This is a genomic window from Nonomuraea indica, from assembly GCF_002850745.1.
Taxonomy (GTDB): domain Bacteria; phylum Actinomycetota; class Actinomycetes; order Streptosporangiales; family Streptosporangiaceae; genus Nonomuraea; species Nonomuraea indica.
Genome location: NZ_KZ559467.1, coordinates 321,319 through 378,989 on the forward strand (window position 1 = coordinate 321,319; position 57,671 = coordinate 378,989).

The following is a 57,671-nucleotide window of genomic DNA, read 5'->3' on the forward strand; positions in this document are numbered from 1 at the left end:
GCCACCGCCACCGCCCCTGCCACCGCCCCCGGCTCCGGCTCCGGCTCCGGCTCCGGCGACATGGTCCCGCCCGCGCGACACGCCGGGGCGGCGGAGCCTTTCCGGGCAATGGCAAGATCGAAATTGTGCATTCCACCCGACAATCGCGGTAATTTAAACATGACTAGCCGATATTTATCAGCGTTTGCCCAGGTCAATGGATAGGTCAACGACGAGTCAAACCGTGCGCTGTGACCGGGAAACGATCGCTTAAGGTCCTACGATCGCTTCATGACCTGCGTACTTCTCGCCGAGGATGACACCTCGATTTCCGAACCGCTCGCGCGCGCCCTGCGCCGTGAGGGATATCAGGTTGAGGTGAGCCCCGACGGCCCGCAGGCCCTGGAGAGGGCTCTGTCGGGGGGCATCGACCTGATCGTTCTCGACCTCGGCCTGCCAGAGATGGACGGGCTGGAGGTCGCTCGCCGGATCCGCGCCGAAGGGCACGGCACCCCGGTTCTCATACTCACCGCCCGCGTCGACGAGGTCGACACCGTCGTCGGCCTGGACGCCGGCGCCGACGACTACGTCACCAAGCCGTTCAGGCTGGCGGAGCTGCTCGCCCGGGTGCGCGCGCTGCTGCGCCGCGGCACGTCCGAGACTCCCGTGGTGCAGGGCGTGCGCATCGACGCCGACTCCCGCCGCGCCTGGATGGGGGAGAAGGAGCTGCATCTGACGACCAAGGAGTTCGACCTGCTGCGCGTGCTGGTCCGCGACGCCGGCAAGGTGGTCACCCGGGAGCAGATCATGCGGGAGGTGTGGGACACCAACTGGTGGGGCTCCACCAAGACGCTCGACATGCACATCTCGTGGCTACGCCGCAAGCTCGGTGACGACGCGGCCAAGCCCCGCTACATCACCACGGTCCGGGGAGTCGGCTTCCGCTTCGAACGCGAGTAGGGGATGCGCCGCCGTCTGCTCACCTCGACTCTGGTCGTCGCGGTCATCGCGGTCCTGTTGCTGGGGGTCCCGCTGGGCATCGTGGTCAGCCGCCTGATCGTCGACGAGGCGGCCCAGGAGCTCAGGGCGGAGGCGACCCGCCTCGTCGGTGAGGTGGAGTACGCCCGCATCCAGGAGACGCCGCTGGATCCCCAGCAGCTCGAGCAGAAGTATCCCGGCCGCCACATCCAGATCTACGAGCGCGCGAATCCACCCAAGGCGACCATCGTCGGCATGGCCCCGCCGACGGGCCAGCAGATGGCCGAGGACGCGCAGTCCGAGAACGGCATCTACGTCCGGGTGAGCCGCGACCGGGACCAGATCGAGCACGACGTACGCGCGCGGCTGCTGCTGATCGTGGCCCTGGCCGTCGCGGCTCTGGCCGTGGCGGTGGGGCTGGCCATCGTGCAGTCGCGCCGGTTGACGCTGCCGCTCCAGGATCTGGCCAAGATCGCCGAACGGCTGGGCTCCGGTGACGCCCGGCCGAGCCGGCACCGCTACGGCATACCGGAGCTGGACCAGGTGGCCGAGGTGCTCGACCGCAGCGCCACCCGCATCTCGGACCTGCTGACCCGCGAGCGCGAGTTCGCCACCGACGCCTCCCACCAGCTGCGCACCCCGCTGACGGGGCTGACCATGCGCCTGGAGGAGATCGTCGCCGCCTGCGACCATCCGGACACCGTCCGCGAGGAGGGTGAGGCGGCGATCGTACAGGCTGAGCGGCTCACCGCGGTGATCGACGAGCTGCTCGCCGCGGCGCGCCGGCAGCGCCACGCGCAGGCGGAGCCGGTGGCCATCGACGAGGTGCTCATCCAGCAGATCACCGAGTGGGAGCCGGTCTTCCGCGGCGGCGACCGCACGCTGCTGCTGGAAGGCTCCCGCGGCCTGAAGGCGCTGGCCACGACCGGCGGCTTCGGCCAGGTCATCGCCACGCTGCTGGAGAACTCCCTGCGCCACGGCGCCGGCACCGTCACGGTGACCACCACCCAGGGCGACACCTACATCGTGGTCGAGGTGACCGACGAGGGGCCCGGGATCGCCGACGACATCGCGCCCAAGGTCTTCGAACGCAACGTGAGCGGCGGGGGCGGCACCGGGCTGGGGCTGACGCTGGCCCGCGCCCTGGCCGCCGCCGACGGCGGCCGGCTGGAGCTGGTGCGGCGCCGCCCGGCGACGTTCGCGATCTTCCTGCGGCCGGCCGACGAGAACGGCCGGAACCGGGTCGTCACCGGTCCTGCCTGACCTCCGCGTCGGGCAGCTCGGTGGGGATGGGCTCGGTGGCCTCCAGGAACACCCACTTCTTGTACGACCAGAAGCGGAACAGGGTGCCGAGCCCGACGCCGATGATGTTGGCGATGTTCAGGCTCAGCAGGTCGGCGAGGCCGAGCGTGTAGCGGGTGAAGCCGATCACCAGCAGGCCGATCAGCAGGGCTATGCCGTTGAGCAGGAAGAACAGGAAGTACTCGCGGCCCAGGCCGCTCTGCTCGCGGTGCCGGAACGTCCAGAACCTGTTGCCGGCGTACGCGAAGGTCGTCGAGACGATCGCGGCGAACACCTTGGACGTCATCGGGCCCTGGTCCAGCATCAGGAACAGGTTGAGCATGCCGAGGTCGAGCAGGAAGGCGAGCGCCCCGACGATGCCGAACTTGGTCAGCTCGCGCAGCAGGGCCTCGAACCGCTGGTAGAGGGGCTTGATGAAGTCCACGTCTCCTGGTCGGTCCTTCCCTGTGCGCGGAGCCTGTCGGGCTTGGGGCCACCAGCCTACTGGTCGCGGGCCCCGGTCCGGGTCGGAGCGGGGAGCATCCCGGCTCATGGCAGTACGTCCCTCGTACCGACCTATGCCCGGACAAATGCGCATTATGGGCATCCTGCCGGCGGCGGCCGATCGCCCGGAACCGATGCGCCCGCGAGGCCGCTGAACTGGGACGCGGCTGCCAAGCAGCCGGTGCGTCCCGGTAAGCTCACCACACGTGAGTTCCTACAGCCCCATCGGCCCGGTCGTCGGCGTGGTCGGCGCGGGTCAGCTGGCCCGGATGACGCAGCAGCCCGCCATCGCGCTGGGCGTCGAGCTGCGGGTGCTGGCCAACGCCCCTGACGAGAGCGCCGCCCGGGTCATCGTCGACACCCGGATCGGCGACTACCGCGACCTCGGCGACCTGCGCGCGTTCGCCAAGGGCTGCGACGCGATCACGTTCGACCACGAGCACGTGCCCACCGAGCACATCAGCGCGCTGGCCGCCGACGGGTTCGCGGTGCACCCGGGCGCGGAGGCGCTGGTCCACGCCCAGGACAAGGCGGTCATGCGCGAGCGGCTCACCGCCCTCGGCGCGCCCTGCCCCGCCTGGGCCAGGGTGTCCGGCGTCGAGGACGTCACCGCCTTCGCCGCCGAGCACGGCTGGCCGGTGGTGCTCAAGGCCGTCAGGGGCGGCTACGACGGCCGCGGCGTGTGGGTGTGCCGCTCGGCCGCCGACGCCGAGGCCGCCCTCGCGGCCGGGGTGCCGCTGATGGCGGAGGCGTTCGTGCCGTTCGAGCGGGAGCTGGCCGTGCTGGTCGCCCGCTCGCCCCACGGGCAGGGCGTCAGCTACCCCGTCGTCGAGACCGTGCAGCAGGACGGCATCTGCGTGGAGGTCCTCGCGCCCGCCCCGGGGCTCGACCCGGAGGAGGCGGCGCAGGCCCAGCGCATCGCCCTGCAGATCGCCCACGAGCTCGGGGTCACCGGGCTGCTGGCGGTGGAGATGTTCGACACGGGCCACGGGCTCGTGGTCAACGAGCTGGCCATGCGCCCGCACAACAGCGGCCACTGGACGATCGAGGGCGCCCGCACGTCGCAGTTCGAGCAGCACCTGCGGGCCGTGCTCGACCTGCCGCTCGGCTCGCCCGCCATGACCGCGCCCGTCGTCGTCATGGCCAACCTGCTGGGCGGCGACGACCCCGACCTGTTCGAGCGCTACGAGCACGTGATGGCCCACGACCCCGGCATCAAGGTGCACTTCTACGGCAAGCAGGTGCGCCCCGGCCGGAAGATCGGCCATGTGACGGCCGTCGGCGACGACCTCGACACCGTCCGTGCCCGCGCCCGGCACGCCGCCGTCCACCTCACCACAGGGGAGTACACGTGACCGAGACGCCCCCGCGGCCCGCGAAGGAGACGGCGTGAGCATCGGCATCGTCATGGGAAGCGACTCCGACTGGCCGGTGATGAAGGCGGCGGCCGAGGCGGTGGCCGAGTTCGGCGTCCCGTTCGAGGCCGACGTGGTCTCCGCGCACCGGATGCCCGCCGAGATGATCGACTACGGCCGTCAGGCCGCCTCCCGGGGCCTGCGCGTCATCATCGCCGGGGCGGGCGGCGCCGCCCACCTGCCCGGCATGCTCGCCTCGGTGACCCCGCTGCCCGTCATCGGGGTGCCGGTGCCGCTGAAGTACCTCGACGGCATGGACTCCCTGCTGTCGATCGTGCAGATGCCCGCCGGGGTGCCCGTCGCCACCGTCGCGGTGGGCGGGGCGCGCAACGCGGGGCTGCTGGCCGTGCGCATCCTCGCCGCCGCCGACCCGGAGCTCCGGCGGCGCATGGAGGACTTCCAGGACCGGCTCAAGGAGCAGGCGTACGCCAAGGGAGAGCGCCTGCGCGCCGAGGCGGCCGCGCTGGGGACACGGCCCGCCGACACGCCGTGAGGCAGGCCGTGGCTGTCCCGCGTCCGGAAGCCACGGCCCGCGAGACGGCGTGACGGCGGCCCGCCGTCAGCCGGTCAGCGGGCGTCTTCCTAGAGGTCCGCAACTCCGTGCGGCGGGTGGCGGCCTGCTCGGCCGTGCCGTAACAGAAGGACCTACGGGCGGCCGAGGGCGCGGTAGTGCCAGCCGGCGGCGCGCCAGGTCTCGGCGTTGAGCGCGTTGCGCCCGTCGACGATGCGGCGGGTGGCGACGACCTCCCCCAGCGTCTCGGGGTCCAGCTCGACGAACTCCTGCCATTCGGTGAGCAGCAGCACCACGTGCGCCCCGCGGGCCGCCTCCAGCGCCGAGTCGCCGTACTTGAGCTCCGGGTGCGCCTTGCGGGCGTTGTCCAGCGCGATCGGGTCGTACACCGTCACCCGCCCGCCCTGGTGGCCGATCGTGACCGCCACGTCCAGCGCGGGCGAGTCGCGGATGTCGTCGGAGTTGGGCTTGAACGCGGCCCCCAGCACGCCGACCGTGCAACCGTGGAACGAGCCGCCGGCCAGCTCGCGCGCCAGGTCCACCATGCGGGCGCGGCGGCGCATGTTGATGGCGTCCACCTCGCGCAGGAACGTCAGCGCCTGGTCGGCGCCCAGCTCGCCCGCGCGGGCCATGAACGCGCGGATGTCCTTGGGCAGGCACCCGCCGCCGAAGCCGAGCCCGGCGTTCAGGAACCGGCCACCGATGCGGTCGTCGTAGGACAGCGCCTCCGACAGCTGCTTGACGTCGGCGTGCGCGGCCTCGCAGACCTCGGCCATGGCGTTGATGAAGGAGATCTTGGTGGCCAGGAAGGCGTTGGCCGCGGTCTTGACCAGCTCGGCGGTCGCGAAGTCGGTCACCACCATCGGCACCTCGCCCAGCGGCTGGTACACCTCACGCAGCACCTTCTCGGCCCGCTCGGACCGCACGCCGATCACGATGCGGTCGGGCGTGAGAGTGTCCTGCACGGCGAAGCCCTCGCGCAGGAACTCCGGGTTCCAGGCCAGCTCGGCCTCGATGCCGGCCGGGGCCAGCCGGGCGAGCTTGTCGGCGAGCCGGCTCGCCGTGCCGACGGGCACGGTGGACTTGCCCACCACCAGGCACGCGCGGTCGAGGTGCGGCGCCAGCGACTCGACGGCGGCGTCCATGTAGGAGACGTCGGCGGCGTACTCGCCGCGCTTCTGCGGCGTGCCCACGCAGATGAAGTGCACGTCGCCGAAGGCGGCCGCCTCCTCGTAGGAGGTGGTGAAGCGCAGCCGGCCGGATTGGAGGCCGCGGCGGAGCACGGGTTCGAGCCCGGGCTCGTGGATGGGGAGCTCACCCTGGTTGAGACAACGGACTTTGTCGGCGTCGATGTCGAGGCCCAGGACGTCGAATCCGAGATCCGCCATGCAGGCCGCATGCGTGATGCCCAGGTATCCGGTCCCGATCACCGTCAGGCGATATGGCACGTGTGAGCTCCTTTCGATCGCCCAGGCATGCTACCGGCCGTCGTTACCCCCTTCTGTGCCACCTGGGCCTTTTCACAAACTGTACCGACTGGTAACAAGATGCTCGGACGTCCTAGTATCTCGGTATGAGCTTTCCTCTGTACGCGCCCGCCGAAGAGCACGACATGCTCCGGGAGACGGTCCGCGCCCTCGCCGACGAGAAGATCGCCCCGCGCGCCGCGGAGGCCGACGAGACCGAAGAGTTCCCCTGGGACGTCTACAAGGCGCTCGTCGGGGCCGACCTGCACGCGGTGCACGTGCCGGAGGAGTACGGCGGTGCCGGGGCCGACGCGCTGGCCACGGTCATCGTGATCGAGGAGGTGGCGCGGGCCTGCGCCTCGTCGTCCCTCATCCCCGCCGTGAACAAGCTGGGCACCGTCCCGCTGCTGCTGTCGGCGTCGGAGGAGCTGAAGCAGCGCTACCTCGCGCCGGTGGCCCGCGGCGACGCCATGTTCTCGTACGCGCTGTCGGAGCCGGAGGCGGGCTCGGACGCCGCCGCGATGAAGACCCGCGCCGTCGCCGACGGCGACCACTACGTGCTCAACGGCACCAAGATGTGGATCACGAACGCGGGCGTGTCCGAGTACTACACGGTCATGGCCGTGACCGACCCGTCGGCCGGGGCCCGGGGCATCTCCGCGTTCGTCGTGGAGAAGGGCGACGAGGGCGTCTCGTTCGGGCCGAAGGAGAAGAAGCTCGGCATCAAGGCCTCCCCGACCCGCCAGGTCATCCTGGAGGACGTCCGCATCCCCGCCTCCCGCATGGTCGGCGAGCCCGGCACCGGCTTCAAGACCGCCCTGGCCACGCTCGACCACACCCGCATCACCATCGCCGCCCAGGCGCTCGGCATCGCCCAGGGCGCCCTCGACTTCGCCGTCGGCTACGTCAAGGAGCGCAAGCAGTTCGGCAAGGCCATCGCCGACTTCCAGGGCGTGCAGTTCATGCTGGCCGACATGGCCATGAAGCTCGAGGCGGCCCGGCAGCTCACCTACCACGCGGCGGCCAAGTCCGAGCTCGCCATGCATGGGCAGCCGCAGAAGGACCTGACGTTCCTGTCGAGCGCCGCCAAGTGCGCGGCCTCGGACGCCGCCATGGAGATCACCACGGACGCGGTCCAGCTCCTGGGCGGCTACGGCTACACCAAGGACTTCCCGGTGGAGCGCATGATGCGCGACGCCAAGATCACCCAGATCTACGAGGGCACCAACCAGATCCAGCGCATGGTGATGGCCCGGCAGCTCCTCAAGTAGGGCTGTGACCTCCATGAGCCCGGGGCCGAGCGCGTACGGCCCCGGGCTTTCGCGTGTCGGCCGGGCGGTTCGGACGGCCACTGTTCCGTGATCACTGGGCACGATGGCCGGATCGCTGTCGTCAGCCGACCGGCTGCGGGACCCGCTCGGGGGTCTCGTCACGAAGCGGCGAGGGGCTGACGCGCAGGAGGCGGGCCGCCCAGCCGGGCAGCCACCAGTTCCACCGGCCCATCATCGCCACGACGGCGGGGACCAGGATGCCGCGGATGAGGGTGGCGTCCAGCAGGATGCCGAGCGCCAGGCCGCTGGCGAAGACCTTGACGTCCAGTTCCGGGGTCATGGCCAGGGCGGCGAATGAGATGAACAGGATGAGTGCCGCCGAGGTCACCAGCCGCCCGGTACGGCCGACACCCTCCACGACCGCCTGGCGAGTGTCGCCGGTCCTGTCGTACTCCTCCCGCATGCGGGCCAGGATGAACACCTCGTAGTCCATGCTGAGCCCGTACAGGAAGGCGAAGATCGTAAGCGGGACGAACTCGCCGATCGAGCCCGTGGGCTGGATGCCGAGCAGCGCCGCGGTACCCCAGCCGAACTGCCAGAGCAGCACCATGGCGCCGATCACCGCGCCGAGCGAGAGCAGGTTGAGCACGATCGCCTTGAGCGGCAGGAGCAGGGACCGGAAGGCCCACGCCAGCATCACGAACGTCACCAGGCCGATCAGCGCCAGCATCCACGGGAACGCGCCGTAGGCGCGGGCCTGGAAGTCCATGCTCTGCGCCGCGTTGCCCCCGACCCGCACGCCTGCCGGCGCGCCGTCGCGGATCCTGGTGACGGTGGCCTCGCCGGCGGCGCTGCCGTTCTCGGCGACCGGCAGCACCGAGACCACCGCGGTGCCCTGCCGCCGCCAGGTGTCCGTCGTGGGCGCCAGCACGGCCGCCACGCCCTCCACCCGCCTGAGCCGATCGACGGCCGCGGCCGGGTCGCCGGTGACAAGGACGTCGATCGGCGTGATCACGCCGGCCGGGATGCCCGCGCCGGTGAGCGCGGCGATGCCGTCGCGGCCGGGGCCGGAGGTCTTGAGGTCGCGGCTCTCGGGCAGCCCGAGGTCGGCCCCGAGCGCGGTGAACGACAGCACGATCAGCAGGCCGCCGCAGGCCAGCGCGGCGGGCCGGCTCAGCCGTACGACGCCGCGGGCCCAGGCCGACCAGGCGCGGCCGGCGTCCGCCTCGCGCGCGAACCGCCTGCCCGTCGCGGCGCGGCGGTCGAGCCGCCGGCCGGCGAGCGCCAGCAGCACCGGCAGCACGGTCAGCGTCGCCGCCACGCTCATCGCGGCGATGATCACGCCGGCGATGCCGAGGCTGCGGAGGAACGGAACCGGCAGCACCACCATGGTCATCAGCCCGATGGCGACGGCGACGCCGCTGAACAGCACCGCGCGCCCCGCCCCCGCCATGGCCCGGTGCACCGCCTCGTCGCCGCGGAAGCCACCGGCCTGCTCCTCACGCCAGCGGGCGACCAGCAGCAGCGAGTAGTCCACGGCGATGCCCAGGCCGAGCAGCGGCATCGTGGTCAGCGCCACGTCGTGCACGGTCATGACCATCGTGAGCAGCAGGATCACGACGAACGAGGCGAAGATCGACAGGACGGAGATGAGGATCGGCACCAGCGCCAGCGCCGAGCGGAACACCAGCACCAGCACGACGACCGCGGCCAGCACACCGAAGCCGATCTTGGCAGGGACGTCCACACCGCCCGCGTCCACGCTGGGCGCGAGCGTGTCCAGGCCGGTCACGTGCACCTCGGTGCCCGGCGGCAGGTGCGGGGTCATCGCCTCGACGATGACCGGGCTCTCGTCGGGCGTCTCGCCGAGCCCGCCGCCGGGCGGACTGCCGTCGGAGTACGTCCCGGGAAACACCAGCCCGAACGTGGTACGCCCGTCGCTGCCGATCAGCCGGGGATCGGAGGTGTCCGCGTAGGACACGACACGGGCCTGGGGCAGCTTGGCGGCCACCGCGCCGAAGGCCCGGCCGATCGCCTCCTTGCTCGCGTCCGCGCGCTGCCCCTCGGGCAGCACCACGACGGGGACGAACGGCCGCTGGTAGCCGCCGTTGCCGTAAGTCTTGACGATTTCCTGGTTGGCGTCGAAGGCGGGCATGCCCGGGTGGGCGTATTCCTCGGACAGGCGTTGGATGGCGATGGGGGTGGCGCCCATGCCGACGAAGAACGCCAGCAGGGCCAGCAAGGCGACCAGTCCCTTGCGTCGCAGGACAAAGGCCGAGAGTTTCTCCATACCGCTCAGTGCAACAAAATGATCTTCAGGCGCTGTGCGGCCGTTCTTAGACGCTTCTGTGAATCGCCGCGCTGGGCGGGATCCTCTTCACAGGTCGGGCGAAACTGGACCTGTGAGCCGCATCCTCGTCGTGGACGATGAACCCTATCTCGCCGACCTTGTCGCGACCGCCCTGAGATACGAGGGATTCGAGACCGCTATCGCTCCCACCGGCGCGGCGGCAGTCGTCATGACCGCATCCTTCGGTCCGGACCTCATCGTGCTGGACGTGATGCTGCCGGACGTGCTCGGCACCGAGGTGTGCCGCAGGATCCGGGCGGCCGGGGCGGAGATCCCGGTGGTGTTCCTCACTGCGCGGGACGCGACCGAGGACAAGATCGGCGGGTTGACGGCGGGGGGCGACGACTACGTCACCAAGCCGTTCAGTCTGGAGGAGCTGATCGCCCGGATCCGGGCGGTGCTGCGCCGCACCAAGCGGGCCGAGCCGGACAGCGGACTGCTGAGCTTCCGGGACCTGGTGATCGACGAGGACGCCTACGAGGTGCGGCGGGACGGCGCCCTGCTCGACCTGACCCCCACCGAGTTCAAGCTGCTGCGCTTCCTGGTGGTCAACGCCGGCCGGGTGATGACCAAGCGGCAGATCCTGGACCACGTCTGGGAGTACGACTTCGGCGGCAACGACGGCGTGGTCCAGACCTACATCAGCTACCTGCGCCGCAAGGTGGACGCTGTGGACCCGCCCCTCATCCACACCGTGCCCCGCGTCGGGTACATCCTGCGCCTGCCCAGGGAGGCCTGATGTCACTGCGCGCCCACCTGGTCGCCACCGTGGTCGGCCTGCTCGCCCTGGCGCTGGGCCTGGCGGCCGGGGCCACGTTCGGCGCCATCCAGGACTGGCGCGGTCCCGGCAACGCGCGCCTGCTCGCCCTGAGCGGCCCGGAGCAGCTCGTGGCCGCCAGCGACGAGCTGTCCGAGCGGGTGGCGTACGTGCTGATCGGCACGTCCGGGTTTGGGCTGGCCTGCCTGACCCTGCTGGCCGCTCACCTGATCCGGCGCGGTCTGCGCCCGCTGGACCGCATCGTCGAGACCGCGACGGCGATCGGCGCCGGTGACTTCGGGCGGCGGATCGAGACGGCACCGCCCGGCACCGAGGTCGGGCGGCTCGGCGACGCGCTGAATGCGATGCTCGGCCAGATCGAAGACGCCTTCCGCGAGCGGCAGGCATCCGAGGAGCGGTTGCGCCGCTTCGTCGCCGACGCCTCGCACGAGCTGCGCACCCCCATCGCCACCATCCGCGGATACGCCGAGCTGTTCCGGCGCGGCGCGGCCGTACGCGAGGACGATTCGGCGAAGGCGATGGAAAGGATCGAGGCCGAGGCGACCAGGATGGGCTCACTAGTGGACGAGCTGCTCCTGCTGGCCCGCCTCGACCAGGGCCGCCCGCTGGACCGCGCGCCCGTCGAGCTGACCGAGCTGGCCGCTGACGCGGTAGCCGACACGCTGGCCGTCGATCCCGACCGGCCGCTGTCGCTGGATCACGACGGGCCGGCCTGGGTGACCGGCGACGCCGCCCGGCTCCGCCAGGTGATGGGCAACCTCCTGGCCAACGTGCTGCACCACACCCCCGCGGGCACCCCGGCGGCCGTACGCGTCGGCATGGCGGACGGCCATGCGCTGATCGAGGTCGCCGACCAAGGGCCGGGGCTGGACGAGGAGCAGGCCGCGCTGGTCTTCCAGCGCTTCTACCGGGCGGACCACCCGCACGGGGACGGCATCCGCCGCGGCGGCGCCGGTCTCGGCCTGTCCATCGTCCAGGCCGTGGTGACCGCGCACGGGGGCGAGGTCTCGTTCCACTCCCGTCCCGGCGCCGGCGCCACCTGCCGCGTACGCATCCCGCTCCGCGAGCTCTAGGCACGCCGGATGGGGCTCGGCGGTGGTCTTCGTCGGCCTGCTCACCAAGCTCACCGACTGGCTGCGTTCCCGCGGGTACGGCGGTGGGCACCGAGGCGAGCGGGGCGCCGATCTTGTGGGACGGCGAAAGGCGGCCGCGGGAGCGATCGCACCGTGCGCCCCGCTGGCGCTTCGGGAGTGCTGGGCCCTCACGAGACCTCGGGCTGGCCGTGGTCGGGGGCTCGGGTCAGCCAGGCTCGCGCGGCCGCCGTCCCGGTCGGGGCCGACCGTGGTACCGGGCACCTGGTCCAGGCGCTGGCGGGGCCCGCCGCCGGTGTCCCGGCGGCGCAGGCGCAGCGCCTGGATCAGCCAGGCCCGGTCCTCGGCGGCCTGCTGCGGCGTAAGGCTGGCGGCGTCGGCTTCAGCGCCGCGCCGGACCTCGCCGGGCAGCTGGTGGCGGTCGACGACGTCGCGGCGGAAGATCTCTTCGGGCTCCGTGAGGCCCTGTGCGGGCCCGTGCGGGTCGATCTGAGGCGCGTGAGGTGTCATGATCATAGCCGTGGACATCGACGGCTTCTGGGACCTGGTGGAGCGCTCGGCCCGCGAGACCGAGACCCGGCAAGCGCGGGTGGCATGGCTGGAGGCTCAGCTCTCCGGCCTCTCGGTCGAGGAGATCGTCGACTTCGAGGTCCTGTTCACGCTGTGCGCCAACCGGGCCTGCTCCTGGGACATGTACGCGGTGTTCTGGACCGTCACCGGATTCGGGTCGTCCGATGGTTTCGAGTACTTCGTGAACTGGCTGATCAGCCGTGGCCGTGACGCCTTCGAGAAGGTCGCCGACTGTCCTGACCGGATCCTCGAACTGCCGGAGGTACAGCGCCTCTTCGAGCTGTCGAAGAACTTCTCGCACGAGAGGACGACCTGGAGCCGCGACGGCGCGTTCCGGCTGAAGCGGGTCACCCATGTCCGGCGGCAGGTGTGGCCGGATGAGGACGACCCCGAGTTCGAGTCCTTCGCCTACGTCACCTTCGAGCCCTACAAGCGGGCGACCGGCCTCGAAACGGACAGCCTGGGCGAGGCCGTTGACGCACGAGGCGTCAGCAGCAAATTTCCCTTTCTGACCTACCACGCGGAGCCCGACGGCGACGCATGGGACTTCGGCGACGAGGCGGAGTTCATCCGTCGTCTTCCACGGCTCGCCCGGCACTACGGCCTCACCTGAGAAGCCCCGGCAGAACGAAGCGGACCACACCGTTGGCGTGGTCCGCTTGACAGGGGCATCCCGACCGACGCCGGGGCGTCGGTCACGCATGAGATCTCACGCGATCATCGGGACGGTACACCCCTTTCCGGCAGATGCACAGGTTGCGAGCATGCTGAACGGCATAGATGACTGATGGGCGGCACCCATCAGTTCACCATGAAGGCGTAGGTGCGTGCCGAGCTCAGGTAGCCGCGCGCATCGATGCTCCATACCGACAGCGTGTGAGGACCGGCGGTGTCGGGCGTGACCGTCACGGTGGGCGTGTCTGCGGGGATCCGGAGCGTCTCACCGGAGTCCAGGCTGTAGCCGTACGCGACGACATCCTGCGCGCCGTTGGGCGAGAAGGCGAACTCGCCGGGCATGCCCGCGCCGCCGCCGGCCGCGTTCTCCGGGTAGACGGTCGAGGCGACCAACGGCGCCGGGTTCCGTCTCGGTGTGAAGGGGTAGGCACGCTCCGGCCCGGCGTTTCCTGCCCGGTCGACCGCCCTGACATGCAGGGTGTTGCGGAAGGCGACCGTGGGGGTGAGTGTCACGCTGGCCCGTCCCCCGGCGTCGGCCGTCACCTGCCCGGACGAGGGGCCGCCCGACACGAGCCGGTACCTGTAGGACACGACGTCGGTGGACTCACCGGGGGAGAAGCTGAAAACGCCTGGCGTGCCGATCAGCCCGCCCGTCGCGTTCTCCGGATAGGTCTCGGAGGCGATCACCGGCAGCGTGGGCGGGGTCACGTCGACGGTGAACTCCTGCCAGGCCGTCCAGTCGCTGGAGTCGCTGAGCATCTCCAGAGTCTCCGGCTCCTGGTAGTGATCCTCGGCGCGCACTCGCCACCGGTAGGTCTGGCCATCGACGAGCAGCCCTTCGGGGATCTCGGTGCAGTGCCTGCCCTCCCAGCCGGGATAGGAGGTCGCCGAGCCCAGAACGGTGCCGGAGGAGTCCGCCCACTCGAAGCGCGCCGACATCCGATCGCCGTGCTTCTGGTCGGCGTTGGCGACCTCGGCGCCCAGGGTGGGTGTTGCGGTGGAGACGAACGTCGTCGTCGGCCGTGGTTCCGCCCCACAGGAGTCGTTGAGGTTGATGGCCGGATCGGTGGGCACCTCAGGCACGGTGTTGTACTGGAAGCGCAGTACCGGCGTTCTCAAGCGGCCCCAGTACGGGTGGTCGACCTGATCGGTCTCGAAGGTTCGCAGGTTGCGCGGCCCGACCTCGCTGGCCGCGCGCAGGCCGAAGGTCAGGTGCCGCTCGCCGGCCGCGACGGCTTGCCGCACGAGGTCACTGATCCGCCAGTTGAAGAAGCAGGAGTCGAAGCCGTCGGCGACCGTCCCGGTGCCGAGGTTCTGCTTCCAGGCAGGCTGGTTGAGCCAAGTGGTCTCCGGGCCGATCGGCCCGGTCAGCCAGAGCTCGATGGTGGGGTCACAGGCACCGCTGTTGAGCAACCCCTGGAAGGTGGCGTTGAACAACTTCTTGCCGTGCATCGGGCTGATGTCCATGCGGAAGAAGGAACGGAACACGCCGGGAGGTTCGACGCCTGTCCCCACGAGCGCGTCGTCCACGCTGTTCCAGTGGGAGGCCTTCGGGTCGGCCAGGGCGACGTAGGCCCAGGCGAGCTTGACGGTGCTGGTGGACGCCGACGCGTGTGCCTGCGTCGGCGGCATCACGACGAGCGTGACGATGAAGGCGCATAACAGCGCCAGGACACGTTTCACTGTGGTTCTCCCCGTTGACGATGCGGCCCCCTGGCGATCAGGGTCGCCGGGGGAGGCAACGCGGCGGAGCCGTTTCGGCGGCGAACACGTAACTTCGCCTCGGTGGTTTCTCAGTGGGCGGTTGACGTGAGGAGACCCGGCTCCGCCCGAGCAGCGGGCCGAGAGTCTGCCGAAACGCGGAAGGGCGAGGCCGGAAAAGGGCTGTACGCAGGTGAGATGCCTATCCAAAGGATGTTCCGGTCCGAACGCGGGCTCGCGGTCCTGTCCTTGCCCGCCGACGAGACCGTGGCCCGTGCCCAAGATCAAGTCGGGCTATAGTGCACCAGATGCACGCCGAGGACGAGATGCACGACGAGATCCTGCCCCTTCTGCCGGACCCCGACGACGGCGCCCCGTGGCAGGCGCCCGCCCTCCGCGAGCAGCGGCTGTACGAGTTGTGCCGGCGGGACGAGGCGGGCGAGGAGCGCGCCCACTACGAGTACCTGCGCGCCGTCGCCGTCGAAGGGCTCTACCGGCCGGTGACGCTGCCGGCCGCCGAGGGCAGCGAGGGCGCGGCGCCGCTCACGATCATGACGCTGGAGGACGGCCGCCGGGTCGTGCCCGCGTACACGGTGGGCGTGCTGCCCCGGCCGCACCCGGAGGTGGTGTACGAGTTCACCACGCTCGGCGGCCTGGACGCCCTCTGGCCCGACGACGTCGACATCCTGCTCGTCAACGGGGGGACGCCGTGCGCCAGGTGGTTCCTGGCCGACGGGGACGAGCGCGAGGTCTGGCGTGACCTGCACGCCGAGCTGTACGAGCCCGACGGCACCTGCGACCGGGTCGAGACGCGCTGGACGGGTGCGCCGGAGGACGAGGCGGTGCTGCGGGGCCTGGCCTGCGGCGCGCACCTCTGCTACGCCAACGGCGACGCCTGGAACACCCTGAACTGGCACGGCGCCGGCTACGCCAACGAGGCGGAGGGCCTCAGCGACGACTGGGGCGTCGAGGACCGCGACGACTGGCTGCGGACGCAGGAACGGCTGCTGCGCTGCGAGGTGAGCGCCTGGCAGTGGCACTTCGTCCTGGACGTGCGCAACCTGCTGGCCCGCGAGACGAGGAACGCCAGGATCGACCCTGTGGCGTGGCGTGACCACGTCGAGACGGCCTTCCGCGCGCAGGCGGGGGAGGCCGAGGCCGCCGACCTCGACGCGCACGTCTCGGTCCTGCGCGAGCTGGTGGGCGAGGTGATGCGGTACGAGGCGCGCTTCCGGGCCGACGCGCTGCTGCCGCCGGACGGCTACGTGCGCAGCGTCGCCGCCTGGGACCTGGGCCGGGCCTCGATGGTGGCGCGCCGGGGGCGGGGCGCCCGCTACGCGACGCAGGCGGAGCTGCGCGACGCCGTCGAACGGGCGGGTCACGGCGCGCGGGCCGCGTACGGCTCGTGGGCCGAGTTCTCGGCCGGCTACGTCCTGGGCCGCTGCCTCCATTTCGACGAGGAGACGTTCGGCGACTGGTACACGACGGTGCTGGAGGCCCACCGGGTGCTGATGACCCACCCCGAGAGCCCGTGGGCCACCATCCCCCTGCACTGATGCGCGCTCCCGGGGGCGCTCGCCGCCGGCCGGTCAGCCCTGTGCGGTGAGCAGCCGGATGTCGCCCGTGCCGGTCCTGGCGACGATGGTCCGGTCGCTCGCGGTGCTCCTGAGCTGCGACCGCTGCCTGCCGTTCCTGCTCTCGGCCGTGACCCGGTAGGGGCCGTCCGGGACCGTGGCGGTGACGCGGCCGTCGCCGGAGCGCATCTCCAGCCTGGTCGGCGGTGCGGCGAACGCCAGGTTGATGGTGCCGGTCGTGGTACGCGCCTCGACGTCGGCGGACCTGAGACGGTCGCCCGCGATCAGGCTGTCGGCGCCGGTCAGCCGCAGCCGTCCCGACGTGCCGTACACCCTGATGGGGCCGGGTGAGGTGACCTCCACGTCCTGCGCCAGGTCCCGGACGACGACGCCGTCCTCCGCGCTGCGTACCACCACGCGCACGCCCGGCGGCACCCGGACGTGGTAGCGGGCGCCGCAGTCGCCGAACACGATCGTGCAGTCGGCGCTCAGCCGCAGGGCGCCCCCGTCGAAGGACCAGGAGGCCCGGCCGTCGCCGGCCGCCTTGCCGCGCAGCCACCGGTCGACCCGCACCTCGCCGGCGACGCCCGGGACGACCCGCAGCCCGCCCACGGCGGAGGTGATCGTCACCTGCGTGCCCGGGTGGGGGAACGTGCGGGTGCTGTGCACCTCCTCGGCGTCCAGTTCCACGCCGCACGCGGAGGTGACCATGAGCAGCCCGGCCAGTGCCGCCGCCGTGGCGGCCGTCGTGATGCGTCTCATGTCGTGATCGTGGCGCGGCGCGGGCGGCCCGCCATCGGCCGTCCGGCCGAGTCGCCCTCCTCCGTTCGGCCGCCGTTCCCCGTTCCCCGTTGCCCGGGACGGCCGAAGGCGTGTCAGAGAGCCGACAGCAGCTTGTGCACGTGGGCGAGCGGGTCGGGCCCCATCGGGCGGGCGACCACCGTGGACACCCCTGCCTCCCACAACGCCCGCACCCGGGCCGCGGCCTGCTCCGGCGTGCCCGCGGCCATGTCCACTTCGTCCGGCGTCACCCCGAGGAACTCGGCCTGGCCCGTCGCCGTCGGCCGCATGACCTCGCGGGCGTCGTCGCCGACGTACAGGAACGTGAACGCCACCAGCTCGTGCTCGCCGCCTGCCGCGATCTGCTCGACGATCGGCGGGATGCGGTCCGGCGCCAGGCCCTCGGGGACGATCGTGCCCTGCGCGACCCGCCCCGACAGGGCCAGCGAACGCGGGCTCACCACGCCGGCCAGCACCGGCGGCGGCTCGGCCGGCGGGTGGACGAGGGAGACGCCGTCCAGCCGGACGGCCTTGCCGTGCAGGGTGACGGTCTCGCCGCGCAGCAGCGCCCGTACGGCCGTGATCGTCTCCTCCAGCAGGGCCAGCGGCGACGGGACGGCGGCGCCCACCTGCCGCATCCACGACTGGACGCCGTGACCGATCCCGGCGGCGAGCCGTCCGGGGTGCAGCCGCTCCAGGTTGGCCAGCTCCATGGCCAGCAGCATCGGGTTGCGCAGCGGCGCGGGGGTGATGCCGATGCCCACCCGCAGGCGGGAGGTCACGGCCAGGGCCGTCGCCGCCGAGGAGATCGCGCCCGTCCAGCCGAGGTCCTCCACCACCCACAGGTCGGAAACCGCCGTGCCGTCCAGCTCGCGCGCGAACGGCACCAGCGACTCCGGCGGCAGGTCGCGGTCGAACATGACTCCAAGCCTCACAAGGCCTCCCGTACTAGCGAAGCAGCCGTACGGCCCCGAGTATCCAGGATGCGGGCGCAAGGCCGGGTACGGGGGCGTGGAGAGGCGAAGGAGGCACGCGGAGTGGAGGCGGGGGCGGGGCGGCGCTCAGGCCGCCGCGCCCAGGGCCTCCCGGGCCTCGCCCATCGACCAGCGTGTCTCGAAGTGACGATCGAGGTTCGTGATCGTCAGCAGATGGCTGATCATGCCGTGGGCGAGCACGAGGATGAGCCGGCCACGCCGGTTCTGGACGTGGTTGAGCGCGGCCACCAGCACGCCGAGCCCCACCGAGTCGCAGAACGGCACCTCGGTCAGATCGATGACCACATTGACCGGATCGGCGGCGAGCAGGGCGTCGTCGAGCTCCGCCTTCACCCGCGGAGCCGCGGCCACGTCGAGATCACCGACGATGCGCACGATCGTGCAGGGTTCCTCCCGCCAGCACCTGACAACCATGGGAACGCTCTTGCCCGGAGTAGGAGGACTTATGCCTATTTCTTGCAGATGTTCTGAGTCGCTGTTTTGGTGGCCGGGGTAGCCCCGGTCGACGGCTTGGCGCCGGGGGTGGCCGTCGCCGTGGGCTTGGTGATCTTCGGTTGGTCGCTGCCGACGATGACCTCGATGCCCTCGATGTCGCCGGCCTCGCGCAGCTCCGCGCCCGGGATGGCCGAGGCGACCGTGTGGGCGGAGTCCTCGCGGCCCTTGGCGTAGCGGACCACGGTCGTCGTGTGGTCGCGCTTCGCCGTGTCACCGGGCTCACCCGGCACCTGGAACCCCGCCGCGATCAGCGCCTGCTTGGTGCGGGCGCCCAGGCCGGTGATGGTCGTGCCGTTCTTGACCTTGACCACGATCCGGCCGGGCGGGACGGGGGAGGCCGCGGGCTCGGGCGTGCCGGACGCCGACGGCTTGGCGGAGCCCGACGCCGACGGCTTCGCGGCCGAGGGGGACGGTGTGGGGGCGAGGTCCTCGTCGGCGGCGATCCGCCGGAACAGCTCGCGGGCCCGTGTCCTGTCCCACAGCACCGCCGACTCGCCGGTCGGCGTCTTGAAGTCGACGTCGGACAGCGGCACGTCCGCGAACCGCACGTCGTCCAGCGAGACATCCCTGAGCTGGGTCGCGAGGCCGAGCAGCCCGTCATCGGGATCGACCTTGACCGTGCGCAGCGTGGAGTTGACGAACGCGGCCAGCCGCGCCGGGTTGGCCAGCGTGTCGGCGCTCAGCGCCTGGTCGAGCAGGGCGGAGACCACCTGCTGCTGGCGGTCGATGCGGTCGAGGTCGGAACGGGCGGTCGCCCGGGTGCGGGCGTAGCCGAGGGCCTGGGGGCCCTTCAGCTGGTGGGTGCCCGCCGCCAGGTTGAGCCCCGTCTTGGGGTCGTTGATCGGCACCGGAGTGCACACCGTGACGCCGCCGAGGGCGTCGACGACGTCGATGAAGCCGAGGACGTTCACCTCGATGTAGCGGTTGATCTGCAGGCCGGTCGCCTGCTCGACCGTCTGCTTGGCCAGCTTGGGGCCGCCGAACTGGTAGGCAGAGTTGATCTTGTGCTGGCCCTTGCCGGGGACGGTCGTCCAGGTGTCGCGGGGGAGGCTCACCACGGTGACCTTGGTGTGGTCCTCGGACAGGTGGATGACCATCATCGTGTCGGTGCGCCGGCCGGCCTCGCGGCCGAGCTTGAGCTCGTTCTGCTGCTTGCGGGTCAGGTCGTCGCGCCTGTCCACGCCGACCAGGAGGATGTTCATCGCGCCGCGCGACCCCGTCTCGGTCACGCCCGCGTCGACCGAGCCGATCTGGCGGGGCGTCGCCCACACCACCCCGGTGCCGACCAGCACGCCGAGGGAGAGCAGACCGGAGATCAACAGGTTTCGGCGCCTGGCCTTCGGGCTCCTGCCCGGCCTGCGCGGGCGACCGCTCGCGAGCCTGACGCCACCGTAGGCGTCGCCGCCCACATGTACCCCGGCGTCCTCCTCACCCGGGTCGCGCATTCCGTCCCCCTTTTGTGCGGTCGGAGGATCCGGCGTTGGATTGCCTTCCTCCCCTGCCCGTACAGTAGCGTGAGCCCCGCCATGAAGCAGTTCCCCGACTCGCCGCACGCGCCAGCGGAGACGCGTAGCTGGCCGCCCATCTCCGTCATCATGCCGGTCCTCAACGAGGAGCGGCACCTTCGCGAGGCCGTCGACCAGGTCCTCGCCCAGAGCTACCCCGGCGAGATCGAGGTCGTCCTCGCCGTGGGCCCCTCGCACGACCGCACCCAGGAGGTCGCCGACGCCATCGCCGCGGCCGACCCCCGCGTCGTCGTGGTGCCCAACCCCACCGGCCGCACCCCCAACGCGCTCAACGCCGCGATCGCCGCCTCCCGCAACGGCATCGTCGCCCGGGTAGACGGGCACGCCATGCTGCCGCCCGACTACCTGCGCGTCGCGGTGGAGACCCTGGAGGAGACCGGAGCCGACAACGTGGGCGGCGTGATGGCCGCCGAGGGCGTCTCGCCGTTCGAGCGGGCCGTCGCCTGCGCGATGACGTCCAAGATCGGCGTCGGCGCCGCCGCCTTCCACGTCGGGGGCACGGCGGGCCCGGCCGACACCGTCTACCTGGGCGTGTTCCGGCGCTCGGCCCTCGACCGCGTCGGCGGTTACGACGAGCACTTCCAGCGTGCCCAGGACTGGGAGATGAACCACCGCATCCGCCGGACCGGCGGCCTGGTGTGGTTCCAGCCGCGGATGCGGGTCTCCTACCGGCCGCGCCCCAACGTCAAGGCGCTCGCCAAGCAGTACTTCCACTACGGCCGCTGGCGGCACGTCGTCTCGCGCACCCACGAGGGCACGATCAACCTGCGCTACCTCGCGCCGCCGGCCGCCGTGCTGGCCATGGCGCTGGGCCTGCTGGTCTCGCCGTTCTTCCCGCTGGGGCTGGTCATCCCCGGCGGCTACGTGCTGGCCATCGTGGCGGGCTCGGTGCTGACCGGCAGCGGCGAGCCGGCCGCGGTCAAGATCAGGCTGCCGCTGGTGTACGCCACCATGCACGTGTCGTGGGGGTGGGGCTTCCTCACCAGCCCGCCCAGCCTCGCCCGCCCGCCCCGTCCGTAGCCCGCGCCGCCCGCCCACCCATCCGCTCGCACGGCCGCCCACTCGCAGGAGGGGGCGGCCGTCTCCACTCCGGGCCGCCTCCACTCCGGGCCGTTCGGCTTGCGCCCGTTTCCGCGCCCGGCTCGCCGCGGTCTCTGCACCCGGCCGTCTCGGCTCGCGGCCGTTTCCGCTTCCGGCTGTTTCCGCTCTCGCCCCGTACGGCCAGGCCGGCGGGCCCGGGCGGTGGGACCACGCGGCGAGCCGGGGTCAGCGCGCGGCGAGCCCCGCGTCCACCACCTGGCCCGTACGGTCCGAGGCCAGCACGCCGAGCGCCGCCCGCGCGACCTGCCCGGCGTCCACCTGCCCGGCGTCCACCTGCCCGGCGTCCACCGGACCGGTGCCCGCCGTGACGCAGTTGACCCGGATGCCGTCATCGGCCCACTCGGCCGCCAGCGCCCGGGCGAGCGCCGTCACCACGGCCGCCACCGGCTCGGCCGGGCCGGGCCCGAGCAGCAGCAGCCCGCCGCCGCTCCGGCGCAGGTGCGGACGGGCGGCCCTGGCCACGGCCGCCGCCCCGAGGCACGCCGCCCCCCGGCCAGGATCCAGGCCCGTGGCGTCGACCACGTGGTCGATCCGGCCCGCCCGCGCCAGCGCCCCGGCCACCGCCTCCGGGTCGTCCACCCGCACCTCGTCGCCGGCGAACACCCGCACCCGCGCCCCGTGCCCCGCGGCCGCCTCCGCCACGTCGCCGCCGGCGGGACCGGAACCGGTGAACACCGCCACGGTCCGCCCCTCCAGCGACCCCGGCGCGGCGGCCACGGGCGCGGCGGGGAGTTGGAACAGCCGCTCGGCGATCTCCAGATCCACCGGGTGGGTGACCTTCATGTTCCGTTCGCTGCCCGCCACCAGGTGGATCGGCACGTCCGGCAGGTAGCGCAGCACCACCCCGCAGTCGTCGGTGGCGGGCAGCCGGGAGAAGCCGGGGTCGGCCATGGCCCGCTCGTACGCCTCGCGGATGACCGACAGCCGGAAGCACTGCGGGGTCTGCGCCCGCCGCAGCCGTGACCGGTCGAGCACCTCACCGATGACCTCGCCCCCGGCGCCGGGGGCCGCCACGAGCACCGTGTCGGAGCTCGGGATGGCCACCTCCACGGCCCGGTGCGTCCGCAGGGCGCGAACACATTCCGTGATGATCCGGGGCTCCAGGAGCGGGCGGACCGCGTCGTGCAGGAGCACGTCGCACTCCTCGTCGCCGAGCGCCCGCAGCGCTCGCCAGGTGCTCTCGGTACGGCTGGCGCCGCCCTCCACCACCCGGGTCACCTTGTGGAAGCCGGCCCGTTCGACCAGCTCCCCGACCCGGCCGGTGAAGCCGGGGGTCATGAGCACCACGATCTCGTCGATCTCCGGCGCCGCCTCGAACACCGCGATCGTGTGCTCCAGGATCGTCCGGCCGGCGACCGTGACGAGCTGCTTCGGAACGCCCAGTCCGACGCGGCTGCCCACGCCGCCCGCCAAGACCACCCCAACAGAACGCAACCGGGAATCCATACCCGGAGCGTAACGGTCTCATCGTCCGTGATATCGCGTCGCCCTGTCGCTACGCTGAGTCCACGCACCCCCGCGCGACCGGGAGGACCTGCGCATTGACCGACTCCATGACCCGCGCGAGCGCGTCCACCTCGGTGGTGCTGCTCGCCACGACCCCCGCCTGCAGGCTTCCCTGTGCCGGCGGCACGCTGCTCGACCGGATCAACGACCAGCTCTCGCGGCTGCCCGTCCGTGACGTCCAGGTGATGACGCCCGGCGGCGGGGCCGCCGCCGACCTGCGCGGCATCGCCAAGATCGCGCGCGCCGCGACGGGCGTCGTGGTCGTGCTGCCGGCCGACCTCGTCGTCCACACCGAGGCGCTCGCCCAGCTGCTGGAGCACCCCGCGCGCGGCAGTGCCGCGCTGGTCTCCCTCGACGCCGCGGGAGGGCCGCTGCGGCCGCCCGCCCGGGTCGAGGGCGGCCGCGTCGTGGCCTCGGGCAGCTCCTTCCACACGGTGCCCGAGGCGAACGCCACCTTCCGCGGCGTGCTGCAGGCGGGCGAGGCCGACCTCGCGTCGCTGGGCGACGTCGCCGAGGAGCTCGCCGACCTCGCCGAGTCCGGGCGGCTCGGCCCCGTCACCTCCGTTGAGGTCGTCGACCTGCTGCTCGTCGGCCTGGTACGGGCCGGCGCCCGGGTGCGTGTGGCCCGCCTCGGGCCGCTGCACGCCGACCGCGTCACCGGCCAGGCGGCCGCCGACGCCGCCGTCGGCAGGCTCGCCGACGTGGACGAGGAGCAGGTGCGCCTCGACACGGCGATCAAGGACCGCGACGGCTTCTTCACCACCTACTTCGTCTCGTCCTGGTCGCGCCACCTGGTGCGCCCGGCGGCGCGGCTCGGGCTCACCCCCAACGCCGTCACCGGCATCTCGGTCGCGCTGGCCTTCCTCGCGGCCGTCTGGTTCTCCGCCGGCGACCGCGGCGCGCAGATCGCCGGGGCCGCGCTGGTCTACCTGTCGTTCGTGTGCGACTGCCTGGACGGACAGCTCGCCCGCTACACCCGCGCGTTCTCGCCGTTCGGCGCGTGGATGGACGGCATGGCCGACCGGCTCAAGGAGTACGTCGTCTACGCCGGCCTGGCCATCGGCTACGCCGCCGGCCTCCCGTGGAGCGGCGGCGGCCCCGACGGCATCTGGTACCTCGCCGTGGCCGCGATGATCATGCAGGTCGTCCGGCACGGGACCGACTTCGCCTTCGGCGGGTGGCGTGCCGACAGGCGGATCGGCGAGCAGTGGCCGAAGCCGGTGCGCTCGCTGCTGGAGGCGAGCGACGGCGGCGGCCACGACGCGCCGCGCAAGGGCGTGCTGCGGGTGGCGCTCGCGATGGAGCGCGGGTCCGCCGCCCGCTGGCTGAAGAGGATGATCGTGCTGCCGATCGGCGAGCGGATGGCGCTGATCGCCGTCACCGCCGCGGTCTTCAACGCCCGCGTGACCTTCCTGGCGCTGCTCTGCTGGGGCGCCGTCGCCCTGACGTACCAGCTCGCCGGCCGGATACTGAGGACGGCACGATGATCACGACGCACATGACCCCGGTGCCCCGGAGCACGGTCGTCACCTACCGCGACGACGGGCCGCTCTCGCGCGGCATGGGCCTGCTGGTGGCGGGCCAGCTCCCGCCGCTCCCGCCGCTGGTCGCCGGGACGTTCGTCGTCGGCGTGCTGCTGCTCATGGGCGTGGCCGGCAGCGCGGGGCTGGCCGTGTTCGTGCCGCTCGTGACGCTGCTGCTGGCAGGGCCCGGCAGCTCCCACCCGCACGACGGCCGCTTCGACTGGCTGGTGCCGCCGATCCTGCGGGCGATCGAGTACACCTTCATCGCCGCCTGCGGGTTCGCCCACGACGTCGATCCGGTCCTGATCCTCCTGCTGCTCGGCGCCCTCGCCTTCCACCACTACGACCTGGTCTACCGGCTGCGCCAGCACGTCTACCCGCCGCCCTGGCTGGCGACGTTCGGGCTCGGCTGGGACGGGCGGATGCTGGTGGTCTCGCTGGCCGTCCTCGTCGACCTGACGGCGGCCGGATTCGTGCTGCTCACGCTCTACCTGTGGGCGTTGTTCGGCTGGGAGAGCCTCACGTGCTGGCTCGCCTCACCCCGTACGGGAGTGGAGACGGGCGAGACGGGAACGCAAGACTAACGGCGGATTACCCGCACAGGCCCCAAAGGCAACTAACCTTTGGGGCCAAGGTAGTCATGCTCGACCAAGGAGTGCACGTTGCTGGGAATGGTGCTGGCCGCTGGAGCCGGACGACGTCTGCGGCCCTACACCGACACGCTGCCCAAGGCGCTCGTGCCGGTCGACGGTGAGACCACGATCATGGACATCTCGCTGCGCAACCTCGCCGCGGTCGGCCTGACCGACGTCGTGGTCATCGTCGGATACGCGGCCCAGGCCGTGCACGACCGCAAGGCGGAGCTGGAGGAGCGGCACGGCGTCAAGCTCACGCTCGTGCACAACGACAAGGCCGAGGAGTGGAACAACGCCTACTCCCTGTGGTGCGCGCGCGACTACTTCGCGCAGGGCGCGCTGCTCGTCAACGGCGACACCGTCCACCCCGTCTCGGTCGAGAAGACGCTCCTGGCCGCGCCCGAGACCAGCGACATCCTGCTCGCCGTCGACGACGTCAAGAAGCTCGCCGACGAGGAGATGAAGGTGACCCTCGACGGTGGGGCGCTCAAGCGGATCACCAAGCTGATGGACCCGGCCGAGGCCTACGGCGAGTACATCGGCGCCACCCTGATCAGGCCCGGCGCCGCCGAGCGGCTGGCCGACGCGCTGCGCGCCACGTTCGAGCGCGACCCGCAGCTCTACTACGAGGACGGCTACCAGGAGATGGTCGAGCGCGGCGAGACGATCCACGTCGCCCCGATCGGCGAGGTCGACTGGGTCGAGGTGGACAACCACGACGACCTGGCCAAGGCCCGCACCATCGCCGTCCGCTACTGAGCCAACCGTTGGCTGAGCCGTCTTGTGATGAGCCGTCCGTTACGGAGAAGGGGGCCAGGTGTCGCTTGTAGCACGCAGGAGTGAGGGGGCCCGGTGCCGCTTCTAGCGCGGATGCTCCCGGCGCCGCTGACCATGGAGGTCAGGCGCGGCGCGGTGGCCCAGCTCGGCGCGTTGCTCGCCGACAGCAGGGTGGCCACGTCCGGCAGGGTCGCGGTCGCCGTGGGCCCCGGCCAGGGCGACCGCATCGAGGGCCTGATCGCGCCCACGCTGGGCGAGGCGGAGGTCTTCCGGGTGGCCGACGGGTCCGTCGACGCGGCCGTCTCCCTCGGCGCCGACCTGCGCAAGGGCGCCTACGAGGTGGTGGTGGGCGTCGGCGGCGGGCGCACGATCGACGCCACCAAGTACGCCGCCTCGCTGGCCGGCATCCCCATGGTCGCCGTGGCCACCAACCTGTCCCACGACGGCATCTGCTCGCCGACCGCCTCCCTGGTCTACGAGGGAGGCAAGGGCTCCTTCGGCGTCCCGATGCCGCTGGCGATCCTGGTGGACCTCGACTTCGTGCACGCCGCGCCCGAGTCGCTGGTGCGCTCGGGCGTGGGCGACGTGGTCAGCAACCTCTCGGCCATCGACGACTGGATGCTGTCCAACGTCGAGCGGGGCGAGCCCATCGACGGGCTGGCCTGCTCGATGGCGCGCACCGCCGCGGAGGCGCTGATCGGCCGGCGCGACTCCATCGAGTCCGACGCCTTCCTGACCGTGCTCGCCGAGTCGCTGATCCTTTCGGGCATGTCGATGGTGATCGCGGGATCCTCGCGGCCTTCCAGCGGTGGAGATCATGAGATCCTGCATGCCGTGGATCAGCTCTTTCCCGGCACCTCCAACCACGGCGAGCTCGCCGGCATCGGTGCCGCCTTCTGCTTCTTCCTGAGGGAGGACGCCGGGCGGCTCGCGCAGGTCACCGAATGCCTGCGCCGCCACCAGCTGCCGGTCACGCCCGCCGACATCGGCCTGAGCACCGAGCAGTTCGCCGAGGCCGTCGCGCTGGCGCCCGCCACACGTCCCGGCCGTTACACGATCCTGGAGCACCTGCGCCTCCCGGACTCCGAGATCAGGGATCGGGTGGAGGACTATGTCCGGGCCTTCGGTCGCTGAGCTGCGGCGGGTGGCCCAGCCCGCGGGCCACCTGGAGCGCCGCAACGGTGAGCACTGGGCCGGCGTGCTCTACATGCGCCGCATCTCGATCTACGTCACCTGGCTGATGGCCAAGACGTCCGTCACGCCCAACCAGCTCACCTGGGTGATGACGGTGGCCGGGGTCGCGGCCGGTGTCGTGCTGGCCCTGCCGGGGTTCTGGGCCGTCGTGGCCGCGGCCCTGCTCGTCCAGGTCTACCTGCTGCTCGACTGCTCCGACGGCGAGCTGGCCCGCTGGACCGGCAAGACCTCGCTGACCGGCGTCTACCTCGACCGGGTCGGCGCCTACTTCACCGAGGCCGCGCTGCTCGTGGGGCTCGGCTGGCGGGTGTCGGCCGTGCTGCCCGACTGGTACACCGTGCTGGGGGTCGCCGCCGCGCTGGGCGCGATCCTCATCAAGGCCGAGAGCGACCTGGTGGAGGTGGCGCGGGCCAAGGGCGGCCTGCCGGCCGCCTCCGAGGCGTCCGCGGTGCAGTTCCGCTCCGGGCTGCTGAGCCTGGGCAGGCGGGTGCTGGCGGCGACGAAGTTCCACCGGATCGTCCAGCCGATCGAGCTGTCGCTGCTCGTGCTGGCGACCACGGTGATCGACCTGGTGGCCGGCGGGCTCACGGCCACCCGGCTGCTGCTCGTCGCCTGCTTCGTGGCGGCGTGCCTGCAGACGGTCCTGCATCTGGTGAGCATCATGGCGTCCAGGCGGCTTGCGTGATCTTGCCGCGGCCGTCCCGGAACCAGCCGGGTGCCGCATCCGTCGTATTGATCGGACGTCGGCGGTTCGGTAGGGGTTCACACCCGGTTCCGATACGCTTAGCTCCACCTATCAGATATGTGCAGACCAGCAGACTCGGTGATCATGAAAGCATGCTCCGCTCGTGACCTCAACGCGTCAGGACGATGATTCGTTGAAGATCTCGTGCGTCATCCTCACCATGGGCAACCGGGTCGCGGAGCTGAACCGGGCGGTCGAGTCCGCGCTCCACCAGATCGACGGCGACGTCGAGGTGGTGATCGTGGGCAACGGCGCCGACGTGCCCGAGGTGTCGGCGACGCCACCCGAGGGCTCGGCCGCGACCGTCAAGACCATCCGGCTCGACCGTAACACCGGCATCCCGGCCGGCCGCAACCGCGGCGTCGAGGAGTGCTCGGGCGACGTCGTGCTGTTCCTCGACGACGACGGCTGGTACGCCAACCAGAAGGTCGCCGCGCACGTGCGCGACCGGTTCGCCACCGAGCCCGACCTGGCGGTCATCTCCTTCCGGGTGATGGACCCCGATGGCGGCGCCGGGCAGCGTCGCCACGTTCCCCGCCTGCGGGCGGGCGACCCCGAGCGGTCCTCACCGGTCACCACGTTCCTGGGCGGCGCCTCGGCGGTACGCCGCTCGGCCTTCCTCCAGGTGGGCGGCCTGCCGGAGCGGTTCTTCTACGCGCACGAGGAGACCGATCTCGCCTGGCGGCTGCTCGGTGAGGGCTACCGGATCGAGTACGACGCCGAGACGGTCATGTACCACCCGCAGGTGCCGCCGACCAGGCACGCCGACTTCTACCGGCTCAATGCCCGCAACCGGGTCTGGCTGGCCCGGCGCAACCTGCCGTGGCCGCTGGCGGTCCTCTACCTGCTCGACTGGATCGTGCTCACCCTGATCCGCGAGCGCGGCGCGGGGCCGGCGCTGAAGGCGTGGTTCACGGGCTTCTTCGAGGGCCTGCGCACGCCGGCCGGCGAGCGCCGCCCGATGGCGTGGCGCACCGCCTGGCGCATGGTCAAGCTGGGCCGCCCGCCGATCGTCTGACCGGAGCCTCCGCGTCGCCCGGCCGCAGCTCGCGCGCCGCACCGAAGATCATCTCCGCGTGGTCCACGGTGGACGACATCAGGGCGCGCTTGGGCAGGCCCAGCTCGCTGAGCTCCTTGGCGATCGGGTGGTTGCCGAGCCGGATCAGCGCCCCGCCCGGCCGTGCCCGCACGCCGCGGGCCCGCACCGCCCACGGCACCTGCCGCGTCACGCCGTCGCGGTGGGTGTAGGCCTCCAGGCCGGTCAGCGCGGGCGGCCCCGGCACGGGCAGTCCGGGTCTGAGGAGCAGGTCCAGCACCAGCCGCCCGTCCCGGCGTACGATGCAGCGCTTGAACGGCGAGCCGAGCCGCAGGTCGATGTCCGCGAGCTCCTTGGGGAAGCCCCAGATGGCCCGTCCCGCCTCCAGCGTGAACCCCTGGTCCACCGGCAGCCAGTGGACGAACGTCCCGGCGTGCGCCAGCTCGCCCAGCCCGGTGGCGCCTGCGCGGCCCGGCGGCTGGACGAGGAAGGCCACGCCGAACTCGTGGTAGGAGTCGAGGTCGCCGTCACGGTAGTCGACGAACGCCAGCGCGCACACGGCCCTGCCCGGGAACACCTCGGCGATCTCCAGGCCCGAGTAGGCGATCACCGCCCTGGCCACGTCGGCGCGCACGGTGTACAGCACGCTGCAGACGGCCGCGTCTCTCACCCGGACAGGCATGCTGACCGTTCGCCCCTGGATCAGATGCGATGCCATGGTTCCAGTACACCAACCGGAAACGCGTGTGACCATTCCTCCGCCCGTCACGTCTGGAGTGATGTGACAGAAGCGACAACGCGGAGGGCGTCATCGACATCGAGGACCTGTACCGCGAGCACTGGCCGCTCGTGTGCGGGTTCCTGCTGCGCCGGACCCGTGACCCCCATCTGGCCGAGGACCTCGCCCAGGAGACCTTCGTCAAGGCCACCCGGGCCCTGCTGGGCTGGCGGGGCGAGAACCCGGCCGCCTGGCTGCTCGCCATCGCGCGCAACGTCCTCGTCGACCACGTCCGGCGCGCCAGACGGGAGCTGCCGCTGCCCGACGCCGGCGAACTGGGCGTGCCGCCCCTGCACGTGGCCGCCCTCGACGTCCGCGACGCGCTCGACCGGCTCCCGGAGCAGCAGCGCAGGCTGCTCGCGCTCGTCTACCTGGAGGGCTTCTCGCTGGTGGAGGTGGCCGCGATGACCGGCCGGAAACACGCGACGATCAAGACGGCGGTGTGGCGGGCCCGAGCCGCCTTCGCAGACAGCTACGGAGGGGTGCGATGAGCGAGGACGAGGCCGTGCTGGAACTGCCGGACTTCGACCCGAAGGTGACCCGCAGAGCGGTGCGCCGCGGCGTGCTCAGGACGGCCTCGGTGGTGCTGGCCGCGCTCCTGGTGGCCGGCCTGGCGGCCGCCGGCCTGGCTTTCGTGCAGCAGCGCGGGGACCGCGGCGAGCGGATGAGGGACATCCTGGGCACGGCGTTCAAGATCTACAACCCTGCCTACGAGGTGGCGGTGGACACCTGCTGCGAGACCACGCCACTGTCGATGAGCTTCACCATCAGGGCGAGCCAGATCAGGGCCGCACGCGGCTTCACCGAGAACGGCGGCTCCACCCACACCATCACGCAGAACTTCTTCGGCCGGGTCGGCAGGCTGCCTCTCGGCAACTACGCCAACACCACCTTGAGCACCAACCTCGCCAACGTCGGCACGGACCTCCAGCGGAAGGAGAACATCAGGAAGGTCCTGGCCCGGCTGCCCGACGGGCTCAACGCGCTGGCCGTCATCGAGTTCGCCACGCCGGCACGCACAGCGGAGCTGACCGCGTTCACCCGCGACTTCGATCTCTGCCCGCGAAAGGTCGTCTACGAGCGGCGGCCGGGCTCGGTTCCGATCACCTGGGGCATGACCACCTGGGACCGGGCGCCGATGCCGGAGGAGACGACGTCGTGCGCCGACGACATGAAGAACGACCTGGAGGGCTTCCGTGCCTGGTCGCGGCTGCTGCGTGACCACGACGACGCCAACCTGCGCCACTTCGACCTGTCCCTGGCCCGGCTTCGCAAGGCGGCGAACGACGGGCTGGCCTACGCCGTCGTGGAGGACCTGGCCTCGGTCAAGGAACTGCGCAAGGTGATCGAGGACCCGCGGGTGCGTACCGTACGACTGGCCGACGTGGCCTTCGACCTGGAAGACCATCGCGGCTAGACCGTCACCGGCCGGGCCGGCGCGGTGACGCCGGCCCACCCCTCCAGCCTGGCCACGAAGGCCGCGGCCTGGTCGGGCCAGTGGTGGCGCAGCAGCGCCTCGGCGTGGCCCCGGGCGCCGAGCGCCGAACGCCGGGCCGGGTCCTCCTTCAGATCCAGGACGGCCCGCGTCACGGCCGCCACGTCCAGCGGCACCACCACGCCGCAGCCGACCCGCTCCACCAGCGGTCCGGCCTGGGGCGTGGTGACCACGGGCACGCCCCGGCCCATGTAGTCGAGCACCTTGGCCGGCACCCCCTCGACCTGCGGGGCAGCCAGGGACAGGCCCGCCAGCGCGCCGCCGGTCATCCGCAGGGCGTGCCGGTTGGGCACGTACCCGAACCAGTCGAGCAGCCCGACGCGCTGGGCGTCGCGCAGCAGCGGCCGGACGGCCGGGTCGGCGGCGCCGATCAGGTCCATCCGGATGCCGTGCGGCGCCAGGCGCCCGGCGAGCGCGATCAGCTCGGCCACCCCGCGCTCGGCGGACAGCCGCCCGAGGTGCACCACCCGGGTGTCGCCGGGCACCTGCGGCGCGGTGGCGGCGAACGTCGCCTCCGGCACCAGTTCGGGCGTGCACACGTGGTGCCGCCGCTGCGCGCGGCTCAGCCGCCTCGCGCCGACGTCCTCGCGTACGTCCCAGACGACGGGCGGGCGGCGGTGCGGCAGGGCGCGCAGCAGCGCGTGGTCGTGCACCACCAGCAGGTCCGCGCCGGCGGAGCCACGCCGCAGGGCCGCGCCGGCCCGGCCGTACCCGGCCCGGTACGGCACGTCGATCGCGGTGAGCCCCATCGCCGGGGTGACGTTGAAGTGCGTGAAGGGCGCGACGTAGGTCACCTCGTGGCCCGCGTCGAGCAGCGCCCGGATCTGCCGGTGCATGATCCGGGCGTCCTCGGGGTGGTGGACGGTCGTGCCGACGCATACGCGCATGGCTCGATGGTCCGCGTTGACCCGGAAAAGGACGTAAATGCGGGCCGAACTACCGCTTAACTTCCGGAGGGGCGGCGATAGAGCCAGGTCAGGCGCGGCTCCAGCAGCCACTTGAACACTGTGCGCGTCTCCGGCAGGCACAGCACGATGGCCAGCGCGAAGCAACTGGAGCTGATGGCGAGCACGCCGAGCGGACCGAACAGCCACGGCTGGCTGAGCCAGCCCATCTCCTTGGCGATGAGCACGGGCACCCCGTGCAGCAGGTAGCAGTAGAGGGTGCGGGTGCCGAGGTCGGAGTACCAGGTCTCGGTGCGGGGCACCAGCGCCAGCACGGCGAAGCACAGGGCCAGCGAGCACACCAGCAGGCCGGTGCGCAGGCCGATGCCCATGTACCAGGACAGGTCCATGTCCTGGTAACTGTTCTTGAAATAGAACGGCGCCAGCTTCGCCCGGGACGCGATGAGGACGGCCACGGCCGCGGCGGCCAGCACCGTGACCACCGAGACGATCTTGATCCAGCGTCGGTCGAGCATCTCGAAGTGCTCGGGCTGCATCACCAGCCCGATGACGAAGAACGGCAGCAGACCGAAGAACCGGTCCATGCTGAAGTCACCGGAGATCTGCGAGAACCCGGCGAACAGGTAGATCGCGATGGCCACCGGCACCGGGTGCTTCATCCGCTTCCACACCGGTGTGGACAGCCGCCAGAACAGCAGCGCCAGGAGGTACCAGTTGAGCCAGGCCGGATCGATGATCGTCAGGCTCCACTTCTGGCCCAGCGCGAACCGGAGCGCGGCGTAGCCGACCTCCACGATCACGTACGGGACGACGAACGTGTCGACGAGCTTGTTCGTCTTGGCGTTGGAGTTCCAGAAGTTGCGGGACAGGTAGCCGCTGATGAGCACGAACAGCGGCATGTGGAAGACGTAGATGAAGATGTAGGCCGCTCGGGAGGAGTCGGCGTCGAGCGTCGGCACCAGCGAGTGGCCGATCACCACGAGGGCGATCAGGACGAACTTGACGTTGTCGAGGTAGGGGTCGCGCTTGCGGCGGGGTGGCGGCGCCTGCTCGGCGGCCTTCTGCTCCTCGTGTGGCGGCTCCGCCACGGCGACCGCGGCGCGCGGGCCGCCGCCCGGCTGAGGGCCGGGCCCGGCAGGCGCCTGCGGACCGGCGACCCGCTGAAAGGCCGGGACCTGCGCCGGGTGCGGCTGGGGGGCGGGCGGCTGCGCGGGGTGTGGCTGAGGGGCGGGCGGCTGCGCGGGGTGTGGCTGGGGCGCGGGCTCCTGTGCGGGGTGCCGCTGGGGGGCGGGGACCTGCGCCGGGTGCGGCTGGGGTGCCGGGACCTGCGCCGAGTGGGGCTGAGGGGCGGGGGCCTGCGGCAGGGGCTGGGGGGCCGTCTCGCCGGGAGCGTGGGGGTCGGGCGGCAGGGCCACGTGCGGGTCGGTCTGCTCGCTCCAGAAGCGCTCCTCCGGCAGTGGCCACCGGGAGCCGGTGTGGGCGGGGCCGGCGCCGTCGCCTGGCCCGCCCGCGCTCGGGGGAGAGGTGACCGGAGAGGAGTGCTTGTGGTCAGACACTACGGAGTCGCTCAGCTTCGCTCGGGGCCGGGGGAACACGACGGCCGCCGTGCCCTTACAGGCACCTTGACGGCGCTAGGCGATCACGTCGCCGACCCGCACCACATTATCGCCGCTTGAAGGGTCCTGTCTCTCGGCCGGGCCGATAGAAGGCCCTTACACAGCGAACTTTGAGGTCAGACACAGACGTTCTTCTGCTGACTGGCGATGATCGTGCTGTTGTTGACGCTGTCGGGCAGCTTCTCCACCTTCACCGACTTGAAGTCGGCGCCGACGATGAGCTGGACGACCGGCACCTTGCCCGTCGTGGCGGGGGCGGACGGCAGCGGCACCGGCGAGGTGTAGACGTCGGTGGTGGCGGGCCGCACCTTGCCGGCGGTGGGCGTGGGCTTGGGCAGCACCATCCCGGCCAGCACGTTCGCGTAGTCGCCGCCGGTGGCGGCGGTCTTCGGGTAGCGGATCTGCGTGGCCGGCAGCGACTTGCCGTCGGGAGTCTGGTAGTTGCCCAGGCCGACGACCCGGAAGCCCTGCTTGCTGAGCAGGTCGGCGACCTCGCGGGCCTTGCCGAGGGTCGTCGTGCCGTTGAGCACCTGCACCTGCACCTGCTCGATCTTCACCTTGACCTTGGGCGTGGCGCCGGCGCTGGCGGACGGCGTGGGCTGGGCGATCTCGGTGTCGGACAGGATCGCGGCCCACAGGTCCTTGGCCTCCGGCTTCCAGACCACGCGGTTCTCGTCCTCGGGGTCCGGCATCCACGGCACGGTGATGAACTTGACCCCGCCCGCCGTCATCTTCTGGGCGCTCTGCGCGATCTCGATGAGCTTTTCCTGGTTGTTGGCCAGCTCGGGGTCCATGGTGACCGACTTGGCGGCGGCCTTGATGAAGCCGGTGAGCTGCGGCACGTCGGTGAGCAGCTCGCTGCTGGTGGCCTTCGCCACCACCTTGCTGAGGAAGATCTGCTGGCGCTTGATGCGCTGGATGTCGCTGCCGTCGCCGTACTTGCGCAGCCGCACGTAGCCGAGGGCCTGCTCGCCGTTGAGCCGGCTCTTGCCCGGGGGGAGGGTGAGCTTGGAGGCCCTGTCGTTGACGCCGGACTTGAGGCAGATCTCGATGCCGCCGAGCGCGTCCACGATGCTCTTGAAGCCGCTGAAGTCGACCTCGACGAAGTGGTCGACGCGGATGCCGGTGAGCTGCTCGATCGTGGACATCGTGCAGGCGATGCCGCCCGAGTTGTACGCCGAGTTGATCATGTCCCGCCGGGGCGGCATGACCTGCTTGGTCGTCTCGTTCTTGCACTGGGGGATCTGCACCATCGAGTCACGCGGGAAGCTGACGAGCTGCGCCTTGTCCCGGTCGGGGGAGATGTGCATGAGGATGATCGTGTCGGTGCGTTTACCGCCGGCGTCGGCCATCCTGGCCTGGGCCTGGCCGTACCTCGCGTTCTCCTTGCCGGCGCGGGTGTCGGAGCCGACCAGCAGCACGTTGAGCGCGCCGGTGGACGGGGGGCGCGGGTTGATGATGTCCTTGTTGACGTCCTTCTTGTTGATGGCGCCGAAGGCGTCGCGATAGACCGTGTAGCCGGTCAGCGAGCCGGCGACCATCACCGTGGTCGTCGCGATGCTGATCCACGCCAGGACGCGCATCCTGTTGCCGCCGCCACCGCCGCGGCTGCGACGGCCGCGCGGGGGCAGGTCCTCCGGTGGCGGCGGCGGGGCCGCCGCGGCGGCCCGGCGGGCCATCCGGGAGCCGGGCTCGGTGGGGGCGACCCTGCGGTCCTGTGCGGACACGCTCCTCAAGTCGGTCATGCGCCCCCTCGCCTGCTCCGGTGCACCTCGCGCGTCGGCTCGGTCGTTCTGCGCCACGAGACTAGGTCACGTACGGCGTGCTCGGGGCCATGACTGAGGGAATCGGTCATGACCCTGCGCTGGTGAATCAGGGCCAAAGCATACTCAGAGCTGGACATTGCGTGGAATATCATCGCCAAACTGATCACGTCCGCCCAGGTCAGAACGGCCGGTGAGAACGGCCGCCAGACAGGCCAGCGGCACGGCCGGAAGCACGTACCGGTAGTCGAACTCGGCCACGGCGGCCGGCACGACGAGCAGCGTGACGGCCACCGCCCAGGGGGGCAGCCAGGCCGGCCCGCCCCCGGGGCGCGGGCGGGCGGCCCCGTCGCGGCGGCGCGCACGCAGCGCGGTCAGCGCGGGCGGGACGAGCAGGATCACCAGCAGCGCGGTCCCCGGCAGCCGGGCGACGTCCTGGTAGGCCCGCAGCCACCCGGCGAACGGCTCGGCCACCTCGGTGCCGATCGCGCCGCGCTCGTAGCGCCGGCCCATCTCCACGCCGAGCTGCGCGGCCCACCGGCCGGGCGGTGGGGGCGACGCCGCCGGGAACTCGTAGTAGCCGTAGATCTCCGCGTCGGGGTAGACGGGGCGGCCCCAGACGAACGTGCGGCCCAGCTCCCCGAAGACCGAGGCCGCGTAGTCGAGCGGCTGCTCCCGGATGGCCAGCGTCGCGAAGCGCCGGGCCAGTCCGTCGTTCTCGGCGGTGAAGGTGATGCCGGGCAGCACCACCAGCGGGGAGTTCCTGGCCCACAGGTACTCCTGCGACGGCGGCCGCCGCTCCGGCGGGCGCGGGTCGCACAGCACTCTCAGGTCGGCCGGCGGGTCCATCTCGGCGCAGTCGGCGAACGACATCGTGCGGGCGTAGAGGAACGCGCCGTTCGCCCCGACGATGCCGAGCCGCTGGTAGGTGGCGTAGAACCAGGTCCCGTACGCGACGACCGGGACGAGCGCGGCGACCGCGAGCACCCCGGCGACCCGGGCCCGCCCCCGCAGCACGAACCACACCCCCAGCACGGCCACCAGCGGCAGGCCGACGGTCCTGGTGAGGGTGGCGGCGCCGAGCAGCAGCCCGGCGGCCACCACCCTGCGGCCGCCGTTCCGCGGGCCGGGCCGCTGGACCAGCACGACCGCGCCCACCACGAGGAACATGAACAGCGTGTCCGAGACCAGCAGGTGCTCCAGCTCGACCTGGTAGGCGTCGAGCAGCACCGGCGCCGCGGCCAGCGTGGCGGCCCACCGCGGCGCCCGTCGCGCGGCCAGGTAGACGAGCGCACCCGTGGCCAGGCCGAGCAGGTGCTGCGCGGCCGTCACCACGGCGAAGGAGTGGAACGGCTCCAGCAGCTTGAGGAACGCGGAGTAGCCCGCGGGCCGCACCAGGTCGGGGCGCGGCCTGAAGACGGTGACGATGTAGGTGTAGGAGTCGGGGAACCACAGGGCGGGCCGGTAGCCGAGCATGGCCAGCGCGCGCAGCGCGGCTCCGGCGGCGAGCACCCAGAGGAACCACCGGTGCCGCCGGGCCGCCGCGAACGTCAGCCGCTCGCGGACCGCGCCGAGCCTCCCGGCCGGCGCACCGCGCCGCCCGCGGGAGCCGGCGCGCCGCTCGGGCGCGGCGGCGTCGGGCCGTTCGGCCTCCTGCTTCACCGCGGGCCCGCCCACCGGGACGGGCGAGGTCCTCCGGAGCGGCCGGCGGGCGGAGCTGAGGCGTGGTGCACGTCGCGTACGCTACCCGCGTCGGGGGACGGGTCGCGTCATCACGGGTGCGGCGGCACGTCGGATACCCTCGCAGATCACCGATGGGATCCCGCGTGCTCCACCTGCCAGGAAGACCGTCGGCGGGCAGGGTGCTCGCCGTGGCCTCGCTGCTGCCCGCCCTGGCCGTGGCCGGCTGGCTGCTGGCCGGGCTGCCGCTGCTGCTGGCCGGTCACTACACGCCGCTGCCGGCGGCGCTGCTCGGCCTGGCGGCGACCGCGCTGCTGGCCCTGCCGGTCCTGCGCGGCCCCGGGCCGCCGGTGGAGGCCACGGCGCGCCAGGCGGGGGCGGTGTTCGCCGTCGCCGCGGCCTCGGGGGTGTTCAACGCGCTGCTGCACGCCGAGCAGCTCGCCGTCCGCCGCGACCCCGCCACCTACGCCCAGTACGCCGCCTGGCTGGCCGGGCACGGCTCGCTGCCGATCGAGGTGCGGGCGGAGGCGTTCGGCGGCGCGGACCCGGCGCTGGCCTTCGACAGCGTGGGCTTCTTCCCGGCGGACGGGGCGGTCGTGCCGCAGTTCATGCCGGGGGCGCCGCTGTTGTTCGCCGCCGGTGACTGGCTCGGCGCGATGTCGCTGACACCGGCCGTGCTGGGGGCGCTCGCCGTGCTCACGCTGGCGGGGGTGACGGCGCGGCTGGCCGGGGCGCGGTGGGCCCCGCTCGCGGCGCTGACGTTCGCGGTGTGCCTGCCGGTCCTCTACACCTCCCGGACCACGTTCAGCGAGATCCCGTCGATGATCCTGCTGTTCGGCGGCCTGGCCCTGCTCCACGACGCCCTCGCCCGGGCCGCGCGGCACGGGCTCCCGCGCCGGGGTGAGGCGGCGGTGGCCGGCCTGGTGTTCGGGCTGGCGGTGCTGGTCAGGGTCGACGGGCTGCGCGACGTGCTGCCGGTGCTGGCGTTCGCGGGACTGCTGGTGGCGCTGCGCCGGTTCGCCAGGCCCGAGGGGGCGGCCGGTCTCCCGCTGCTCGCCGGGGTCGTGGCCGGTGCGGGACTGGGACTGTTCGCGGGGTACGTGCTGTCGCGGCCCTACCTGGAGTACCTGTCGCGCTCGGTGCGGCCGCTGCTGCTCATCTGCGCCGCCGTCCTGGTGCTGACGGCCGTCGGCACGGCGGCGGCCCCCTGGCTGGCGCGCGCGCGGCGGCCCGCGTGGCTGCCCGGAGCGGGCGCCGCGGTCGTCGTGCTCGTCGTGGCCGGGCTCGCCGTCCGCCCGTGGCTCCAGACCGTGCGCCGCACGCCCGTGACGGAGGAGGACGGGAGGACCGCGCGGTTCATCGAGGAGATCCAGAAGGCCAACGGCCTGCCTCCCGACGGCGAGAGGCTCTATTTCGAGCAGTCGCTGCACTGGGTCGCCTGGTACGTCGGCGTGCCGGTGCTCCTGCTGGCCACGCTCGCCGCCGCGCTGCTGGTCCGCCGGCTGCTCGACGGCCGCTCGTTCGCGTGGCTGGCGCCGCTCGCCGTGATCGGCTGGACCACGGTCAGCACGCTGCTGCGGCCGGAGATCACCCCCGACCACCCGTGGGCGGCCCGCCGCCTGGTGCCCGTCGTGATCCCCGGGCTCGTCCTGCTCGCCGTCTGGGGGCTCGCACGGGTGCTGGACAGGCTGCCCGACCGATCGGGCGGCGGGCTCGACGGCAGGGGACGCGGCCGGCGCTGGGCGGCCGGCGTGGGAGCGGCGCTCGTGCTCGTGCCGCCCGCCGTGACCTCGATCGGCACGGCGTTCACCCCGGTGGAGCGCGGGGAGGCGGCGGCCGTGGCCGCGCTGTGCGCCCACATCCCGCGCGACGCCTCGGTGCTCATCGTCGAGCGGGTCACCGGTGACCGTTTCACGCAGGTCGTCCGCGGCATGTGCGGCGTCCCGGCGGCCAGGGTCCGCCACGCCTCCGGCGGCGACACGGCGGCCGAGCACGACGTGCGCCGGCTGATCAACCGTGTGCGGGCGGCCGGACGGGTGCCCGTCGTGCTGGCCGCCGAGGCCGCGCAGGTCGCGCCGTACGGTCCGCCCCGGCAGGCGATGGCGCTGGTCACCCGGCAGGACGAGCGGTCGCTGACCGGCCCGCCCGACGGCACCTGGTCGCTGCGGATCAACGTGTGGATGGCCACCGGCTGACGCGGCGCCGAGCCCGATGTGGACCCGCTTCCCGGCCGGGCAGAGTACCCTCGACGCACGTGAGCACGCCAGAGACCCCCCAGAGTGGAAGCACCGTGGAAGAAGCGCCATACGTCACGATCGTCCTGCCCTGTTACAACGAGCAGGACCACGTCATCGACGAGGTGGAGCGCATCACCCGGGCGATGGACTCCAGCGGCTACACCTACGAGCTGGTCGCCGTGGACGACTGCTCGACCGACGAGACGCTGCTGAGGCTGCAGGAGGCGGCCCCCCGGTTCCCGCACCTGCGCATCCGCGCCTTCCACCGCAACGGCGGCTCCGGCACCGTGCGCCGGATCGGCACCCAGGAGGCAAGGGGCGAGATCGTCGTCTGGACCGACGCCGACATGACCTACCCCAACGAGCGCATCCCCGAGCTGGTGCGCATCCTGGAGAAGGACCCGGCGATCGACCAGGTCGTCGGCGCGCGCACCAGCGAGGAGGGCTCGCACAAGCTGCTGCGCGTCCCCGCCAAGTGGGTGATCCGCAAGGTGGCCGAGATGCTGGCCGGCCAGAAGATCCCCGACCTCAACTCGGGGCTGCGGGCCTTCCGCAAGTCGGTGGCCAGGCCCTACCTGCGGCTGCTGCCGCCCGGCTTCTCGTGTGTCACGACGATCACGCTGTCGTTCCTGTCCAACCAGCACGACGTCTACTACCTGCCGATCGAGTACGCCAAGCGGGCCGGCAAGTCGAAGTTCAGCTTCGTCTCCGACGCCTACCGCTACATCCTGCAGGTGCTGCGGATGATCATGTACTTCAACCCGCTCAAGGTGCTCATGCCGCCGGCGCTCTGGCTGGTGGCCATCGGGCTGGTGAAGGGCGTCTGGGACATGGTCCAGCACCCGTTCTACTTCCCGGCCAACACCGTCATGATCTTCCTGTCCGGCATGCTCATCGGCTCGGTGGCGCTGCTGGCCGACCTGATCGTGCGCTCGCGGGGCGACTGACGTGCGCATCGCCGTCATCGGCCCCACCTACCCGTACAAGGGGGGCGGGGCCCAGCACACCACCGAGCTGGCGCACCGCCTGGCGGCGCTGGGCCACGACGTGGTGATCGAGTCCTGGCGCGCCCAGTACCCGTCGTTCCTCTACCCCGGGCAGCAGACGATCTCCGCGCCCGAGGGCACCCCCTACCCGCGCACCGAGCGCCGGCTCGACTGGCGGCGCCCCGACGGCTGGCTCGCCGCCGGGCGGCGGCTCCGCTCGGCCGACCTGGTGGTGCTCGCCGTGCTCAGCCCCGTGCAGGTGCCCGCCTATCTCGGCATCCTGTACGGCCTGCGCCGCCGCGCCGAAGTGGTCGCCCTGTGCCACAACGTGCTGCCGCACGAGCGCAAGCCGTACGACGAGCCGCTGATGAAGGCGCTGCTCAGGCGGGTCGACGCCGTGCTCGCCCACTCCGAGGAGCAGGGCGCGCTGGCCCGGACGCTGACGTCGAGGCCGGTGGCCGTGGCGGGGCTGCCGCCGCACCTGCCGTCCACGCACGCCGAGCGGTCGGCCGCGGTGCACCGGCGGCTGCTGTTCTTCGGCATCGTCCGGCCGTACAAGGGGCTCGACCTGCTGCTGCGCGCGCTGCCCGACGGGGTGTCGCTGACCGTGGCGGGCGAGTTCTGGGGCGGGCTGGAGGCCACCGAGGCGCTCGTCCGCGAGCTGGGTCTCGCCGACCGGGTCGAGCTGCGGCCGGGCTACGTGCCGGCCGAAGAGGTGGCGCCGCTGTTCGCGCGGGCCGACGCGCTGGTGCTGCCCTACCGCCACGCAACGGCCAGCCAGAACGTCTGGCTCGGTCACGAGCACGGCGTCCCGGTGATCGCCACCCGGGTCGGCGCGCTGGCCGACCACGTCACCGACGGGGTCGACGGGCTGCTGGTCGAGCCGGGCGACGTGGGTGCGCTCCGCGCGGCGATCGAGCGGTTCTATGCCTCGGGGGAGCCCGAGAGGTTGCGGTCGGGGGTCAGGGCCGTGGACCCGGAGCCCTTCTGGTCGGCGTACACCGGCACGCTGCTCGGCCTCTGACGGCCCAGCAGCACCGCCACGCCCGCGGCGGCGACGTCGGCCAGCGTGAACGCCAGCCGCGACACGACCGCCACGGCCAGCGCCGCCCCCTGGCCCACCAGCGGCGCGAGCACCAGCACCAGCGCGCCCTCGCGCACCCCCACCCCGGCGGGCACGACCACGGCGAGCAGCCCGGTCGCCCAGGCGAAGGCGTAGGCGCCGGTGGCGACCACGTACAGGTCCCACCGGCCCGCCAGCAGCCAGATGTGCAGGCCGTAGACGAACCAGCCGAGCGCCGTCCACGCGGTGGCCACCAGCACGGTCCGGCCGGGCAGCACGGTCTCCAGCGGCTCCCTGCGCGCCAGCCGCAGCGCCAGGCTGAGGCCCCAGGTGAGCACACGGGGATGCAGGCACACGGCGATCACCGGCACGAGCAGCAGGAGGTACCACGCCTCGCGCAGCGCGTCACGGCCGGCCAGCGTGGCGGCGGCGATGGCGAGCGCCACCCCCAGGTTGATCACCAGCGACAGCGAGATGCAGGCGAACGTGCGGCGCGGCGGGCTGCCGTGGTCGCGTCCCAGCTCCATCATCGCCGCGTACGCCCACACCGAGCCCGGGATGTACTTGCCGAGCTGGCCCACGAACATGATCCGCCCGGCCACCCGGACCGGCAGCGGCGAGCCCAGTCCGGCCAGCACCTGCCGCCAGGCGACCAGATGGCACAGCTGGCCCCCCAGCACCGCGGCGAACGCCCCGAGCAGCACCCACGGCGACAGCCCGGCGAGCTTGGCCGCGGTCTCGTCCCAGTTGCGGGCCAGCCCGTAGCCGAGAAAACCGAGTGCGACCAGCGCCAGGACGACGCGCAGCAGGCGGCGGAGCATTCGCCAAGGGTACGCGCGAACGTGACCCGCCGGTAGGGTCCACGCGAGCCTTCACGCCGTCGAAGGCGGGGCGGCGGTGCCGGCGACGGTACTGTAGGGCGGCGTGAGTAAGGAACGCGTCGCGCAGCTCGAATACTCCGAGTTCCAGTCGGCCATGCTCGACGAGGCGAAGCGCCGCCGCAAGGCCGCGAAGATCATCGCGGTGCTGGAGCACTTCCAGGGTCCGCTCACCGGGCTGACCGTGGGCGACGTGGGCTGCTCGGCCGGGTTCATCGCCGACGAGCTGGCCGGCGCCGGGGCCGGGCACACGCTGGGCGTCGACATCGACGTGCCGGGGCTGCGCAGGGCCGCCGACCGGTTCGGCGAGCGGGTGGCGTTCGTCTGCGGCGACGGCACGGCGCTGCCGTTCCCCGACGGCTCGCTCGACGTGCTGGTGTTCAACCACATCTACGAGCACGTGGTCGACCCGGACGCCGTGGTGGCCGAGATGCGCCGGGTGCTGTCCGACCGGGGCGTGCTCTATCTCGGGCTGGGCAACCGGCTGGGCATCATGGAGCCCCACTACAAGCTGCCGTTCCTGTCCTACCTGCCGCCCGCGCTGGCCGACCGCTACGTGCGCGCCTTCGGCCGGGCCGACCACTACTACGAGCGCTTCCGCACCCGGCGCGGGCTGCGCAGGATGCTGCGCGCCTTCCACGTGTGGGACTACACGATCCCGGTGCTCGCCTCCCCGGAGCGGTTCGCGGGTTCGGAGCTGTTCCCGGGGGTGCTCGGGCGGCTGGCCCGCGCGGTGCTGGCGCGCACCCCGCGCGCCGCGTTGCAGCTGCTGCTGCCGCTGGTGCCCACCTACCTGTGGGTGGCGACCAAGACGCCGCGCCGCCCGGCGGGCGCCGCGCTCCCACAGCCGCCGCAGCCGCTGTGACGCCGGGTGAGGCGGGCCCGGCGGGGCGGGGCGAGACCGTGAGACGCGACGACCTCCCCGAAGAGGGCGCCCCGGGAGAGGGCGCGGCGGACGGCGGCGCCCCTGAAGAAGGCGCCCTGGGAGCGGGGGCCGTCGCGGCCGGCGGCGGGCGGTCGAGAGGCCGGCGGCTGCTGCGGGTCGGGTTCCTGCTGGTCGCCCTCGGGTTCGGCGGGTGGGCCGTGGCCTCGCAGTGGGACGGCGTGGTCGCCGGGTTCGCCCGGCTGGAGCCGGCGATGATCGCCGCGTCGCTCGCGGCCGTGGTCGCCGCGCTGCTCGGCGCCATGCTCACCTGGCGCACCCTGCTGGCCGACCTCGGCTCGCCGCTGCCGTTCCGTCCGGCCACCAAGGTCTTCTTCGTCGGCCAGCTCGGCAAGTACATCCCCGGCGCCGTCTGGCCCGTGCTCGCCCAGATGGAGATGGGCCGCGACCTCGGCGTGCCCCGGGCGCGCAGCGCGGCGGCGTTCTTCCTCATGATGCCGATCCAGCTCGCCACCGGCCTGCTCGTCACGCTCGTCACGCTCGGCTGGGACCGCTACGGCTGGCTGCTGCTGCTCGCCCCCGTGCTGCTCGTGCTGCTGGAACCCAAGGTGATCAACGGACTGATCGGGTTCGGCCTGCGCAGGCTCGGCCGGGAGCCGCTGGAGCACCCCCTCACCCGGCGCGGCATGCTCACCGCGCTGTGCTGGGCGCTGGCCGGCTGGGTCTGCTACGGCCTGCACCTGTACGTCGTCCTCCCGCAGGCCGGCCCGGTCTTCGCGATCGGGGCGTTCGCGCTGTCGTGGTGCCTCGGCATCATGACGGTCGTCGTGCCGGCGGGCGCGGGCGTGCGGGAGGCCGTCATGGTGGCGGTGCTGTCGCCCGTCCTGGACAGCGGCCCGGCCATCGCGGTCGCCCTGTGCTCCCGGGCCGTCATCATCGTCGGTGATCTGCTCTGCGCGGGTTTGGCGGGAATCGCGGCGCGACGCGGCCGTACGTGATTTGAGCCACCATTTGGGGGAGGCTGGTCATAAGCTGAACACAGAGGGGGACGCCGTCCCGCGATGATCTTGAGGGGAGAAGATCTTCGTAATGCCTCGAGTGCTCGTCGACGCGGCGGCGGTCCCCGCGGACCGCGGCGGTCTGATCAGATACGTGGACGGGCTGGTGGCCGGGCTCGACGGAGCGGGGGCGGACCTCGTCGTGGTCTGCCAGCGCGCCGATGCCGAGCGATACCGGCGGCTGGCTCCTTCGGCCGACGTCATCCCGGGTCCCGTCTCCATCACCAACAGGTCGGCCCGGCTGGCCTGGGAGCAGACGGGCCTGCCGCTGGTGGCCCGCCAGGCCGGCGCGCAGGTGATCCACGCGCCCTACTACTCGATGCCGCTCAACGCCGGCATGCCGATCGTCGTGACCGTGCACGACGTCACCTGGTTCACCGAGCCCGAGCAGCACAGCCCCGACAGGGCCGCGTTCTTCCGCTCGGCCACCCGTACCGCCGTGCACCGCGCCAACCGGGTCATCGTCCCGTCCAAGGCGACCCGCGACGAGCTGGTGCGCGTGCTCGCCGCCGACCCGACCCGCATCGACGTCGCCTACCACGGCGTCGACCAGCGGCTGTTCCACCCGCCCACCGAGGAGGAGCGCCGCCGCGCCGCCGAGCGGTGCGGGCTGCACGGCAGGCCGTACGTGGCCTTCCTCGGCGCCCTGGAGCCGCGCAAGAACGTCCCCAACCTGATCCGCGGGTTCGCCGCCGTCGTCAAGGACCTCCCTGACGCGCCCGCGCTCGTCCTCGGGGGCGGTGTGCACGAGGACGACGTCGACGCCGCCTGCCGCGAGGTCGAGGCGACGGTCAAGGTGGTGCGCCCCGGCTTCTTCCGCGCCCCCGACCTGCCCGGCTTCCTCGGCGGGGCGCTGGTGGTGGCTTTCCCGTCGCGCGGAGAGGGGTTCGGCCTGCCGGTGCTGGAGGCCATGGCCTGCGGCGCGCCGGTGCTGACCACGCACCGCACGTCGCTGCCCGAGGTGGGCGGCGACGCCGTCGCCTACACCGAGCCCGACGCCGACAGCATCGCGGTCGCGCTCGGCCGGCTGCTGTCCTCCCCGGACGAGCGCCGGCGGCTCCAGGAGGCGGGGCTGGCCAGGGCCCGCGAGTTCACCTGGGAGGCCTCGGCCGAGGCGCATCTCGCCTCTTATCAACGTGCCGCCGAATAGTTGGATAATCTCGCCGAGTGATGGAGACCTCTGTGCCAGGCCTCGAAGCGATCCTCCTGGTCGGCGGGCAGGGCACCCGCCTGCGTCCGTTGACGCTCGGCACGCCCAAGCCGTTGCTGCCGACCGCCGGCGTGCCCTTCCTGGCACACCAGCTGGCCCGCGCCCGCTCGTTCGGGGTGCGCAGGATCGTCTTCGCCACCTCCTACAAGGCGGCGATGTTCGAGCCGGTGTTCGGTGACGGGGCCGAGTTCGGGCTGTCGCTGGAGTACATGACGGAGGAGACGCCGCTCGGCACCGGAGGCGCCATCCGCAACGCCGCCGAGGGCCTCACCGCGGCGCCCGGCGACCCGGTGCTCGTGCTCAACGGCGACATCCTGTCGGGTCACGACATCGGCGACCAGGTGCGCACCCATCTCGCCAGGAACGCCGCTGTAACGCTCCATTTGACGGAGGTGGAGGATCCGACCCGGTTCGGCTGCGTGCCCACCGACGGCGACGGGCGCGTCACCGCCTTCCTGGAGAAGACCCCCAACCCGGTGACCAACCGCATCAACGCCGGTTGCTACGTCTTCACCCGCTCGGTCATCGACCGCATCCCGCGCGACGAGGTCGTCTCGGTGGAACGCGAGACGTTCCCGGGGCTCATCGAGTCGGGCGAGCTGGTCCTCGGCTACCCCGACCGCACCTACTGGCTCGACGTCGGCACCCCGGCCGCCTTCGTCCAGGGCTCGCGCGACCTGGTGCTCGGCCGCCTCGGCTCGCCCGCGCTGCCCGGTCCGACCGGTGAGCACCTCGCCCTCGACGGCGCGGACGTCTCACCGGAGGCCAAGGTCAACAACGGCACGGCCGTGGGCGCCCGCGCCGTGGTGGAGGCGGGCGCGGTGGTGTCCGGCAGCGTGCTCAGCGACGAGTGCGTGGTGGAGGCGGGCGCGACGGTGGTCGACTCGGTGCTCGGGCGCGGGGCGCGGATCTGCTCGGGCGCGGTGGTGCGCGACGCGGTCATCGGCGACGGCGCCGTCGTGGGCCCGGGCAACGAGCTGCGGGCGGGCGTCCGTGTCTGGCCGGGCGTGCGGTTGCCCGAGTGCGCCGTCCGCTGGTCCAGCGACGTCTGACCCCGCGGCCCCGCGCACGCCCCCGCAGGCGGCACACTGGACGGGTGCACGAACGCAGGTGGGCGCCCCCCGGGCCGCTGGACGTCGGGCTGGCACTGGGCCCGCACCGGCGCGGCTCCGGTGACCCCACCTGGCGCCGGGCCGCCGACGGTGCCGTGTGGCGGACCTGCCGCACCCCCGACGGTCCCGGCACGCTGCGGGTGAGCGTCCGGGACGGTGCGGTGCTCGGCCGGGCGTGGGGCGCCGGGGCCGGCTGGCTGCTGGAGATGATGCCCGCCTGGCTCGGGGCCGACGACGACGTGTCGGGGTTCGAGGCCAGGCACGAGGTGCTGGCCGACGCGGCGCGCAGGCACGCCGGGCTGCGGATCGGGCGGACGGCGCGGGTGCTGGAGGCGCTGGTGCCCGCCGTACTGGAGCAGAAGGTCGTCGGCCGCGAGGCGTTCCGGGCCTGGCGCTGGCTGCTGCACCACTACGGCGAGCCCGCGCCGGGCCCCGCGCCCGACGGCATGCGGGTGGTGCCCGAGGCCGAGGTGTGGCGCCAGATCCCGTCCTGGCACTGGCACCGGGCGGGCGCCGAGTCCGTGCGGGCGCGGACCATCGCCACGGCCGCCTGGCACGCCGCCAAGCTGGAGGCGGCGGCCACCACGGCCGAGCTCGACCGGCTGCTGCGCGCCCTGCCCGGCGTGGGCGTGTGGACCTCCGCCGAGGTGCGGCAGCGCGTGTTCGGCGACCCCGACGCCCTCAGCGTGGGCGACTTCCACCTGGCCAAGATCGTCGGGTACGCGCTGACCGGGCAGAAGACCGACGACCCGGGGATGCTGCGGCTCCTCGAGCCGTACCAGGGGCACCGGCACCGGGCCGCGGTCCTCCTCACGCTGACCGGGCTGCGCCCGCCGGCGCGCGGGCCGCGCATGGCCGCACGCGACTACCGCTCCTTCTGATCCGGCCCGCCCCGGCGATCAGGGGTCGCCGTGCCCCGCCCGGGCGGGGTCGCGGGAAGAAGGCCCTGGGTGCGAGGCACGAACCCAGGCCGACGTAGTGTGCCCTGTATGAGTCTCGTCAGTGATTCCGCGCTCCGCCGCGCGCTCGCCCGCGCCCGTGACGGCAAGGCCCTCGACGTCACCGAGGCGACCGTGCTCCTGCACGCCCGCGGCGCGCACCTGGACACGCTCCTCGACCACGCCTCCCGGGTGCGCGACGCCGGGCTCCAGGCGGTCGGCCGGGAGGGGGTCATCACCTACAGCCGCAAGGTGTTCATCCCGCTGACGAGGCTGTGCCGCGACAAGTGCGGCTACTGCACGTTCGCCACCGCCCCGCACAAGCTGCCCGCCGCGTTCCTCAGCCCGGACGAGGTGCTGGAGATCGCCCGGCAGGGCGCCGCGATGGGTTGCAAGGAGGCGCTGTTCACGCTGGGCGACCGGCCCGAGGACCGCTGGCGGCAGGCTCGCGAGTGGCTCGACGCGCACGGCTACGACGACACGCTGTCGTACGTGCGGGCGATGGCCGTCAGGGTGCTGGAGGAGACCGGGCTGCTGCCGCACCTCAACCCCGGCGTGCTGAGCTGGCGTGACCTGCAGCGGCTCAAGCCGGTCGCGCCGTCGATGGGCATGATGCTGGAGACGACCTCGCGAAGGCTGTTCGAGGAGAAGGGCCGGCCCCACCACGGCTCGCCCGACAAGGACCCGGCCGTCCGGCTGCGCGTGCTGGAGGACGCCGGCCGGTCCAACGTGCCGTTCACCACCGGCATCCTCATCGGGATCGGCGAGACCGTCGAGGATCGGGCGGAGTCCATCTTCGCGATGCGCCGGGTGGCCCGCGAGTACGGCGGCATCCAGGAGGTCATCGTCCAGAACTTCCGCGCCAAGCCCGACACCGCCATGCGCGGCCTGCCCGATGCCGACCTGCAGGAACTGGCGGCCACGATCGCGGTGGCCCGGCTGGTCATGGGTCCGAAGGCGCGTCTGCAGGCCCCGCCCAACCTGGTGGACTCCGAGTACGCGCTGATGATCCGGGCCGGGATCGACGACTGGGGCGGCGTGTCGCCGCTGACCCCCGACCACGTCAACCCCGAACGCCCGTGGCCGCAGATCGACGACCTGGCGGCCCGCACCGCCGAGGCCGGTTTCCGGCTGCGGGAACGGCTGACCATCTACCCCGAGTACGTGCTGGCCGGCGAGCCCTGGCTGGACCCGAGGCTGTTCGCCCACGTCGAGGCGCTGGCCGACCCCGAGACGGGGCTGGCCCGCGAGGACGCGGTGCTCCAGGGCAGGCCGTGGCAGGAGCCGGACGGCGGCTTCGCCCCGTCCGGCCGGGTGGACCTGCACGTCGAGGTGGACACGACGGGCCGCACGAATGACCGCCGCGACGACTTCGACAACGTCTACGGCGACTGGGAGGCCCTGCGCGACCGCCTCGCGCCCGCGGCGGCGGGCTCGGTTCCGGGGTCGGCGGCGGCGGCGGCATCGGGGGGCGGCACGCCGGGCGAGCTGCGCCAGGCGCTGCGGAAGGCGGCGGCCGACCCGGCCGGGCTCACCGACGGCGAGGCGGTGACGCTGCTGTCGGCCGACGGCGAGGCGCTGGACGAGCTGGCCGCCATCGCCGACGACCTGCGCGCGCAGGCGGCCGGCGACGACGTCACCTACGTCGTCAACCGCAACATCAACTTCACCAATGTCTGCTACACCGGCTGCCGGTTCTGCGCCTTCGCCCAGCGCCGGACCGATGCCGACGCGTACACGCTGAGCCTCGAACAGGTCGCCGACCGGGCCGAGGAGGGCTGGCTGGCCGGCGCGACGGAGGTGTGCATGCAGGGCGGCATCCACCCCGACCTGCCCGGCACCGCCTACTTCGACCTGGCCAGGGCGGTCAAGGCCAGGACTCCCGGCATGCACGTGCACGCCTTCTCCCCGATGGAGGTGGTCAACGGCGCCAGCAGGACGAACCTGTCGATCGAGGAGTGGCTGCACGCCGCGAAGGAGGCCGGCGTCGACTCGCTGCCGGGCACGGCGGCGGAGATCCTCGACGACGACGTGCGCTGGGTGCTGACGAAGGGCAAGCTGCCCGCCAAGGAGTGGATCGAGGTCGTCACCACCGCCCACCGCGTGGGCCTGCCGACGACGGCGACGATGATGTACGGCCACGTGGACGACCACGCGCACTGGGTCAGGCACATCAAGCTGATCAGGCGGCTGCAGGAGGAGACCGGCGGGTTCTCGGAGTTCGTGCTGCTGCCGTTCGTGCACACGAGCGCGCCGATCTATCTCGCGGGCATCGCCAGGCCCGGCCCCACCGCCCGCGAGAACCGGGCCGTGCACGCCCTGGCCAGGATCCTGCTGCACGGCGCGATCCGCAACATCCAGTGCTCCTGGGTCAAGCTGCAGGACGACCTGTGCCGCCAGGTGCTCACCGGCGGCGTCAACGACCTGGGCGGCACCCTCATGGAGGAGACGATCAGCCGGATGGCCGGGTCGGAGAACGGCTCGTACAAGACGATCAGCGAGCTGCGCGCGATGGCGGGCGCCACCGGCCGGCCGGTCCGCCAGCGCACCACCGAGTACGGGATGCCGAGCGAGGAGCGGCTGGCCGCCTCGGCGGCGAGCGACGGCGTCTGCCAGAGCGTGCGCCGGGCCCTGCCGACCGTGTAGGTATAACATGTTCTAGCGAGTACTTGATTCGGGTGGGGGAGGCGCTGGGAGAATCATCACTCCCGTGGAGAGAGGTTCACCGTGCGGTTGGGTCGACACCGCGCCGCGTTAAGCGCTGAGCTGCGGCGGAGGAAGGCACTTCAGCGAGGCCTGCTGGCCGGGCTGGCCACCGTGGTGCTCGTCGCGGCCACGCTCGTGGTGCTCCTCGGCGGCGGTGGCGCACTGTGCGCCACGCGAGAGCCTGTTCTGGTCAACGTGGCCGCCGCGGTGGACGTGGCGCCCGTCGCGATGCGGGCGGCGGCCCGCTTCAACGAGACCAAGGCGACCTCGGACGGCCGGTGCGTGCTCGTCCAGGTCACCGAGCAGCCGCCGGCCACCGTGCTGCGGACGCTGATCGGAGACCGGGCGGGCGTGCTGCGTGACCGGCCGGACGGCTGGATCGCCGACTCCTCGGCGTGGATCCGGCTGGCCCGCAAGCAGGGCGCGAGCGCGCTGCCCGCGGGCGAGAGCGTGGTCGCCACCTCGCCGCTCGTCTTCGCCACCCGGCAGTCGCTGGCGCGGCGCTTCTCCGTGGGCGGCACCCAGATGAACTGGCGGATGGTCTTCCCCGCCACCGTGCGCGGACGGCTGCTGCCCACCGAGAACGAGCCCGACGTGGTCCGCGTCCCCGACCCGTCGCTGGCCGGCGCCGGCATCGCCACGGTCGCCGCCGCCAGGGACGTCGTCGGCACCGGGCCGGACGCCGACAAGGCGCTCACCGCGTTCGTGCGCTGGGCGCAGGCCGGCTCGGCCCCCGACTACCGCACGATGCTGGCCGCCGTGGACGACCGCGCCTTCTGGCAGCGCCCCGTCGTCATCGTGCCCGAGCAGTCGGTGTGGGACCACGGCCGCCGCCCCTCACCCGACCCGGTCGTCGCGCTGCACCCGCGCGAGGGCACCATCAACCTCGACTACCCGTACGTGGTGACCGCCACCGACCCCGCCGTGGCCGACGCCTCGACGGTCTTCGCCGAGTGGCTGCGCGGCCCCGAGGCGCAGGAACTCGTCCGGCGGGCCGGGTTCCGCTCCGGCGACGGCCTGCTGCCGCCGATCTCGCCGGGGCCGGAGATCCCCGCCGAGGCGCCCAGCGCGCGGCCGTCGGTCACGCCGCAGGACATCGACGAGGCGCTGCAGGCGTGGAGCCGGCTCGCGCCGCCCACCAACATCCTGGTCCTGGCCGACACCTCCAAGCACATGGCCGAACCGATCAAGGGCGGCATCACCCGGGTGGGCGTCGCGCTGGAGGCCGCCAAGATCGGGCTGCGGCTGTTCCCCGACTCGACGCACATGGGCATGTGGGAGTTCGCCGACAGGCTGGGCACCGTGAGGGGCTACCACGAGCGGGTGAGCCTCGGACCGATCAGCAGGCCCGCCAGCGGCCAGGTCGTCCGCCGGGGGGTGCTGGACGAGCTGACCACCTCGATCACCGCGCATCCCGACCGGGACAGCTCGCTGTACGACGCCGTCCTGAGCGGGTTCCGGGAGGTGGCGCAGGAGTACCGCGAGGAGATGAACAACGTGCTCCTGGTGATCACCGCCGGCAAGGACGACGGCCGCGGCACCCGGCTCCAGCAGCTCCTCGACCGGCTCAAGGCCGAATGGGACGCGGACAGGCCCGTCCAGATCGTGCTCATCGCGTTCGGCGACGACGTGGACCGCGACGGCCTGGCCCGCATCGCGGCCGCCACGAACGGCTCCCTGCACGTCGCCGAGCAGCCGGACGAGATCATCGACGTCTACCTCGCCGCCCTGGCGCGCCGCCTCTGCCACCCCACCTGCAAGCCGGCGGCCTGACCTCCCACGCACACCGCCTCGACCGCCCGGCAACCGGCCGCCGGTCGGCCCATGACTGCCGACTGCCGGCCGGGCGTGGGCAGCCGCCGGCGGGGCGTGCCAACCGGCGGCCGCTCAGCGGGCGGTCAGGCGCGCTGCCACAGGGCCGGGACGTTCGGCGGCTCCCAGCCGCTGATGGCCGTGTGCGCCTGGAGGCACCGGTACGTCGCTCCGCCATAGGTCACGGTGGACCCGGCGCCGTAGGCGGTGCCCGGCCTCCAGGTGTCGCCCGGGACCGACGTCGGGGTCGGGCTCGGGGTGGGCGTCGGGCTGGCGGTCGGCGTGGGGGAGGGGTCCGGGGAGCCGCCGCCGATCCGCAGGTCGATGCAGGCGTAGAAGGCGTTGGCCGTGTCGGCGACGTTCCAGATGGCCAGGACCTTCTGGCGGCCGGAGAAGCCGGACAGGTTCACCGTGTGGGAGACCGTGGGCGGCGGCTGCTGGCCCCCGCCGCTGAACGAGGCCACCCGGGTGTTGCCGATGTAGTACTCGTAGGTGCTGGTCGCGTGCCGGGCGGTGAACGTCCAGGTGAACGTCACCGTGGTGCCGACCGACGTGACCGGCCACGGCTTGCTCTCGTCGCTGAGCTGCGCGAAGCGGGCGTTGTTGGCGTGACAGTTGCGCAGACCCTTCGGCCCTTCCACGCTCTGCGGCTCGTAGACGATGTCACCGCAGCCGGGGACCTGCCCGCGGGCGCAGAACGCCTGACGGCTCGGTGGCGCGTTGACGTAGCCGTGGGCCTGCGCCGGCTGTGCGACGAACACCGTGGCGGCGACCGCGATCACCGCCGTGGCGAGTAACGTGAGCGTCCTTCGCATGAAGTGCTCCTTCACATGGGGGGATAACCCGAATGTAAAGGAAACTTTCCTAAGCGTATAGAGCTCCTGACAGCCCTTGTCAGGATCAGCGCACGACGATGAAGTCGTCCGGATCCCGGGGGGCGCGCTCGCGGGGCGGGGCGGCCGCATGGCCCACGGCGACGCAGCCCATCGGGTCCCACGAGCCCGGCAGCTCCAGCACCTCTCGCACGACCGGACGGCAGAACATCGTGGACGACACCCACGCCGAGCCGAGCCCCTCGACGGCGAGCTGGATCAGGAGGTTCTCGACGCCCGCGCCCGTCGCGACCACGAACATCTCGCGCTCGGCCGCGTTGCGCCGCTCGTCGCGGTAGGTGTGGGAGCCCTCCATCACCAGGCACGGCACCACCAGGTAGGGCGCGTCGCGCAGCACGTCGCCGCGCCGGACCCGCTTGGCGATCGACTCCTCCGAGAACCCGTCGCCGCGCAGGTCGGCGATCCACGCCTCGCGCATGGCGTCGAGCAGCCTCAGCCGCGTCGCCGCCGACTCGACCAGCACGAACCGCCACGGCGTCGTGTGGTGCGGGGCCGGCGCCGCGATGCCCGCCGCGACGGCCCGCCGCACCGCCGCCGGGTCGACCGGCTCGTCGGAGAACGCGCGGATCGTCCGGCGGGCGAACACCACGTCGCGCGAGCCGTAGCGGAACAGGTCGTCGGCGGACGGCCGCACCAGCGGCCGGACCCCCGGCCCGTCGTCGTCGGTCACCAGGTGCGCCAGCCCCCGGACGACGGCGACCGGGACGCCCGTGAGCTTGCCCTTGACCAGCTCGGCTGCCGAGGCGATCTCGTCGGCCAGCGCGGTCACCGTGGCGTTGAGCGGGTTGCCGTGGGTGTCGGCGAGCCCGCGGAAGTCCTCCAGCGCGAGCACGCCCGCCGCCCCGATGGCGACGTCGGTCAGCCCGTGCCGCCAGGGGCGCCCGAAGGTGTCGGACACGATCACCCCGACGCGCGCGGACAGCCCGGCCCGGACCCGCCGGGCGGAGGCGTCGGCGTCCTCGGGCAGCAGCAGGACGGTGCCGGGGTCGGTGTTGGACGCGTCGACGCCGGCCGCCGCCATCACGAACCCGTGCCGGGTCTCGGAGATGACCGTGTCGCCACGCCGGGCGACCACACGCACGGTCTCGTCCTCGATCGCCGCCGTGCGGTCGGGCGCGCGCCGCACCCGGCCCTCCGCCTTGCTGACGATCTTGGAGGTGATGACGACGATGTCGCCGTCGCGCAGGTCGGCGTCCTTGAGCAGGGCCGCGAGGTCGTCTCCCGGCCGCACTTCGCCGATGCCCGTGACCGGGATGACCTCGACCCGCTCGGGCGCCATCGCGCCGGACGCCCCGGTCGTGGGGCCGGCGGTGGAGCCGGGCGTCTGCTCGCCGGGGGAGCGGCCGGTCATCGGGCCAGCTCCAGGGCCAGGTCGAGGGCGGCGCGGGCGATGCCGGCCGTCGCCTCGGCGTCGTGCATGAGGATCGGCCGGGCCACCACCCGCACGCCGTCCAGGTGGACGCCGTCGTCCTCGGGCGCCACCAGCCAGCCGTCGAGCAGCTCCGCGCCGTACAGGCCGAGCACCGCCTGAGCCGTGGTCTCGACGCCGATGGCCGTCAGGCAGGCGTCGGCCATGCCGCGCACGGGAGCGCCGCCGATGATGGGGGAGACGCCCACGACCGTCTTGGGCAGCAGCGCCTCGCGGATGCCGGGGACCTGGAGGATCGTGCCGATGCTCACCACCGGGTTGGACGGCGGCAGGATCACCACGTCGGCCTCCTCGATCGCCTCCAGGACACCGGGTGCGGGCCTGGCGGTGTCGGCGCCGACCAGGGCGAACGACTCGGCGGGCACCGAGGCGCGCAGGCGGACCCACCACTCCTGGAAGTGGATCGCGCGGCGCCCCTGCTCGTCGGCGATCACCACGTGCGTCTCGCAGCGGTCGTCGCTCATCGGCAGCAGGCGCACGCCGGGCCGCCAGCGGGCGCACAGCGCCTCGGTGATCTGGGAGAGCGGGTAGCCGGCCTCCAGCATCTGGGAACGGACGATGTGCGTGGCGAAGTCGCGGTCGCCGAGCCCGAACCACTGCGGCTCCACGCCGTAGGCCGCCAGCTCCTCCTTGACGACGTGCGACTCCTTGGCCCGGCCCCAGCCCTGCTCCTCGTCGATGCCGCCGCCCAGGGTGTACATGACCGTGTCGAGGTCGGGGCAGACCCGCAGGCCGAACAGGGTGATGTCGTCGCCCGTGTTGCCGATGACGGTGATCCGGGCGTCGGGGGCCGTGGCGCGCAGGCCACGCAGGAAGCGGGCGCCGCCGATGCCGCCGGCGAGGGACACGATGTGCATGCGGCCAGTCTTCCACCGGCCTGCGACAACTTCTTTCAGGGGCCCGATTGCCCTGAAATATCGGGCTTTGAGGGTTCAAACCAGCACGACTGGGGAAGAAGAGGTTTTTGTGACTTGTGCCGCCTTGGGGCGCTCTTGTGGCAAACTCCCTTCGGGCTAAAGGGTTCCCTGGGGAGTGGTTGTGAGCAAACTTGACGTCGACCGGCTGAAGGAGCCGGCCGCCTGGCTGATGGTGGCCGCGGGCGGGCTGAGCGTGCTGCTGGCGACGGGCAGGGTCCTGATCGGCTCGTCGTCGGGCTTCGGCGGCAGCTCCATCGCCGACCGCGCCGCGAGCAACTTCTTCAGCCTCACCAGCCCGGTGACGGTGGCGCTGCTGCTGGGGGCCGTGCTCCTGGTGACCAAGGTCGGGCGGCCGTCGGCCAAGGCCAAGCTGTTCGCCTACGGCGCGGTGGGCGGGCTCGGCCTCGCCACGGTGTTCGGCGCACTGTCGCTGCTGCTCGGCCTGTTCGCGGACGGCGGCGCGTGGGCCAAGGTGGAGTTCCTGCTCACCGGCGTGCCCCTGCTGGGGCTGACCGCCGTGGCGCTGGTCTACCTCCTGCCGCAGGTCCTCGACGGGCGCCCCGCCTCCGGCCCGGGGTACGCCCCCGGCGCCTACGGCCAGCAGCCGCAGTTCGGTCAGGCTCCGGGCCAGGGCGCCCCGTACGGCCAGCAGCCCGAGTACGCCCCGCAGCCCGGCTTCGGCCAGCAGCCGCCCGGCCAGCCCCCCTACGGCCAGCACCCCGACTACGGCCAGCCGGCCGAGGGGCAGCACCCTGGTTTCGGCCAGCAGCCCGGCCACGGCCAGCCCGGTGACGGTCAGCAGCCGGGGTACGGCCAGCCCGGTGACGGTCAGCAGCCGGGGTACGGCCAGCCCGGCGAGGGCCGGCAGCCGGGGTACGGCCAGCCCGGCGAGGGCCGGCAGCCCGGTTACGGCCAGCCCGGCGAGGCCCAGCAGCCGCAGCCCCGCACGCCCCAGCCCCGCGCCGCCCTTCCCGCCGCTCCCGGCGACAGCAGGACCGACCCCGGCTACGGCGAGCCCGCCTTCCCGGGCCACGCCCAGCAGGAGCCGTCCTTCGCCCAGGCCGACCAGGGCTTCGGCCAGACCAACCCCACCCAGACCATCCCCGCCCAGAGCGACCACCAGGGCTTCGGCCAGACCACGCCGGCCGACCAGCAGGGTTATGGCCAGCCCGCCCCGGCCCAGTCGGACGGTTACGGCCAGCCCGCCCCGGCCCAGGCCGACTACGGACAGCAGGCCCCCGGCCAGGCCGACCCCGGTTACGGCCAGCCCGCTCCTGCCGACCAGAACTACGGCCCCTCCCAGGACCAGGGCTTCGGCCAGAGCGCTCCCCAGGACCAGGGCTTCGGCCAGACGAACCCCACCCAGTCCTTCCGCGCCCAGAACGACCAGCCGAACTACGGCCAGCCCACCCCGGCGCACGCCTCGTACACGCCCTCGGAGACCCAGCCCGACGCCGGTCAGCAGCCGGTCGCCGAGTACCAGCCCGCGCCCTACGTCCCCGCCGACAGCCAGCCGGGCCTGTACGGCCAGCCCTCCTACACCACGGCGGACTCCCAGCCCGACCTCTACACCCCGGCCGACACCCACCCGGCCGGCGGCTACCCGCCCGCGGCCGACTCCCCGGCCGGCCACGCCGCAGGCCCGTACGCGCCGCAAGCCCACCAGTCCGGCGCCTACACCCCGCTCGACGCCCAGTACCAGCCGTCGCAGCCCTCGTACCCCGCCCAGGACGGCGCCCCGTACGTGCCGCCGATCGTCCAGCCGAACGCCTTCGACACCCCGGCGTCCGCCGGCTACCCGACCGGCGAGACCGCTCCCAGCGTGCCGTTCCCCCCGGCGCCCCAGCAGGCCGAGCAGCAGGGCGGCCAGCCGTTCACCGGCTACTCGGGCCACGAGTACGCGGCTCCCTCCTACCAGGAGCCCGACCCGCCGGTGGACCCGCGCTCGCAGCAGCTCCACGACGCCTACCAGCAGGCGGAGACCTACCAGCACTCCGGCCAGCACCAGGCCAGGCCGTACGAGGACCCGCTCGGCCAGTCCCCGCAGTACCAGGCGCAGCCGCAGCAGCAGTACGGCGCCCAGCCCCAGCAGGCCCCGTACGGGCAGCCGCCGAGCGGCGCGCACCACGCGGCCGGCCAGCAGCAGTACGGCCAGCCGGCTCCCGCGCCCGGCCAGTACGGCCAGCAGTACGAGCCCCAGCCGGCACCGTACGAGCCGCAGCCCTACCAGCAGCAGCCGCCGTCGCAGCCCTACCAGTCGCCGGCGGAGTCCACGGTCCGGCTGGACCCGGACTCCTACCGCGGCGACGCGCTCGGCGAGCAGCGGCGCGGCGGGGACGACCCGATCGACCCCACAGCCATCTACACCCCCCACGAGCCGCGCCGGTAACGAACCGGCAAAGCACGGCTAGAGAGAAGGTGGGCCACGGGCGGGCGTCTATACCGCCCTGGTACGGTTCCGACCGCTGACAGCGTTGAACACGCCAGGCCAACGCCATGGATCCCGTGGCGCCGGGTCAGGTGCGAACATCACATGCCGAGCACACCGGGGCGAGAGCTGGTCTTTCCCCGGATAGCGGCATGCCGCTTGACGCCGCGTACAACACGCGCGTGTAATTACAACCATGTTGTTACGCCTTCGCTTGGGTGGGTAATAAGGAAGGCGTCCATGGGGGGCTCCATTGCGGGCGGGCGGCAGGGAGGTGTGCAGTGACCGATCTGGTCATCGCACAGGATCAGCTTGACGCTGAAGAACTCGGCTGGCAGGAGCGCGCCCTGTGCGCGCAGACTGATCCGGAGGCGTTCTTCCCGGAGAAGGGCGGCTCCACCCGAGAGGCCAAGAAGGTCTGCCGATC

At 72.6% G+C, this 57,671-nt stretch carries 48 protein-coding genes (1 of these 48 running past the window's edge); 30 read left to right on the forward strand and 18 right to left on the reverse strand.

The annotated features are described in order from the left end of the window. Positions 1-270 precede the first annotated feature (270 nt). Positions 271-939, forward strand: coding sequence for a response regulator transcription factor (locus CXR44_RS05620; protein ID WP_043620820.1), 669 nt, complete (start codon positions 271-273; stop codon positions 937-939). 3 nt (positions 940-942) lie between these two features. After that, the gene (locus tag CXR44_RS05625; protein WP_101783804.1) at positions 943-2,220 is read left to right on the forward strand and encodes an ATP-binding protein; all 1,278 of its coding nucleotides are present in this window, start codon (positions 943-945) and stop codon (positions 2,218-2,220) included. Here CXR44_RS05625 and CXR44_RS05630 read toward each other — a convergent pair. Then, entirely contained in the window at positions 2,204-2,683 is a 480-nt protein-coding gene (locus CXR44_RS05630; RefSeq protein WP_101783805.1) for a GtrA family protein, read from the reverse strand. The two genes, CXR44_RS05625 and CXR44_RS05630, sit on opposite strands and share 17 nt — an antisense overlap. Before the next feature lie 265 nt (positions 2,684-2,948). On the opposite strand from CXR44_RS05630, the gene CXR44_RS05635 reads away from it, so the two are divergent. Both CXR44_RS05635 and purE read left to right on the forward strand, forming a co-directional pair. Continuing rightward, positions 2,949-4,097: a 5-(carboxyamino)imidazole ribonucleotide synthase gene (locus tag CXR44_RS05635; protein WP_101783806.1), complete on the forward strand. Its 1,149-nt coding sequence runs from the start codon at positions 2,949-2,951 to the stop codon at positions 4,095-4,097. Between the two features lie 52 nt (positions 4,098-4,149). Further along, positions 4,150-4,650 (forward strand): 5-(carboxyamino)imidazole ribonucleotide mutase, encoded by a 501-nt coding sequence (gene purE / locus CXR44_RS05640; protein WP_101784194.1) that lies wholly within the window; start codon positions 4,150-4,152, stop codon positions 4,648-4,650. Between the two features lie 152 nt (positions 4,651-4,802). On the opposite strand, the gene CXR44_RS05645 is transcribed toward purE, so the two are convergent. Beyond that, the gene (locus CXR44_RS05645) at positions 4,803-6,116 is read right to left on the reverse strand and encodes a UDP-glucose dehydrogenase family protein (RefSeq protein WP_101783807.1); all 1,314 of its coding nucleotides are present in this window, start codon (positions 6,114-6,116) and stop codon (positions 4,803-4,805) included. A 125-nt stretch (positions 6,117-6,241) separates the two neighbouring features. Here CXR44_RS05645 and CXR44_RS05650 point away from each other — a divergent pair, with 125 nt between their 5' ends. Next, complete coding sequence (locus tag CXR44_RS05650) at positions 6,242-7,405, forward strand: acyl-CoA dehydrogenase family protein (RefSeq protein WP_101783808.1); 1,164 nt, start codon at positions 6,242-6,244, stop codon at positions 7,403-7,405. 121 nt (positions 7,406-7,526) lie between these two features. Here the strand turns inward: CXR44_RS05650 and CXR44_RS05655 are convergent, their stop codons facing one another. Beyond that, positions 7,527-9,695, reverse strand: coding sequence for an MMPL family transporter (locus CXR44_RS05655; protein WP_101783809.1), 2,169 nt, complete (start codon positions 9,693-9,695; stop codon positions 7,527-7,529). A gap of 112 nt (positions 9,696-9,807) precedes the next feature. On the opposite strand from CXR44_RS05655, the gene CXR44_RS05660 reads away from it, so the two are divergent. From CXR44_RS05660 to CXR44_RS05670, 3 genes are all read left to right on the forward strand, one after another. Next, a complete protein-coding gene (locus tag CXR44_RS05660) occupies positions 9,808-10,494 on the forward strand; it encodes a response regulator transcription factor (RefSeq protein ID WP_101783810.1) in 687 nt (228 codons plus the stop codon). After that, a complete protein-coding gene (locus CXR44_RS05665) occupies positions 10,494-11,606 on the forward strand; it encodes a sensor histidine kinase (protein WP_101783811.1) in 1,113 nt (370 codons plus the stop codon). The genes CXR44_RS05660 and CXR44_RS05665 overlap by 1 nt, the downstream gene beginning before the upstream one ends. A 526-nt stretch (positions 11,607-12,132) precedes the next feature. Beyond that, the gene (locus CXR44_RS05670; RefSeq protein WP_101783812.1) at positions 12,133-12,807 is read left to right on the forward strand and encodes a DUF4240 domain-containing protein; all 675 of its coding nucleotides are present in this window, start codon (positions 12,133-12,135) and stop codon (positions 12,805-12,807) included. 188 nt (positions 12,808-12,995) lie between these two features. On the opposite strand, the gene CXR44_RS05675 is transcribed toward CXR44_RS05670, so the two are convergent. Next, positions 12,996-14,552 carry an Ig-like domain-containing protein gene (locus CXR44_RS05675; protein ID WP_101783813.1) on the reverse strand — a complete coding sequence of 519 codons (1,557 nt, stop codon included), beginning with the start codon at positions 14,550-14,552 and terminating at the stop codon, positions 12,996-12,998. A gap of 326 nt (positions 14,553-14,878) precedes the next feature. On the opposite strand from CXR44_RS05675, the gene CXR44_RS05680 reads away from it, so the two are divergent. Beyond that, a complete protein-coding gene (locus tag CXR44_RS05680) occupies positions 14,879-16,126 on the forward strand; it encodes a DUF1266 domain-containing protein (RefSeq protein ID WP_101784195.1) in 1,248 nt (415 codons plus the stop codon). Positions 16,127-16,159: 33 nt separating this feature from the next. On the opposite strand, the gene CXR44_RS05685 is transcribed toward CXR44_RS05680, so the two are convergent. The 4 genes from CXR44_RS05685 to CXR44_RS05700 form a co-directional block, all read right to left on the reverse strand. Continuing rightward, positions 16,160-16,906: a DUF4097 family beta strand repeat-containing protein gene (locus CXR44_RS05685; protein ID WP_101783814.1), complete on the reverse strand. Its 747-nt coding sequence runs from the start codon at positions 16,904-16,906 to the stop codon at positions 16,160-16,162. Positions 16,907-17,019: 113 nt separating this feature from the next. Next, entirely contained in the window at positions 17,020-17,844 is an 825-nt protein-coding gene (locus CXR44_RS05690; protein ID WP_101783815.1) for an LLM class flavin-dependent oxidoreductase, read from the reverse strand. A gap of 141 nt (positions 17,845-17,985) precedes the next feature. After that, positions 17,986-18,333 carry an STAS domain-containing protein gene (locus tag CXR44_RS05695; protein ID WP_101783816.1) on the reverse strand — a complete coding sequence of 116 codons (348 nt, stop codon included), beginning with the start codon at positions 18,331-18,333 and terminating at the stop codon, positions 17,986-17,988. 35 nt (positions 18,334-18,368) lie between these two features. Beyond that, a complete protein-coding gene (locus tag CXR44_RS05700; protein WP_101783817.1) occupies positions 18,369-19,859 on the reverse strand; it encodes an LCP family protein in 1,491 nt (496 codons plus the stop codon). A gap of 81 nt (positions 19,860-19,940) precedes the next feature. Here CXR44_RS05700 and CXR44_RS05705 point away from each other — a divergent pair, with 81 nt between their 5' ends. Then, positions 19,941-20,960, forward strand: coding sequence for a glycosyltransferase family 2 protein (locus tag CXR44_RS05705; protein WP_101783818.1), 1,020 nt, complete (start codon positions 19,941-19,943; stop codon positions 20,958-20,960). Positions 20,961-21,206: 246 nt separating this feature from the next. Here the strand turns inward: CXR44_RS05705 and CXR44_RS05710 are convergent, their stop codons facing one another. Beyond that, entirely contained in the window at positions 21,207-22,475 is a 1,269-nt protein-coding gene (locus CXR44_RS05710; protein WP_245898859.1) for a bifunctional cytidylyltransferase/SDR family oxidoreductase, read from the reverse strand. A gap of 107 nt (positions 22,476-22,582) precedes the next feature. On the opposite strand from CXR44_RS05710, the gene CXR44_RS41605 reads away from it, so the two are divergent. The 6 genes from CXR44_RS41605 (at position 22,583) to CXR44_RS05740 (ending at position 28,439) form a co-directional block, all read left to right on the forward strand. Continuing rightward, positions 22,583-24,034 carry a CDP-alcohol phosphatidyltransferase family protein gene (locus CXR44_RS41605; protein WP_281260247.1) on the forward strand — a complete coding sequence of 484 codons (1,452 nt, stop codon included), beginning with the start codon at positions 22,583-22,585 and terminating at the stop codon, positions 24,032-24,034. Next, positions 24,031-24,654, forward strand: coding sequence for a DUF5941 domain-containing protein (locus CXR44_RS41610; protein WP_101783820.1), 624 nt, complete (start codon positions 24,031-24,033; stop codon positions 24,652-24,654). The genes CXR44_RS41605 and CXR44_RS41610 overlap by 4 nt, the downstream gene beginning before the upstream one ends. A gap of 78 nt (positions 24,655-24,732) precedes the next feature. Then, positions 24,733-25,464 (forward strand): phosphocholine cytidylyltransferase family protein, encoded by a 732-nt coding sequence (locus CXR44_RS05725; RefSeq protein ID WP_101783821.1) that lies wholly within the window; start codon positions 24,733-24,735, stop codon positions 25,462-25,464. A 111-nt stretch (positions 25,465-25,575) separates the two neighbouring features. After that, complete coding sequence (locus CXR44_RS05730; RefSeq protein ID WP_101783822.1) at positions 25,576-26,616, forward strand: iron-containing alcohol dehydrogenase family protein; 1,041 nt, start codon at positions 25,576-25,578, stop codon at positions 26,614-26,616. After that, complete coding sequence (locus CXR44_RS05735) at positions 26,594-27,361, forward strand: CDP-alcohol phosphatidyltransferase family protein (protein WP_101783823.1); 768 nt, start codon at positions 26,594-26,596, stop codon at positions 27,359-27,361. The genes CXR44_RS05730 and CXR44_RS05735 overlap by 23 nt, the downstream gene beginning before the upstream one ends. Before the next feature lie 193 nt (positions 27,362-27,554). Further along, positions 27,555-28,439 (forward strand): glycosyltransferase, encoded by an 885-nt coding sequence (locus CXR44_RS05740; protein ID WP_101783824.1) that lies wholly within the window; start codon positions 27,555-27,557, stop codon positions 28,437-28,439. Here CXR44_RS05740 and CXR44_RS05745 read toward each other — a convergent pair. Continuing rightward, on the reverse strand, positions 28,411-29,127 hold the full coding sequence (locus CXR44_RS05745) for an acetoacetate decarboxylase family protein (RefSeq protein WP_245898861.1): 717 nt from the start codon (positions 29,125-29,127) through the stop codon (positions 28,411-28,413). The genes CXR44_RS05740 and CXR44_RS05745 overlap by 29 nt on opposite strands. Positions 29,128-29,282: 155 nt before the next feature. On the opposite strand from CXR44_RS05745, the gene CXR44_RS05750 reads away from it, so the two are divergent. After that, positions 29,283-29,726 carry an RNA polymerase sigma factor gene (locus CXR44_RS05750; RefSeq protein WP_281260253.1) on the forward strand — a complete coding sequence of 148 codons (444 nt, stop codon included), beginning with the start codon at positions 29,283-29,285 and terminating at the stop codon, positions 29,724-29,726. Next, on the forward strand, positions 29,723-30,652 hold the full coding sequence (locus CXR44_RS05755) for a hypothetical protein (RefSeq protein ID WP_101783827.1): 930 nt from the start codon (positions 29,723-29,725) through the stop codon (positions 30,650-30,652). Before CXR44_RS05750 ends, CXR44_RS05755 begins: the two co-directional genes overlap by 4 nt. On the opposite strand, the gene CXR44_RS05760 is transcribed toward CXR44_RS05755, so the two are convergent. The 4 genes from CXR44_RS05760 to CXR44_RS05775 all read right to left on the reverse strand — a co-directional run bounded on the left by CXR44_RS05760 (position 30,649) and on the right by CXR44_RS05775 (position 36,676). Beyond that, a complete protein-coding gene (locus CXR44_RS05760) occupies positions 30,649-31,617 on the reverse strand; it encodes a glycosyltransferase (RefSeq protein ID WP_101783828.1) in 969 nt (322 codons plus the stop codon). The genes CXR44_RS05755 and CXR44_RS05760 overlap by 4 nt on opposite strands. A 56-nt stretch (positions 31,618-31,673) precedes the next feature. Beyond that, complete coding sequence (locus tag CXR44_RS05765; protein ID WP_180903197.1) at positions 31,674-33,191, reverse strand: acyltransferase family protein; 1,518 nt, start codon at positions 33,189-33,191, stop codon at positions 31,674-31,676. A 176-nt stretch (positions 33,192-33,367) separates the two neighbouring features. After that, on the reverse strand, positions 33,368-34,996 hold the full coding sequence (locus CXR44_RS05770) for an LCP family protein (protein ID WP_101783830.1): 1,629 nt from the start codon (positions 34,994-34,996) through the stop codon (positions 33,368-33,370). A gap of 144 nt (positions 34,997-35,140) precedes the next feature. Beyond that, a complete protein-coding gene (locus CXR44_RS05775; RefSeq protein WP_245898863.1) occupies positions 35,141-36,676 on the reverse strand; it encodes a hypothetical protein in 1,536 nt (511 codons plus the stop codon). A gap of 164 nt (positions 36,677-36,840) precedes the next feature. Here CXR44_RS05775 and CXR44_RS05780 point away from each other — a divergent pair, with 164 nt between their 5' ends. From CXR44_RS05780 to CXR44_RS05790, 3 genes are all read left to right on the forward strand, one after another. Beyond that, entirely contained in the window at positions 36,841-38,889 is a 2,049-nt protein-coding gene (locus tag CXR44_RS05780; RefSeq protein ID WP_342748528.1) for a hypothetical protein, read from the forward strand. Positions 38,890-38,984: 95 nt separating this feature from the next. Beyond that, positions 38,985-39,878 (forward strand): glycosyltransferase family 2 protein, encoded by an 894-nt coding sequence (locus tag CXR44_RS05785; RefSeq protein WP_245898864.1) that lies wholly within the window; start codon positions 38,985-38,987, stop codon positions 39,876-39,878. 1 nt (position 39,879) lies between these two features. Then, positions 39,880-40,941 carry a glycosyltransferase family 4 protein gene (locus tag CXR44_RS05790; protein WP_101783833.1) on the forward strand — a complete coding sequence of 354 codons (1,062 nt, stop codon included), beginning with the start codon at positions 39,880-39,882 and terminating at the stop codon, positions 40,939-40,941. Here the strand turns inward: CXR44_RS05790 and CXR44_RS05795 are convergent. After that, positions 40,842-41,801 carry a lysylphosphatidylglycerol synthase domain-containing protein gene (locus CXR44_RS05795; RefSeq protein WP_101783834.1) on the reverse strand — a complete coding sequence of 320 codons (960 nt, stop codon included), beginning with the start codon at positions 41,799-41,801 and terminating at the stop codon, positions 40,842-40,844. The genes CXR44_RS05790 and CXR44_RS05795 overlap by 100 nt on opposite strands. A gap of 103 nt (positions 41,802-41,904) precedes the next feature. Between CXR44_RS05795 and CXR44_RS05800 the strand changes: the two genes are divergently transcribed. The 7 genes from CXR44_RS05800 (at position 41,905) to CXR44_RS05830 (ending at position 51,538) form a co-directional block, all read left to right on the forward strand. Then, complete coding sequence (locus CXR44_RS05800) at positions 41,905-42,723, forward strand: class I SAM-dependent methyltransferase (protein WP_101783835.1); 819 nt, start codon at positions 41,905-41,907, stop codon at positions 42,721-42,723. Between the two features lie 38 nt (positions 42,724-42,761). Next, positions 42,762-43,739 carry a lysylphosphatidylglycerol synthase transmembrane domain-containing protein gene (locus CXR44_RS05805; protein ID WP_245898866.1) on the forward strand — a complete coding sequence of 326 codons (978 nt, stop codon included), beginning with the start codon at positions 42,762-42,764 and terminating at the stop codon, positions 43,737-43,739. A gap of 91 nt (positions 43,740-43,830) precedes the next feature. Next, positions 43,831-44,949: a glycosyltransferase family 4 protein gene (locus CXR44_RS05810; RefSeq protein WP_101783836.1), complete on the forward strand. Its 1,119-nt coding sequence runs from the start codon at positions 43,831-43,833 to the stop codon at positions 44,947-44,949. A gap of 32 nt (positions 44,950-44,981) precedes the next feature. Next, complete coding sequence (gene manB / locus CXR44_RS05815; protein WP_245898868.1) at positions 44,982-46,061, forward strand: mannose-1-phosphate guanylyltransferase; 1,080 nt, start codon at positions 44,982-44,984, stop codon at positions 46,059-46,061. A 44-nt stretch (positions 46,062-46,105) separates the two neighbouring features. Then, entirely contained in the window at positions 46,106-47,002 is an 897-nt protein-coding gene (locus CXR44_RS05820; RefSeq protein ID WP_101783838.1) for a DNA-3-methyladenine glycosylase family protein, read from the forward strand. A gap of 108 nt (positions 47,003-47,110) precedes the next feature. Continuing rightward, positions 47,111-49,705: a bifunctional FO biosynthesis protein CofGH gene (locus tag CXR44_RS05825; RefSeq protein WP_101783839.1), complete on the forward strand. Its 2,595-nt coding sequence runs from the start codon at positions 47,111-47,113 to the stop codon at positions 49,703-49,705. Between the two features lie 81 nt (positions 49,706-49,786). Beyond that, complete coding sequence (locus tag CXR44_RS05830; RefSeq protein WP_245898870.1) at positions 49,787-51,538, forward strand: substrate-binding and VWA domain-containing protein; 1,752 nt, start codon at positions 49,787-49,789, stop codon at positions 51,536-51,538. A 125-nt stretch (positions 51,539-51,663) separates the two neighbouring features. On the opposite strand, the gene CXR44_RS05835 is transcribed toward CXR44_RS05830, so the two are convergent. The 3 genes from CXR44_RS05835 to cofD form a co-directional block, all read right to left on the reverse strand. Further along, positions 51,664-52,392 (reverse strand): lytic polysaccharide monooxygenase, encoded by a 729-nt coding sequence (locus CXR44_RS05835; RefSeq protein ID WP_101784200.1) that lies wholly within the window; start codon positions 52,390-52,392, stop codon positions 51,664-51,666. A gap of 85 nt (positions 52,393-52,477) precedes the next feature. Then, positions 52,478-53,749 (reverse strand): coenzyme F420-0:L-glutamate ligase, encoded by a 1,272-nt coding sequence (locus tag CXR44_RS05840; RefSeq protein WP_101784201.1) that lies wholly within the window; start codon positions 53,747-53,749, stop codon positions 52,478-52,480. A gap of 68 nt (positions 53,750-53,817) precedes the next feature. After that, positions 53,818-54,756, reverse strand: coding sequence for a 2-phospho-L-lactate transferase (gene cofD, locus CXR44_RS05845; RefSeq protein WP_101783840.1), 939 nt, complete (start codon positions 54,754-54,756; stop codon positions 53,818-53,820). A 181-nt stretch (positions 54,757-54,937) separates the two neighbouring features. On the opposite strand from cofD, the gene CXR44_RS39290 reads away from it, so the two are divergent. Then, positions 54,938-57,205: a hypothetical protein gene (locus tag CXR44_RS39290; RefSeq protein WP_101783841.1), complete on the forward strand. Its 2,268-nt coding sequence runs from the start codon at positions 54,938-54,940 to the stop codon at positions 57,203-57,205. Positions 57,206-57,525: 320 nt separating this feature from the next. Then, positions 57,526-57,671, forward strand: the 5' portion of a protein-coding gene (locus tag CXR44_RS05855; protein ID WP_049564653.1) for a WhiB family transcriptional regulator. Its footprint extends 115 nt past the window's final position; 146 of the gene's 261 nt are visible here — the first part of the coding sequence; its start codon is at positions 57,526-57,528; its stop codon lies off the right edge, out of view.

Coding starts and splice junctions, on each gene's coding strand:
- CXR44_RS05810 (WP_101783836.1), top strand. CDS start 43,831: ATGCCTCGAGTGCTCGTCGACGCGGCGGCGGTCCCCGCGGACCGCGGC.
- CXR44_RS05770 (WP_101783830.1), bottom strand. CDS start 34,996: ATGACCGACTTGAGGAGCGTGTCCGCACAGGACCGCAGGGTCGCCCCC.
- CXR44_RS05825 (WP_101783839.1), top strand. CDS start 47,111: ATGAGTCTCGTCAGTGATTCCGCGCTCCGCCGCGCGCTCGCCCGCGCC.
- CXR44_RS05755 (WP_101783827.1), top strand. CDS start 29,723: ATGAGCGAGGACGAGGCCGTGCTGGAACTGCCGGACTTCGACCCGAAG.
- CXR44_RS05705 (WP_101783818.1), top strand. CDS start 19,941: ATGAAGCAGTTCCCCGACTCGCCGCACGCGCCAGCGGAGACGCGTAGC.
- CXR44_RS05650 (WP_101783808.1), top strand. CDS start 6,242: ATGAGCTTTCCTCTGTACGCGCCCGCCGAAGAGCACGACATGCTCCGG.
- CXR44_RS05695 (WP_101783816.1), bottom strand. CDS start 18,333: ATGGTTGTCAGGTGCTGGCGGGAGGAACCCTGCACGATCGTGCGCATC.
- CXR44_RS05840 (WP_101784201.1), bottom strand. CDS start 53,749: ATGGCGCCCGAGCGGGTCGAGGTCATCCCGGTCACGGGCATCGGCGAA.
- CXR44_RS05685 (WP_101783814.1), bottom strand. CDS start 16,906: ATGAGACGCATCACGACGGCCGCCACGGCGGCGGCACTGGCCGGGCTG.
- CXR44_RS05625 (WP_101783804.1), top strand. CDS start 943: ATGCGCCGCCGTCTGCTCACCTCGACTCTGGTCGTCGCGGTCATCGCG.
- CXR44_RS05690 (WP_101783815.1), bottom strand. CDS start 17,844: ATGTTCGACCGCGACCTGCCGCCGGAGTCGCTGGTGCCGTTCGCGCGC.
- CXR44_RS05760 (WP_101783828.1), bottom strand. CDS start 31,617: ATGCGCGTATGCGTCGGCACGACCGTCCACCACCCCGAGGACGCCCGG.
- cofD (WP_101783840.1), bottom strand. CDS start 54,756: ATGCACATCGTGTCCCTCGCCGGCGGCATCGGCGGCGCCCGCTTCCTG.
- CXR44_RS05665 (WP_101783811.1), top strand. CDS start 10,494: ATGTCACTGCGCGCCCACCTGGTCGCCACCGTGGTCGGCCTGCTCGCC.
- CXR44_RS05795 (WP_101783834.1), bottom strand. CDS start 41,801: ATGCTCCGCCGCCTGCTGCGCGTCGTCCTGGCGCTGGTCGCACTCGGT.
- CXR44_RS05730 (WP_101783822.1), top strand. CDS start 25,576: ATGCTCCCGGCGCCGCTGACCATGGAGGTCAGGCGCGGCGCGGTGGCC.
- CXR44_RS05655 (WP_101783809.1), bottom strand. CDS start 9,695: ATGGAGAAACTCTCGGCCTTTGTCCTGCGACGCAAGGGACTGGTCGCC.
- CXR44_RS05735 (WP_101783823.1), top strand. CDS start 26,594: ATGTCCGGGCCTTCGGTCGCTGAGCTGCGGCGGGTGGCCCAGCCCGCG.
- CXR44_RS05680 (WP_101784195.1), top strand. CDS start 14,879: ATGCACGCCGAGGACGAGATGCACGACGAGATCCTGCCCCTTCTGCCG.
- CXR44_RS41610 (WP_101783820.1), top strand. CDS start 24,031: ATGATCACGACGCACATGACCCCGGTGCCCCGGAGCACGGTCGTCACC.
- purE (WP_101784194.1), top strand. CDS start 4,150: ATGGGAAGCGACTCCGACTGGCCGGTGATGAAGGCGGCGGCCGAGGCG.
- CXR44_RS05835 (WP_101784200.1), bottom strand. CDS start 52,392: ATGCGAAGGACGCTCACGTTACTCGCCACGGCGGTGATCGCGGTCGCC.
- CXR44_RS05670 (WP_101783812.1), top strand. CDS start 12,133: ATGATCATAGCCGTGGACATCGACGGCTTCTGGGACCTGGTGGAGCGC.
- CXR44_RS05700 (WP_101783817.1), bottom strand. CDS start 19,859: ATGCGCGACCCGGGTGAGGAGGACGCCGGGGTACATGTGGGCGGCGAC.
- CXR44_RS05620 (WP_043620820.1), top strand. CDS start 271: ATGACCTGCGTACTTCTCGCCGAGGATGACACCTCGATTTCCGAACCG.